The 57367-nt window shown below is 66.5% G+C and carries 53 protein-coding genes and 2 tRNA genes (1 of these 55 running past the window's edge); 49 read left to right on the plus strand and 6 right to left on the minus strand.

Features of this window, described 5'->3' with window-relative positions:
- The 3 genes from ACTQWE_RS02210 to ACTQWE_RS02220 all read right to left on the minus strand — a co-directional run.
- A protein-coding gene (locus tag ACTQWE_RS02210; protein WP_170104067.1) for a prephenate dehydrogenase crosses the window boundary here: on the minus strand, window positions 1–26 show its beginning. 838 nt of this gene lie to the left of the window's left edge; only the first 26 of its 864 coding nucleotides appear in the window; it begins with the start codon at window positions 24–26; its stop codon lies off the left edge, out of view.
- Window positions 26–1063, minus strand: a complete 1038-nt coding sequence (gene aroF / locus ACTQWE_RS02215) for a 3-deoxy-7-phosphoheptulonate synthase (protein WP_170104069.1) — start codon at window positions 1061–1063, stop codon at window positions 26–28. The genes ACTQWE_RS02210 and aroF overlap by 1 nt, the downstream gene beginning before the upstream one ends.
- A gap of 149 nt (window positions 1064–1212) precedes the next feature.
- Window positions 1213–1289: transfer RNA gene (locus tag ACTQWE_RS02220), tRNA-Arg, on the minus strand.
- A gap of 139 nt (window positions 1290–1428) precedes the next feature.
- On the opposite strand from ACTQWE_RS02220, the gene ACTQWE_RS02225 reads away from it, so the two are divergent.
- The 20 genes from ACTQWE_RS02225 to rsfS all read left to right on the plus strand — a co-directional run bounded on the left by ACTQWE_RS02225 (window position 1429) and on the right by rsfS (window position 24703).
- A complete protein-coding gene (locus tag ACTQWE_RS02225) occupies window positions 1429–3819 on the plus strand; it encodes an HAD-IC family P-type ATPase (RefSeq protein ID WP_441855421.1) in 2391 nt (796 codons plus the stop codon).
- Window positions 3806–6487 (plus strand): aconitate hydratase AcnA, encoded by a 2682-nt coding sequence (acnA, locus tag ACTQWE_RS02230; protein ID WP_441855420.1) that lies wholly within the window; start codon window positions 3806–3808, stop codon window positions 6485–6487. The genes ACTQWE_RS02225 and acnA overlap by 14 nt, the downstream gene beginning before the upstream one ends.
- Window positions 6488–6565: 78 nt before the next feature.
- Window positions 6566–7561, plus strand: a complete 996-nt coding sequence (locus tag ACTQWE_RS02235; protein WP_441921224.1) for a zinc ribbon domain-containing protein — start codon at window positions 6566–6568, stop codon at window positions 7559–7561.
- A 107-nt stretch (window positions 7562–7668) separates the two neighbouring features.
- On the plus strand, window positions 7669–8217 hold the full coding sequence (locus ACTQWE_RS02240; RefSeq protein ID WP_441855416.1) for a peptidylprolyl isomerase: 549 nt from the start codon (window positions 7669–7671) through the stop codon (window positions 8215–8217).
- A gap of 30 nt (window positions 8218–8247) precedes the next feature.
- The gene (locus ACTQWE_RS02245) at window positions 8248–9684 is read left to right on the plus strand and encodes a tetratricopeptide repeat protein (RefSeq protein ID WP_441855414.1); all 1437 of its coding nucleotides are present in this window, start codon (window positions 8248–8250) and stop codon (window positions 9682–9684) included.
- A gap of 64 nt (window positions 9685–9748) precedes the next feature.
- Window positions 9749–10792 (plus strand): rod shape-determining protein, encoded by a 1044-nt coding sequence (locus ACTQWE_RS02250; protein WP_090846537.1) that lies wholly within the window; start codon window positions 9749–9751, stop codon window positions 10790–10792.
- Window positions 10793–10804: 12 nt separating this feature from the next.
- A complete protein-coding gene (gene mreC / locus ACTQWE_RS02255; RefSeq protein ID WP_441855412.1) occupies window positions 10805–11848 on the plus strand; it encodes a rod shape-determining protein MreC in 1044 nt (347 codons plus the stop codon).
- 20 nt (window positions 11849–11868) lie between these two features.
- Window positions 11869–12441 (plus strand): rod shape-determining protein MreD, encoded by a 573-nt coding sequence (mreD, locus tag ACTQWE_RS02260; protein WP_441855410.1) that lies wholly within the window; start codon window positions 11869–11871, stop codon window positions 12439–12441.
- Between the two features lie 9 nt (window positions 12442–12450).
- Window positions 12451–14484 carry a penicillin-binding protein 2 gene (gene mrdA, locus ACTQWE_RS02265; RefSeq protein ID WP_441855408.1) on the plus strand — a complete coding sequence of 678 codons (2034 nt, stop codon included), beginning with the start codon at window positions 12451–12453 and terminating at the stop codon, window positions 14482–14484.
- Window positions 14485–14577: 93 nt separating this feature from the next.
- Window positions 14578–15738 carry an FtsW/RodA/SpoVE family cell cycle protein gene (locus ACTQWE_RS02270; protein WP_373576846.1) on the plus strand — a complete coding sequence of 387 codons (1161 nt, stop codon included), beginning with the start codon at window positions 14578–14580 and terminating at the stop codon, window positions 15736–15738.
- A gap of 36 nt (window positions 15739–15774) precedes the next feature.
- The gene (locus ACTQWE_RS02275; protein ID WP_441921226.1) at window positions 15775–16857 is read left to right on the plus strand and encodes a hypothetical protein; all 1083 of its coding nucleotides are present in this window, start codon (window positions 15775–15777) and stop codon (window positions 16855–16857) included.
- Complete coding sequence (locus ACTQWE_RS02280) at window positions 16847–18733, plus strand: TIGR03960 family B12-binding radical SAM protein (protein ID WP_441855404.1); 1887 nt, start codon at window positions 16847–16849, stop codon at window positions 18731–18733. The genes ACTQWE_RS02275 and ACTQWE_RS02280 overlap by 11 nt, the downstream gene beginning before the upstream one ends.
- On the plus strand, window positions 18720–19454 hold the full coding sequence (locus ACTQWE_RS02285; protein ID WP_441855402.1) for a TIGR03936 family radical SAM-associated protein: 735 nt from the start codon (window positions 18720–18722) through the stop codon (window positions 19452–19454). The genes ACTQWE_RS02280 and ACTQWE_RS02285 overlap by 14 nt, the downstream gene beginning before the upstream one ends.
- A gap of 121 nt (window positions 19455–19575) precedes the next feature.
- Window positions 19576–19929 (plus strand): 50S ribosomal protein L21, encoded by a 354-nt coding sequence (rplU, locus tag ACTQWE_RS02290; protein WP_170104080.1) that lies wholly within the window; start codon window positions 19576–19578, stop codon window positions 19927–19929.
- A 41-nt stretch (window positions 19930–19970) separates the two neighbouring features.
- Window positions 19971–20219, plus strand: coding sequence for a 50S ribosomal protein L27 (rpmA, locus tag ACTQWE_RS02295; RefSeq protein WP_090846519.1), 249 nt, complete (start codon window positions 19971–19973; stop codon window positions 20217–20219).
- A 135-nt stretch (window positions 20220–20354) separates the two neighbouring features.
- On the plus strand, window positions 20355–21800 hold the full coding sequence (obgE, locus tag ACTQWE_RS02300) for a GTPase ObgE (RefSeq protein WP_441855400.1): 1446 nt from the start codon (window positions 20355–20357) through the stop codon (window positions 21798–21800).
- Window positions 21801–21802: 2 nt separating this feature from the next.
- The gene (proB, locus tag ACTQWE_RS02305) at window positions 21803–22927 is read left to right on the plus strand and encodes a glutamate 5-kinase (RefSeq protein WP_441855399.1); all 1125 of its coding nucleotides are present in this window, start codon (window positions 21803–21805) and stop codon (window positions 22925–22927) included.
- Window positions 22928–22936: 9 nt separating this feature from the next.
- Window positions 22937–23671 (plus strand): nicotinate-nucleotide adenylyltransferase, encoded by a 735-nt coding sequence (gene nadD, locus ACTQWE_RS02310; RefSeq protein ID WP_170104085.1) that lies wholly within the window; start codon window positions 22937–22939, stop codon window positions 23669–23671.
- Window positions 23672–23675: 4 nt separating this feature from the next.
- Window positions 23676–24320 carry a bis(5'-nucleosyl)-tetraphosphatase (symmetrical) YqeK gene (gene yqeK / locus ACTQWE_RS02315; RefSeq protein ID WP_441921228.1) on the plus strand — a complete coding sequence of 215 codons (645 nt, stop codon included), beginning with the start codon at window positions 23676–23678 and terminating at the stop codon, window positions 24318–24320.
- Between the two features lie 5 nt (window positions 24321–24325).
- Entirely contained in the window at window positions 24326–24703 is a 378-nt protein-coding gene (gene rsfS / locus ACTQWE_RS02320) for a ribosome silencing factor (protein WP_441855397.1), read from the plus strand.
- On the opposite strand, the gene dinB is transcribed toward rsfS, so the two are convergent.
- From dinB to ACTQWE_RS02335, 3 genes are all read right to left on the minus strand, one after another.
- Window positions 24700–25977, minus strand: a complete 1278-nt coding sequence (gene dinB / locus ACTQWE_RS02325) for a DNA polymerase IV (protein ID WP_170104091.1) — start codon at window positions 25975–25977, stop codon at window positions 24700–24702. The genes rsfS and dinB overlap by 4 nt on opposite strands.
- Before the next feature lie 150 nt (window positions 25978–26127).
- On the minus strand, window positions 26128–27372 hold the full coding sequence (locus ACTQWE_RS02330) for a sensor histidine kinase (protein WP_441855394.1): 1245 nt from the start codon (window positions 27370–27372) through the stop codon (window positions 26128–26130).
- 12 nt (window positions 27373–27384) lie between these two features.
- The gene (locus tag ACTQWE_RS02335; RefSeq protein WP_170104095.1) at window positions 27385–28068 is read right to left on the minus strand and encodes a response regulator transcription factor; all 684 of its coding nucleotides are present in this window, start codon (window positions 28066–28068) and stop codon (window positions 27385–27387) included.
- Between the two features lie 235 nt (window positions 28069–28303).
- On the opposite strand from ACTQWE_RS02335, the gene rpsP reads away from it, so the two are divergent.
- The 29 genes from rpsP to ACTQWE_RS02480 all read left to right on the plus strand — a co-directional run bounded on the left by rpsP (window position 28304) and on the right by ACTQWE_RS02480 (window position 57342).
- Window positions 28304–28624, plus strand: a complete 321-nt coding sequence (gene rpsP / locus ACTQWE_RS02340) for a 30S ribosomal protein S16 (RefSeq protein ID WP_090862125.1) — start codon at window positions 28304–28306, stop codon at window positions 28622–28624.
- Window positions 28625–28629: 5 nt separating this feature from the next.
- Complete coding sequence (locus tag ACTQWE_RS02345; RefSeq protein WP_090846502.1) at window positions 28630–28938, plus strand: KH domain-containing protein; 309 nt, start codon at window positions 28630–28632, stop codon at window positions 28936–28938.
- Window positions 28939–28975: 37 nt separating this feature from the next.
- Entirely contained in the window at window positions 28976–29464 is a 489-nt protein-coding gene (locus ACTQWE_RS02350; RefSeq protein ID WP_441921230.1) for a ribosome maturation factor RimM, read from the plus strand.
- Between the two features lies 1 nt (window position 29465).
- Window positions 29466–30215, plus strand: coding sequence for a tRNA (guanosine(37)-N1)-methyltransferase TrmD (gene trmD, locus ACTQWE_RS02355; RefSeq protein ID WP_441855392.1), 750 nt, complete (start codon window positions 29466–29468; stop codon window positions 30213–30215).
- On the plus strand, window positions 30208–30780 hold the full coding sequence (lepB, locus tag ACTQWE_RS02360; protein WP_170104100.1) for a signal peptidase I: 573 nt from the start codon (window positions 30208–30210) through the stop codon (window positions 30778–30780). Before trmD ends, lepB begins: the two co-directional genes overlap by 8 nt.
- A 40-nt stretch (window positions 30781–30820) precedes the next feature.
- Entirely contained in the window at window positions 30821–31732 is a 912-nt protein-coding gene (locus tag ACTQWE_RS02365) for a glycine--tRNA ligase subunit alpha (protein ID WP_090862119.1), read from the plus strand.
- A complete protein-coding gene (gene glyS / locus ACTQWE_RS02370) occupies window positions 31733–33829 on the plus strand; it encodes a glycine--tRNA ligase subunit beta (RefSeq protein ID WP_441855389.1) in 2097 nt (698 codons plus the stop codon).
- A gap of 58 nt (window positions 33830–33887) precedes the next feature.
- Window positions 33888–34292 (plus strand): kinase/pyrophosphorylase, encoded by a 405-nt coding sequence (locus ACTQWE_RS02375; protein WP_170104104.1) that lies wholly within the window; start codon window positions 33888–33890, stop codon window positions 34290–34292.
- Window positions 34293–34525: 233 nt separating this feature from the next.
- Window positions 34526–37294 carry a pyruvate, phosphate dikinase gene (gene ppdK, locus ACTQWE_RS02380; RefSeq protein WP_170104106.1) on the plus strand — a complete coding sequence of 923 codons (2769 nt, stop codon included), beginning with the start codon at window positions 34526–34528 and terminating at the stop codon, window positions 37292–37294.
- Window positions 37295–37393: 99 nt separating this feature from the next.
- Window positions 37394–38437: a deoxyguanosinetriphosphate triphosphohydrolase gene (locus ACTQWE_RS02385; protein ID WP_170104108.1), complete on the plus strand. Its 1044-nt coding sequence runs from the start codon at window positions 37394–37396 to the stop codon at window positions 38435–38437.
- A 231-nt stretch (window positions 38438–38668) separates the two neighbouring features.
- Window positions 38669–39010: a 50S ribosomal protein L19 gene (rplS, locus tag ACTQWE_RS02390; RefSeq protein WP_090846485.1), complete on the plus strand. Its 342-nt coding sequence runs from the start codon at window positions 38669–38671 to the stop codon at window positions 39008–39010.
- Between the two features lie 65 nt (window positions 39011–39075).
- Complete coding sequence (locus ACTQWE_RS02395; protein ID WP_170104109.1) at window positions 39076–39864, plus strand: ribonuclease HII; 789 nt, start codon at window positions 39076–39078, stop codon at window positions 39862–39864.
- Window positions 39865–40031: 167 nt separating this feature from the next.
- Window positions 40032–40610, plus strand: coding sequence for a YraN family protein (locus ACTQWE_RS02400; protein ID WP_441855387.1), 579 nt, complete (start codon window positions 40032–40034; stop codon window positions 40608–40610).
- Window positions 40610–42094: a YifB family Mg chelatase-like AAA ATPase gene (locus ACTQWE_RS02405; RefSeq protein WP_170104113.1), complete on the plus strand. Its 1485-nt coding sequence runs from the start codon at window positions 40610–40612 to the stop codon at window positions 42092–42094. The genes ACTQWE_RS02400 and ACTQWE_RS02405 overlap by 1 nt, the downstream gene beginning before the upstream one ends.
- A gap of 3 nt (window positions 42095–42097) precedes the next feature.
- Window positions 42098–42991, plus strand: coding sequence for a DNA-processing protein DprA (locus tag ACTQWE_RS02410; RefSeq protein WP_441855386.1), 894 nt, complete (start codon window positions 42098–42100; stop codon window positions 42989–42991).
- A 25-nt stretch (window positions 42992–43016) separates the two neighbouring features.
- Window positions 43017–44345, plus strand: coding sequence for a methylenetetrahydrofolate--tRNA-(uracil(54)-C(5))-methyltransferase (FADH(2)-oxidizing) TrmFO (gene trmFO / locus ACTQWE_RS02415; protein WP_441855385.1), 1329 nt, complete (start codon window positions 43017–43019; stop codon window positions 44343–44345).
- Window positions 44308–45285, plus strand: a complete 978-nt coding sequence (xerA, locus tag ACTQWE_RS02420; protein ID WP_441855383.1) for a site-specific tyrosine recombinase/integron integrase — start codon at window positions 44308–44310, stop codon at window positions 45283–45285. Before trmFO ends, xerA begins: the two co-directional genes overlap by 38 nt.
- A gap of 283 nt (window positions 45286–45568) precedes the next feature.
- Window positions 45569–46324, plus strand: coding sequence for a 30S ribosomal protein S2 (gene rpsB, locus ACTQWE_RS02425; protein ID WP_170104118.1), 756 nt, complete (start codon window positions 45569–45571; stop codon window positions 46322–46324).
- 48 nt (window positions 46325–46372) lie between these two features.
- The gene (gene tsf, locus ACTQWE_RS02430; RefSeq protein ID WP_441855380.1) at window positions 46373–47242 is read left to right on the plus strand and encodes a translation elongation factor Ts; all 870 of its coding nucleotides are present in this window, start codon (window positions 46373–46375) and stop codon (window positions 47240–47242) included.
- Window positions 47243–47410: 168 nt separating this feature from the next.
- Window positions 47411–48130, plus strand: a complete 720-nt coding sequence (gene pyrH / locus ACTQWE_RS02435; RefSeq protein ID WP_441855378.1) for a UMP kinase — start codon at window positions 47411–47413, stop codon at window positions 48128–48130.
- A gap of 9 nt (window positions 48131–48139) precedes the next feature.
- Window positions 48140–48685 carry a ribosome recycling factor gene (gene frr / locus ACTQWE_RS02440; RefSeq protein WP_090846467.1) on the plus strand — a complete coding sequence of 182 codons (546 nt, stop codon included), beginning with the start codon at window positions 48140–48142 and terminating at the stop codon, window positions 48683–48685.
- A gap of 1 nt (window position 48686) precedes the next feature.
- Window positions 48687–49472 (plus strand): isoprenyl transferase, encoded by a 786-nt coding sequence (locus ACTQWE_RS02445; protein WP_441855376.1) that lies wholly within the window; start codon window positions 48687–48689, stop codon window positions 49470–49472.
- Between the two features lie 5 nt (window positions 49473–49477).
- Window positions 49478–50485, plus strand: a complete 1008-nt coding sequence (locus ACTQWE_RS02450) for a phosphatidate cytidylyltransferase (protein ID WP_235927338.1) — start codon at window positions 49478–49480, stop codon at window positions 50483–50485.
- Entirely contained in the window at window positions 50482–51681 is a 1200-nt protein-coding gene (gene dxr / locus ACTQWE_RS02455) for a 1-deoxy-D-xylulose-5-phosphate reductoisomerase (RefSeq protein WP_441921232.1), read from the plus strand. The genes ACTQWE_RS02450 and dxr overlap by 4 nt, the downstream gene beginning before the upstream one ends.
- Complete coding sequence (locus ACTQWE_RS02460; protein WP_441855372.1) at window positions 51672–53048, plus strand: site-2 protease family protein; 1377 nt, start codon at window positions 51672–51674, stop codon at window positions 53046–53048. Before dxr ends, ACTQWE_RS02460 begins: the two co-directional genes overlap by 10 nt.
- Window positions 53049–53075: 27 nt before the next feature.
- On the plus strand, window positions 53076–54194 hold the full coding sequence (gene ispG, locus ACTQWE_RS02465; RefSeq protein ID WP_441855370.1) for a flavodoxin-dependent (E)-4-hydroxy-3-methylbut-2-enyl-diphosphate synthase: 1119 nt from the start codon (window positions 53076–53078) through the stop codon (window positions 54192–54194).
- Window positions 54195–54257: 63 nt separating this feature from the next.
- Window positions 54258–55979: a proline--tRNA ligase gene (locus ACTQWE_RS02470; RefSeq protein WP_441855368.1), complete on the plus strand. Its 1722-nt coding sequence runs from the start codon at window positions 54258–54260 to the stop codon at window positions 55977–55979.
- Window positions 55980–56072: 93 nt separating this feature from the next.
- The gene (locus ACTQWE_RS02475) at window positions 56073–57095 is read left to right on the plus strand and encodes an alpha-hydroxy-acid oxidizing protein (RefSeq protein WP_441855366.1); all 1023 of its coding nucleotides are present in this window, start codon (window positions 56073–56075) and stop codon (window positions 57093–57095) included.
- Window positions 57096–57267: 172 nt separating this feature from the next.
- Window positions 57268–57342: transfer RNA gene (locus tag ACTQWE_RS02480), tRNA-Val, on the plus strand.
- Window positions 57343–57367 lie beyond the last annotated feature (25 nt).

The raw sequence follows: 57367 nt of genomic DNA on the forward strand, positions 1-57367 counted from the left end.
TCGGGAACGTAGGTCGACTGTGCCATCACGCCTCGACCCCGCTCTCGTCGAGGTCCTGGCAGATGGCCTCTCGGATGACGCGGATGCGACGCATGGCGTCGTCGAACTGCGCCGGCGTGAGCGCCTGGGCGCCGTCGGACCACGCCTGGGACGGGTTGTCGTGCACCTCGATCTCGAGGCCGTCCGCGCCGGCGGCCGTCGCGGCGTACGCGGCGGGGCGCACGTAGCGCGTGTAGCCGGTCGAGTGGCTGGGGTCGCCGATGATGGGCAGGTGCGACAGGTGGTGCACCACGGGGATCGCGTTCACGTCGAACGTGTTGCGCGTGCGGGTCTCGAACGTGCGGATGCCGCGCTCGCACAGGATGACGTTGGGGTTGCCCTCGCTCATGATGTACTCCGCGCCCATGAGGAGCTCGTCGATGGTCTCGGACATGCCGCGCTTCAGGAGCACCGGGGTGCGGGTCTTGCCGACCTCGCGCAGGAGCGGGAAGTTCTGGGCGTTGCGCGCGCCGATCTGCATGACGTCGATCCCCTTGTCCAGGAAGAGCTGGACGTCGCGGGGGTCCATGACCTCCGTGACGACGGGCATGTCGAGCTCCGCGGACGCCTCGAGCAGGATGTCGAGGCCCTTCTCGCCCATGCCCTGGTACGAGTACGGGCTGGTGCGGGGCTTGTACGCGCCGCCGCGCAACATCGTGGCGCCGGAGCGCTTCACGGCGCGGGCGATGTCGATGAGGCCCTTGCCCTCGACGGAGCACGGGCCGGCGATGACCTGGAAGTTGCCGCCGCCCAGAAGCACGCCGTGGCCGCAGTCGACGACGGTGTCCTCGGGGTGGAACTTGCGGTTCGCCTTCTTGAACGGCTCGGAGACGCGCCTGACCTGGTCGATGATGTCCATGGACTCCAGCAGGAACGGGTCGATCTGCGTGGTGTCGCCGATGATGCCGACGATGGTCTCGTTCTCGCCCTTCGAGACGTTGGTCTTGAAGCCGCGGTCCTCGATCCACTTGACGAAGTGGCTCAGCTGCTCTGGCGTGGCCGAGTCCTTAACGATTGCGATCATGTGCATACCTTTCGTGCGCCGACGCATGCGTGCGGGCGCAGTAGCTTTCCATACGTTGACGATGCTAACGCATGGTATTTGGTATGTAGCGCGTCGGTATTCAAAGCGTTACGAAAAAAGGACGCCCGAAGGCGTCCCTCGTCACGCGATGGTGACCCCAGTGGGGCTCGAACCCACGACCTTTCGCTCCGGAGGCGAACGCTCTGATCCACTGAGCTATGGGGCCAAAAAGAGATGTTACTACAAGTTCGCCGGAATGTCTTGCGGGGAGCGCGGGCGCGTTTTGAAATCGGGTAGACTGAGGCTACTGGCTTGACGGCATGCGCGGCGGAAGCCGCGGGACGAGGCTGCGGCGGAGGTGTTTCTTGGAGCGAGGCGACGGAGGCACGTGTCTGGGCGAGGGCGAGCGCGCGACGCTTGGCCTGACGGACGAGCAGGTCGCGCAGCGCGTGCGCGCCGGGCAGGTGAACGCGAACGCGGACGTGAAGACGAAGTCCGTGTGGCAGATACTTCGCGAGCACACGTTCACGCTGTTCAACGCCGTGAACGTCGCGATGGCGGCCCTGGTGGTCTCCACGGGCTCCTACAAGAACGTCGCGTTCATGGCCGTGGTCGCGAGCAACCTCGTCATTGGCGTGTTCCAGGAGATCCGCGCGAAGCGCAAGGTGGACCGGCTGTCAATCCTGACCGCGAAGGACGTGTGCGTGCTGCGCGCGGGCGAGAAGCGCCACGTGCCGGTGTCGGCGGTCGTGCGGGACGACGTGGTGATGCTTGCCCACGGCGACCAGGTGCCGGCGGACGGCGTGGTGCTGAGGGGCAGCCCGCGCATGGACGAGAGCCTGCTGACGGGCGAGAGCAACGCCATAGAGAAGTCCGTGGGCGACGAGGTACTCTCGGGATCGTTCGTGGACTCCGGGGCGTTTGCGTACCGCGTAACGCGCGTGGGACGCGACGCGTACGCGGCGAAGCTCAACGCCGAGGCGAAGTACGTGAAGCGGGTGCGCTCCGAGATACTCTCCACGCTGTCCGCGATCATACGGCTTGGCACCATCGCGCTCATACCGCTTGGCGCGGGGCTGTTTGTCCGCATCATCCTCATGGGCCGCTACGGCTACGACGACGCGGTGCTGCAGACCGTCGCGGCCGTGGTGGGCATGATCCCGCAGGGGCTGGTGCTCCTGACGTCGAGCGTGCTTGCCATCGCGACGACGAGGCTCGCGTCGAAGAGCGTGCTGGTGCAGCAGTCGTACTGCGTCGAGACGCTCGCGCGCGTGGACGTGCTGTGCCTGGACAAGACGGGCACCATCACGACGGGCGCCATGGAGGTGGCGGAGGTGCGCGGCGACGCGGCGCAGGCCGCGGTCACGATCGCGGCCGCGAACGAGGCGGACGCGAACGAGACGGCGCGCGCGATCCTGGAGTACGGCAGGGCGCGGGGCGTTGAGGCGCTCGCGGTGACGAGGGCCGTGCCCTTCTCGTCCAGGACGAAGTGCTCCGGCTGCGTCACGGCCGACGGGACGGCGCTGGTGATGGGCGCGGCGCAGTTTGTGATGGGCGCCGCGTTTGGGCAGGTGGAGGACGAGGTGCGCTCGTTTTCGGGCCTCATGCGCGTGCTGGTGGTCGCGCGCGTGGATGGCTTTTCGCGGGACGGCTCCGCGGTGGGGACCCCGCGCGTGCTGGGGTTCTTGGGCATACGCGACCAGATCCGCCCGACGGCCGCCCAGACGATGCGCTACTTTCGCGAACAGGGCGTGGACATCCGCGTCATATCCGGCGACGACCCGCGCACGGCGTCGAGCATCGCGGCGGCCGTGGGGGTGCCGGGGGCCGAGAGGTGCGTGGACGCCTCGACCCTGAAGACGGACGCGGACGTGGCGGACGCCGTGGAGAAGTGCCGCGTGTTCGGCCGCGTCACGCCCCACATGAAGCGGCGCCTGGTGCGCACGCTGCGCGAGGCGGGCCACGTGGTCGCCATGACGGGCGACGGCGTGAACGACGTGCTCGCCCTGAAGGACGCGGACTGCTCAGTCGCCATGGCGTCGGGCTCGGCCGCGGCCAGGAACGTGGCCGAGATCGTGCTTGCGGACAACGACTTCGCGCACCTGCCGGAGGTGGTGGCGGAGGGCCGGCGCTCCATCAACAACCTGCAGCGCTCAGCGTCGCTCTTCCTCATGAAGACCGTGTACTCCGCCGTGCTCGCGCTCGTGTGCATCGTGCTGCCGCCGTACCCGTTCATCCCCGTGCAGATGTCTCTGGTGTCCACGGCGATCATCGGCGCGCCGTCGTTCTTGCTGGCGCTTGAGCCCAACCACGAGCGCGTGCGGGGCAGGTTCCTCACGAACGTGCTCTCGCGCTCGCTGCCGGCGTCCGTCGCGATCATCCTCGCGATAGTCGCCTCCATCGCGGCGTCGAAGCTCATGGGCTGGTCGGACGGCGTCATGTCGACGGTCTGCATGTTCCAGATGTTCGCCGTCGGCATCGCGCTCATCTACAGGATCTCGCGGCCGCTCAACACCATGCGCGTGGGCGTCATCTGCGTGGTGGTTGCCATCGTGGTCGCGGGAACGACGGCGGGGGCCGGGTTCTTCTCGGTCGTTTCGCCTACGTTTAATTCTGCCGTCACGTCCGTCGCGATAGCGGCGGTGGCGATAGTCTTGTTCAACAGGTTGTACGACGAATCCGTTGCGGAGGCCGGCCCCAGGGGCCTCGTCGGGTTCCTCATAAGGAAGTTGGAGGCGCTTGATGACAGTGAGTAAAGAGTTCGAGGCCGCCGTCAGGGCTGCCAGGCACCCCAAGACGCTCGAGGCCGCGGGCACCGGGTATGCGGTGTACGACGTGTCCGGCGTGCCGGGCGCGGACAGGCTGCCCAGGGCGCTCGTGGTGCTGCTCGAGAACTGCGTGCGCCGAGCCGCCACGGACGAGGAGGCCGTCGAGCTCGCGAGCCGCGTGGTCGAGGCCGGCCTTGCCGGCGAGCAGGGCCGCGAGATCCAGTTCATGCCGTCGCGCGTGCTGTTCCAGGACTTCACGGGCGTGCCCGTCTTCGTGGACTTCGCGGCCATGCGCGACGCCATGGTCGAGCGCGGCGGCGACCCGTCCAAGGTGAGCCCGCGCATCCCGTGCACGCTCGTCGTGGACCACTCCGTCATCGCGGACGTGACGGGGACCGAGGACGCCGCCCTCCAGAACCAGCGCAAGGAGGCCCAGCGCAACCGCGAGCGCTTCGCGTTCCTCAAGTGGGCGGCGAACTCCTTCGACAACGTGCGCATCGTGCCGCCCGGGGAGGGCATCTGCCACCAGCTGAACATGGAGCGCTTCAGCCAGGTCGTGGGGACGGACGCGCTCGCCGCGGGCGATGAGCCCGTCGCGTGCTTCGACACGCTCGTGGGCACGGACTCCCACACGACGACGGCGAACGGCCTCGGCGTGCTCGGCTGGGGCGTCGGCGGCATCGAGGCGGAGGCCGCGGCCCTCGGGCAGCCCATCTCGATGCTCGTGCCGCCCGTCGTGTCTCTCAGGCTCACGGGAAGGCTGCGCGACGGCGCAAGCGGCATGGACCTCGCGCTCACCGTGGCGCAGCTCCTGCGCGCGGAGGGCGTCGTCGGCACGCTCGTCGAGGTCACGGGCGACGGCGTCCAGACGCTCACCGCGACGCAGCGCGCGTGCGTCGCGAACATGACGCCGGAGTACGGTGCCACGACGACGCTGTTCCCCGTGGACGAGCGCTCCGTCGAGTACCTGCGCCTCACGGGCAGGAGCGACGCCCAGGTCGAGCTCATCCGCTCCTACCTCGGCATGCAGGGCGTCTTTGGACAGACGCGCGGCCGCACGTACGCGCGCGAGGTCACGCTCGACCTCGCGACCGTCGAGCCCAGCCTCGCCGGCCCGTCGCGCCCGCACGACCGCGTGACGCCCGCCGGCCTGCCAGAGCGCTTCTCTAAGGGGCTCGCGGCGCACGGCGTGAAGGACCCGGCCGCCCGCTTCGACGTGGCGCTGGGCGAGAAGAGCGTGAGCCTGGGCCACGGCGCCATCGCGATCGCGGCCATCACCAGCTGCACCACGGCGACGGACCCCGCGATGATGGTGGGCGCGGGTATCCTGGCGAAGAAGGCCGTCGAGCGCGGCCTTGCGCCGAAGCCCTGGGTCAAGAAGGTGCTGGCGCCGGGCTCGCGCGTGACGTCGCTCATGCTCGAGCGCGCGGGGCTGACGGGCGCCCTCAGGAAGCTTGGCTTCTACACCTGCGGATTCGGCTGCATGAGCTGCATCGGAAACTCGGGCGACATACCGGAGTCGCTAAAGGAGCTCTCTTCGAGCATGGAGCTCACGAGCGTGCTTTCCGGCAACCGCAACTTCGAGGGCCGCATCTCGCCGTACGTGAGCCAGAACTACCTCATGCAGCCGGCGCTCGTCGTGGCGTACTCGCTCGTCGGCACGGTCGACGTCGACCTCGCGCACGAGGCGGTCGGCGTGGGCGCCGACGGAAGCGAGGTCATGCTGAGGGACATCATGCCCACGAACGAGGAGATCGCGGCCGTGCTGGACGAGGTCCTCACCCCGGAGCTCTTCGCGGAGGGCTCGCGCGGGCTGTTCGAGGGCTCGAGCGTGTGGCGCGACATCGACGCGGGCTCGAGCGACACGTTCGACTGGGACGAGGACTCCACCTACGTGCGGAGGGCTCCGTACTTCGACGACGCCGTGCACCGCGACGTCGTGGAGGTGCGCGGGGCGCGGGCGCTCGCCCTTCTCGGCGACTTCGTGACGACGGACCACATATCGCCCGCGGGTGCGATCGCGTCGGACTCGCCGGCTGCCCGCTACCTGCGCGAGCACGGCGTCAGTCCCGAGGACTTCAACACGTACGGCAGCCGTCGCGGCAACCACGAGGTCATGATGCGCGGCACGTTCGCGAACGTGAAGCTCTCGAACGCGCTCGCTGACGGGCGCAAGGGCGGCTGGACCCGCGACTTCGTCGACGGGAAGGTCAAGAGCATCTTCGACGCGTCCGTGGACTACGCGGAGCACAAGATCCCGCTCGTCGTGGTGGCCGGCAAGCTGTACGGCTCGGGCTCGAGCCGCGACTGGGCGGGGAAGGGCCCGGCGCTCCTGGGCGTGCGCGCCGTCATCGCGCAGAGCTTCGAGCGCATCCACCGCTCGAACCTGGTGCAGATGGGCGTGCTTCCCCTGCAGCTCAGGGAGGGCGAGAGTGCGGAGACCCTCGGGCTCGACGGGACGGAGACGTTCGACGTGTCGCCCGTGGACGTGAGCGACGGGCTGCCTGCGGATCGCACGGCGACCGTCACCGCGACGAAGGCGGACGGCACGAAGATTGTGTTCGAGTGCGTCGTGAGGGTGGACACGCCGATGGAGGGGGACTATCTTTCATCGGGCGGCATCCTGCCCTACGTGCTGGACGAGCTCGCGGAGTAGAATCGACCTCGCGGGGGTGCGGGCGTGCCCCCGCGAGGCGCTTGCGCCTTCGATCGATGCGACCTGGAGGTCGGTGTTGTGATTTGCCCTAACTGTGGATCAAACGTGCCAGACGGGCTTTCGAAGTGCCCAGCGTGCCACGCGGACATGGACCGCGTCGTCGTAGAGCGCGACGCGGACGAGACGTGGTGCAAGAGCTGCGGATCCCTCGTCCCGAGGGGGGAGCTCGTGTGCCCGTGCTGCGGCATGCCGGTGGACTCCGGGGACGACCGAGACTTCGCGGAGCAGGCCATCGAGGCCGGAGACGCGACGGGCGACCTGTCGAGCGACAGCGAGCAGACGAACGTGATGCCCAGGATCGAGAGCGCCATACCCTCCGAGGACGACGACACGAGCACGGTCGCGGAGCACGACCGTCTGCCGCGGGCGAAGGTCATGATTATCACGATGGCGACGGCCGTGGCGGCGGTGAGCGGCCTGGTGCTGCTTATCACGCATCCCTGGAACCCCGGGGCGTTCGACGACAGGGCAAAGACGGACGCGAGCACGTCCATGGCGGGCTATCCCGGCGCGATCAAGGAGCTGAAGGGCCAGGACAAGGACCCGAGCCAGAAGTCTGCAAAGAGCGGGGACGACGTCACCTACGAGGCGCTCACGAAGGCGTACAAGAAGCTCAAGACGCTCGAGAGCAAGGTCGACGAGAACGAGGACCTGTTCAACGACGTCGCGTACTCCGGCTCCCAGGAGCAGAGGAACTCCGGCAAGAGCAAGGCCGAGGCGATATCCCTCGAGATAAGCAACCTCATTGGCGACATCAAGGACGTCGACGTCACGTCCGGCACGTACGCGGAGGACGAGAAGAACCTCCTCACGCTCGGCAACTACATGCGAAACAGGATGGACGCCCTGTACGAGGCCTGGAAGCGCTCCGCGATGTCGGACAACCCGCAGACGGACAAGTCGCTCATCGAGGAGCCCCTGAAGGACGGCGGGGCATCGGTCACGGCAAGCTACAAGAAGCTGTTCGAGGACAACTACGACGACTGGAAGCCGACGAAGAAAAGCTCCGAGTGACGCATGCGTTCTGCCGAATATGTGAAACAATATCGCTGCTGCTAGAATTAACAGGATGAATAGGCTCAACACGAGCGAGAGCTCGACCGTTGTTTGAAGGGGGAGACATGGGATTCTTTTCCGAACCCGTCTACACGCCCGAGTACGAGGTGGCTGGCGACGAGGTCGCCGTGTTCGACACGAGCAAGGGAACCATCCGCGTAAGGCTCGATGGAGAGGGCGCCCCCATCCACGTCGCGAACTTCTGCGAGCTTGCGAGCGCAGGCTTCTATGATGGGCTGAAGTTCCACCGCTACGTCCCCGACTTCGTGATCCAGGGCGGCTGCCCGAACACGAGGGACATGACCCCCGAGCAGGTCGCCTCGGGCATGCCCGGGCCGGACGGCATGCCGGGCACGGGCGGTCCCGGCTATCGCATCAAGCACGAGTACGACGTCAACCCCCGCAACAGCCATGTAGACGGCGCCCTTGCGATGGCGCGCTCCCAGAACCCGGACTCCGCCGGCTCCCAGTTCTACTTCTGCCTCGGCGCGCAGCACTTCCTCGACCCGAACTACACGGTGTTCGGAAACACGATCGAGGGGATGGACGTCATCTCGAAGCTGCGTGCGGGGGACCTCATCCGGTCCATCAGGATTGAGCACGCGCAGCGATAGAAGAACAGAAACACTCGACAGAGGATCATCATGAATCAGCAAGCATACGAGGCCGGTAAGAACGCGTACAAGCAGGGCGATCTTGCCACGGCGGTGGCCCAGCTCACCGCGGCGAAGGCACCGGGCGAGGTCTCGGGCGCCATCGACCACCTGCTTGGCAACTGCCTCATGAAGCTCGGTCGCTTCTCGGAGGCGGCGAACTCCTACGCGGACGCGCTCAGGGACGTGAACTACGGACACTCCGGCGCGCTCGCCTGCAACCGCGGCCGCGCGCTCATCGCGGCCGGCAAGCCGCAGGAGGCCATCGCCTCGCTCACCCTCGCCGTGAAGGACGAGGGCTATACGACGCCGTACAAGGCGTACACCGCGCTTGGCAACGCATACATGCGCGTCGGGAACGTGCGCGACGCCGGCGTCGCGTACCGCAACGCCGCAATCGACGAGAAGAACCCCGACCCCAGCTCCGCGCTTCGCAGCCTGGGCGGCTGCTTCATGCAGATGGGGCGCGCGGTCGACGCCGTGGAGGCGTACCGCACGGCGCTGGACTTCTCGTCCCCGCAGAGCAGCCAGAACGCCATCTATGGCGACCTCGGACTCGCGTACGTCGCGGCGAACCGCATGGCCGAGGCCGTCGACGCGTTCAACCGCGCGACGGCTGACGGGTCCTACACGCTGCGACCGGAGGCGCAGGCCGCCTACGACGCCGCGAAGAAGGCCGTCTCCGCGATCACCGATGGCGGTCCGTCCGAGACCGACGCGTTTCTCGCCGCGGCGGGATACGGAACCGGAGCCGCGATCGACCCGCTCGACCCCACGGGCCAGACGGGCGAGTTCATGCCGTCTCCCGAGGACACGGGATTCTTCTCCGTCAAGGAGGAGGACCTCGTCGCGCAGGACAAGAAGGCTCGCAAGGAGCGCAAGGTCCGTCGCAAGAAGAGCCACCGCGGGCTGAAGGTGTTCCTGACCATCCTCATCATCCTGTTGATCGCGGCCGGCGCCGCGGGATTCGCGTACTACAAGGGCTACGGCTTCCCGACGCAGCAGTCTGTCGTCGAGGACCTGTTCGAGGCCGGGGCCTCCGGCAAGGACATCTCGCCCTACCTCGAGTCCGGCCTCTCCAGCGACGAGAGGGCGCAGATCAAGAGCCTGCTTCCGACCGGTTCCTCCAGCGTCTCGATCGACGGGCTGGACAAGTCGATGAGCAAGTCGACCGTCATGGCGACGGCGACGCTCTCCGCCGGCGGCGAGCAGAGCTACAAGATCTCGCTCGTGAGGGACGGCGTCACCTGGAAGGTGAAGTCCATCGCCCCGGTGTACGCATCCGGTGACGGAAAGGACGCCTCCGTCAGCGACACGAGCGCCTCTGCAGCTGGCACGACCGCTCAGAATAGTGGAACTGACGTGTCCACGAGCGATGCGAGCGCTTCCGAGGGCGCCTCTACGGGTACCATTTCCACGGGCGAATAGAGCAAGCCCCACAAAGTGAATGAGCGTCGGGCGAGACGGCCCGCATTGGATAGGATTGGGAGCAATGTCGATCATCGACTCACTCTTCGGCGAATATGACGGGGACCTGGCCATCGACCTCGGAACCGCGAACACCCTTGTCGCGGTTCGCGGCCGTGGCATCGTTCTGAACGAGCCCTCCGTCGTGGCCATCGACAAAAGCGAGGATCGAGTGCTCGCCGTCGGCGCCGACGCAAAGCGCATGATAGGCAGGACCCCTGGCTCGATCATCGCGGAGCGCCCCCTGAAGGACGGCGTCATCGCGGACTTCGACGTCACGGAGGTCATGCTCCGCTACTTCATAGAGAAGGCGCGCGGGAGCCACAGATATCCCTGGTCGCCGAGGCCGAGGGTCGTCATCTGCGTCCCCTCCGGCGTCACGTCCGTGGAGAAGCGCGCGGTCTTCGAGGCGACGATCTCCGCCGGCGCGCGGCAGGCGTACCTCATCGAGGAGCCGATGGCCGCCGCCATCGGCGCGGACCTGCCCATAGAGGACCCCACGGGCTCCATGGTCGTGGACATCGGTGGCGGCACGACCGAGGTCGCAGTCATCGCAATGGGTGGCATCGTCGTGTCGCAGTCCATCAGGATCGCAGGCGACGAGTTCGACCAGACGATCCTCGAGCACGTGCGCGACGCGTACAACCTCTCCATCGGCGAGCGTACCGCCGAGGACATCAAGATCAAGGTCGGCTCCGCGGCTCCGCTCGCGGAGGAGCTCGACGTCGAGGTGAACGGCCGCGACGTGATGAGCGGGCTCCCGAAGAGCGTCAGAATCGAGTCCGAGGAGATAAGGCGCGCCCTCGACAAGCCTCTCGACGAGGTCACGAAGGCCGTCAAGGACGCGCTCGACGTCACGCCGCCCGACCTGGCATCGGACCTCATGTACTACGGCGTTCTGCTTACCGGTGGCGGTGGCATGCTCCGTGGCCTCGACCAGCGCCTTCGCGAGGAGACGGGCGTGCCCGTGAACGTGAGCCCGACGGCGCTCGAGAACGTCGTTAACGGTTGCGCAAAGGTCCTCGAGGCAAACGCCCTCTCCGGCGGCTTCGTCCAGAGCGCCAGCTAGCGGGTGAGCCAGGTGCCGACTCTAAACGGCGGGGGCCTCTCTTCCTCGGGACTGCACAAGGACAACTCGGGAAGCGGCGGTCGTCTCGCCGTCGTGTTCGTCGTACTCTCGCTCGTGATGTTCACCATGAGCGCACGCGAGACGAACGGCGGGTTCTTCACGACGGTCAGGGCCGTGTATTCCACGGTCACGACGCCCGTGCGCTACGTGGGCGTCGTGGTGACCGCGCCGTTCCAGGGACTGGGAAACGTCTTCGCGAACCTCACCGCGAGCCAGAAGTCCCTCTCGGAGCTCAAGGAGGAGAACGAGAAGCTGAAGGCGCGCAACGCCGAGCTCGAGGAGGCGGAGAAGACCTCCGAGCGGCTCGAGGACCTGCTGAGCCTGCAGAGTACGTACAAGCTGAAGTCGAAGGCCGCGAGGATCATATCCGGGTCGACGGACTCCTGGAGCGACACCGTGACCATCGACAAGGGCTCCTCCTCGGGGCTCGCCGTCGGCATGCCGGTCACGGACTCGCGCGGCGCGATCGGGCAGATCGTGAGCTGCGGGGCGACGTCCTCGACGGTACGTCTCGTCACGGACGAGAACTCGAGCGTATCGGCGATGATCCAGTCGAGCAGGGCCCAGGGCATACTCGCCGGCAGCGCCGACGGGACGCTGCACCTGAATCTCATAAGCACCGACTCCACGGTGAAGGTGGGTGACACGGTCGTGACGAGCGGTCTTGGCGGAGTGTTCCCGAAGGGGCTGCCGCTTGGGACCGTCATGAGCGTGAACAAGTCGGCGGGCGCCCTGTACTACGAGATCGCGGTCAAGCCGTTCTCTACGACGGAGAACTTCGAGGAGGTGCTGGTCATCACGTCGCTGACGGAGGACCAGCGGGCGACGTCCGACGACATCGCCGCCGCGGACGCGCAGGAGTCGGAGGCCGTCAAGGGCGGAAGAGACTCCTCGACCTCGGACTCCTCGAGCTCCGACTCCTCGAAATCCGACTCGTCGGGCACGGACTCCTCCTCTACGAAGAGCGACTCGGGCGAGAAGAGCAGTGACGACTAGGCGGACGGGGGTGACGTTGGGTGCAGGTCAAGGACTCTAACAGGAACAAGAGGAGCATCGGCTGGCTCGCGCTTGCGTGCCTCGTGCTGCAGCTCGCCGTTGCCCCGAACTTCGGCATCGGCAACGGGCGCATCAACTTCGCCCTGATATTCAGCGCCGTCGTCGCCCTTACCATAGGTGGGCGAACGGGCGTGTTGTGCGGGTTTCTCGCCGGATTCGTGTTCGACCTCTCGACCACGGGACCCGTCGGCCTCATGGCGCTCCTGCTGACCGTCTCGTCCTTCCAGATGGGCATGGAGTGCAGGAACCGCCTCTCGGAGGACCTGGGACCGTCCGTCATCCTCTTCGCAATACACGCCCTTGTCGTGAGCCTTGTGTATCACCTGGCGATGCTCATGGTGGGGCAGGCGAGCTCCGCGTTCGACGTGATCGTGCTGAGGATGCTGCCGACGTTCTTCCTGACCGTGCTCGCGTTCGCTCCTTTTGCGTACATCTACTCGCGTGGGGGTGGAAACGGTCTCGACCTGGGTAGGAAGAGTGCGCGTGGGGGACATGCGAAGCACGGGTCAAAGTACAGCCTCGGCAAGCTATAGGGTCGCGATTTGAGTCCTATCGTCATCATAATCATCGTTCTCGCGCTGGTGCTGATAGCGCTTCTCGTCGCGTTCTTCCTGTTTGGGAGGGGCGAGACGCGCTTCAAGTTCGACATCGGCGGCGGTGCGCCCAGGGCGTCCGGCGGGTCTGACATGTCCACGGAGGGCGGCTTCAAGTCGAGGCTCTTCGGCCTTGGCGTATTCTCCGGCTCGATCATCGCGGTGCTCCTGGCGAAGCTCTGGACGATGCAGCTGGTGTCCTCGAGCGAGTACAGCGAGCAGGCGGAGTCGAACAGGTCGAGGACCATATCGACGTCCGCCGCGCGCGGCCGCATCCTGGACAGGAACGGCGTCGAGCTCGTGAACAACAGGGCGAGCCTAACCGTCGTCGCGAAGAGCGACGTGGTGGACGACCCGATAGAGATGAAGCTCGTGGGCAACCTCATCGGCATGCCCGAGATGGCCGTCAAGCGCAAGATCGAGGACGCGACGGGAGGGGCCCAGAGCCTCAGGCCGATTGCCGTGGACGTGTCGCGACGCGTCGTCGCGTTCATCGACGAGCACCAGTACGTGTTCAAGGGCATCAGCGTGGAGGAGAGGACCCAGCGCCACTACCCGCAGGGGAGCCTCGCGGCGCACGTGCTGGGCTACACGGGCACCGTGAGCTCCGAGCAGCTCAAGAAGTCCGGCACGCAGGACGACGACGCCAAGATCTCTTACGCGTCCGGCGACGTCGTGGGCCAGGCGGGCGTGGAGTACGAGTACGAGAACGTACTCCAGGGCGTGAAGGGCGAGCAGAAGGTGTACGTGGACGCCTCCGGCAACGTCCTGAGCTACTCGAGCTCCGTGCAGCCGAGGAGCGGCTCGGACATAGTGCTGACGCTCGACGCTAACATCCAGCGCGCGGCGGAGGAGTCGCTTGCGAAGCGCATCCAGAAGCTGCGCGAGATGGGCAGGACGGACTGCCACGCCGGCTGCGCCATCGCGATGGACGTGACGAACGGCGAGATCCTCGCCATGGCGTCCGCGCCCACGTACTCGCCGAACGTGTTCGTCGGCGGCATCTCGAGCGAGGACTGGAAGAGCCTCTCGTCCGACGAGAGCCACTACCCGCTCATGAACCGCGCCATCGCGGGCCAGTACCCCTCCGCGTCCACCATCAAGCCGCTCTCCGCGTTCGCGGCGCTGAACTACGGCATCGCGACGACGAGCTCGGAGTACTACTGCTCAGGCTACTGGACGGGCTTCGGAAAGGGCTTCGGGCAGTACTGCTGGAAGCACAGCGGCCACGGCACGGTGAACATCCAGAGCGGCATCACGTACTCGTGCGACGTCGTGTTCTACGAGATAGGCAAGGGGTTCTTCTACTCTAAGGAGCCCGAGGGGCTGCAGAAGACGTACAAGCGCTGGGGACTTGGCAAGAAGACGGGCATCGACCTGCCGAGCGAGTCCGCGGGCCGCGTGCCGACCCCCGAGTGGAAGTGGAAGTACTTCTCGTCCTCGTCCGAGGACGCGCGCACGTGGCAGGGCGGCGACACGACGAACCTCGTCATCGGCCAGGGCGACCTTCTGGTGACGCCGCTGCAGATGCTGTGCGCGTACGCCGGCATCGCGCTGGACGGCACGATATACCGCCCGCACGTGCTGAGGTACGTGAAGAGCCCCATCGGCGACGGGTCCGTGGTGAAGTACAAGCCCGAGGTCGAGCGCAAGGTGACCGAGAAGCAGGCGTACATGGACGACATCCACCGCGGCCTGAAGGGCGTGATCTACGAGGAGTCCGAGGCGCAGACGGAGCATTTCACGAACCTCTCCGTCACCGTCGCCGGCAAGACGGGATCTGCCCAGACCTCGAAGTCGCAGCCGACGGGCTGGTTCATAGCGTACGCGCCGTACGAGGACCCGAAGTACGTCGTGGCGTCCGTCATCGAGTACGGCGGCTACGGCTCCGAGGGCGCCATGTACGTGGTGAGGGACATACTAGGACAGATCTACAACCAGCCGGACACCGCGACGTCGGTGGACAGCTCCGGCGTGCAGTAGGGAGGGGGCGACATGGCCCAGAAGAACTCCGCCGAGGGGGCGAAGGTGAACGAGAAGGGCCTCGGCTCCTTCTCGGCGTTCTACTCTCACATCATGAACCGCCGCGGGATCGCGCCACGGCCGTCCGCCGGGCGAACCATCGCCCGCGGCTCCGTCTACGTTCCGCAGCTCATTCCCGCGATCCTTCTGGTGGTGTACGGCGCCGTCGTCATCTGGTCCGCGTCGCTCTCCATCGCGGACGCGAGGTTCTCAAGGCACCTCATGGGCATTGCGATTGGCTTGGTCATGGCGGTGCTCATCTGGCGCTACGACTACCGCGCGCTCGCGAACATGACGACGGCGATGCTCGTGACGATCGTGATCCTCATGTTCCTGCCGAAGGTGCCGGGACTCAGCTACACGGCGCTCGGCATGACGGGCTGGATCAGGATCCCGATCATCGGCATGACGTACCAGCCGTCGGAGCTCGCGAAGCTCGTGACCATCTACCTCATGGCCGCGCTGGGCGCCCAGTACAACGGCAAGGTCGACACCCTGAGGGACTACCTCAAGCTCTGCGGCATCCTGTGCGTGCCGTTCCTGCTCATCCTGACGCAGCCCGACCTGGGCACGGGCCTCATCATCCTTGTGACCGGCGCCGCCATCATCATCTGCGCCGGCGCCAAGCGGTCGTGGGTCATCGTGACCATCGCCGGCATCGTGGCGCTCGCGACCCTCGTCGTCGTGATGTCGATGACCCCCGGCGTGCCCCACCCGCTGAAGCAGTACCAGCTCAACCGACTCATCGTGTTCGCGGACCCCTCCGTGGACCCCTCGGGCAACGGCTACAACCTCCAGCAGGCGAAGATCGCAGTCGGCTCCGGCGGCATGTTCGGCAAGGGCATCGGCAAGGCGACGCAGGCCGGCGGCGGCTTCCTTCCCGAGGCGCACACGGACTTCGTCTTCGCGCTTCTCGCCGAGGAGTTTGGCTTCGTGGGCTCCGTGGTGCTGCTGATGCTGTTCGCGGCGCTCATATTCTCGACCATCCTCCTCGCGATGAGGATAGAGTCCCCGTTTGGGAAGCTCGTGCTCGTGGGGTGCGCTACGATGTGGTCGTTCCAGCTTCTGCAGAACGTGGGCATGTGCATAGGCATCATGCCCATCACCGGCATCCCGCTGCCGTTCGTGAGCTACGGCTCGTCCTCGATGTCCGTGCAGATAGCGGCGGTGGGAATGGTGCAGTCCGTCTGGCACCACAAGCCGAAGGCGGCGTAGCGCCGCGTTCGTAAACGACGCCCGCGAGGTGAGGTTATGCCCAAGAAGAGCAAGGTTTCGCTTGGCGACATCGCAGACATCCTGCGTGCCGGCCAGAGGAGCGAGAAGGACAGGTCGACGCCGCTCGGCGTCCTTGTGGTGGTGGACACGAGCGCCGCGAGGGACGTGGTGCTTGCGGTGAAGGACGCGTTCATGCCGCGGCAGGCCACGGCGACGGTGCGCGTGGAATCGCTCGCGGCGTCAGAGCCGCCGGCGCCGGGCTGGGACGCGGCCGTGGTGGTGGCGGGCGCGCACGTCGCGGCCGCGGAGCGCATGGCGGAGGGCCTCGCCCGCTGCGGCGTGCCCGTGGGCCTGGTGGTGGACTCCGTGCTGGATCTGGGCGCGAACGACCTTCCGGAGGAGGTCGCGGCCCTGGTGAGCGCCGTGCCCGCGTCGGGTGCGGACGCCGTGCGCGCCAACCTCGCCGACTGGCTGGTTGACGCCGCGGGCGAGAAGGGCATCGCCTTCGCCGCGAGCTTCCCGTTCTGCCGCGACCAGAAGGTGCGCGAGCTCGTGAGGACGAGCGCGCTTCAGAACGCGGCGGTTGGCGCCGTGCAGGTGCTGCCGAGCGCCGACCTTCCCATAATGACGGTGCGCCAGGCGAAGCTGGCGCTGGACGTGGCGGCCGCGTGCGGGCACCCCGTGTCCGTTGCGAGCTCGGCGGACGTCGCGGCCGTCATAGCGGCGGGGCTCGCGTGGCGCGAGGTGGCGCGCCGCGCGACGCAGGTTCTGCCCGTGCCGCAGTGGGCCGTAAAGGCTGCCGTGGGCTTTGCCGGAACCGTGGCGACGGGCGCGGCCGCGCGCCTGCGCAACGACCCGCCTGCGCTGCCGGACGTGGGAGACCTTGTGGCGGGATCGGCCGTGGGGCCGATCGTGGAGGCGGCGGCGCGGGTGGCGAGCCGCGCCGCGAAGGCCGTGGGCGAGCGCCCTGGCGCGGCCAGTGGGCAGCGACAGGAAGAGGCCCCCGCACGCGGGGAAGGCGCGCGCCGCACGCTGCCGGCGCCGCGCGAGGCGACGGGCCGCGAGCGCGGCCGCGACGACGGCTACGTGGTGATATCTGGGGGATGCGATGAGGCTTAGGCGAGAAGACCTGTACCCGCGGCTGGAGCCGCTGCTTGGGCAGGTGGCAAAGCCCTCCCGCTACCTCGACCACGAGTGGGGCGCCATCGAGGAGCAGGACGGCCCGTTCCACGTGGTGCTCATGTACCCGGACGTGTACGAGGTCGGCCTTCCCAACATGGGCCTCTCCATCCTGTACACGGCGATCAACCGCGTGGAGGGCATGTCGTGCGAGCGCGGATACCTGCCGTGGGTGGACATGGCCGACCTCATGCGCGCAAAGGACGTGCCGCTGCTTGCGCTGGAGAGCTCTTCTCCCATAGCGTCGTTCGACGTCGTGGGCTTCACGCTCGCGCACGAGATGGCGTGCACGAACATCGTGGAGGCGCTCGACCTCTCGCGCATCCCCATCCGCGCGGAAGAGCGCGCGCAGGACGACCCCATCGTCGTGGCGGGCGGGCCGTCCGTGTGGAACTGCGAGCCGGTCTCGCCCATGTTCGACGCGGTGCTGCTGGGCGACGGCGAGGAGGCCATGGTAGAGATCTGCTCGTGCGTGCGCGACGCGCGCGCGAGGGGCCTTTCCAGGCGCGACATCCTGCTCGCGCTCTCGCGCGTCCAGGGCGTGTACGTGCCGAGCCTGTACGACGTGGTCGTGGACGAGACGTCTACGCAGTGGGGCTACGCCGTCCCGAAGCCCAAGACGGGTGCGCCCGCGGTGGTGTACAAGCGAAGCCTGCAGGGCTTCTCGTCCACGGAGCCCGTGCCGCAGAGGATCGTGCCGTACATGGACGTGGTGCAGGACCGCCTTGCCGTCGAGGTGCTGCGCGGCTGCGCGCGCGGCTGCCGGTTCTGCCAGGCGGGCATGACGTACCGCCCGGTGCGCGAGCGCCCGGCGGAGCAGGTGGTGGCCGCGGCGCGCGAGGGCCTTGCGCTCACCGGGCACGACGAGGTGTCGCTCACGTCGCTCTCCACGACGGACCACTCGCAGTGCGCGCAGATCCTGCACGCCCTGAACGAGGACGTCCGCGGCACGGGCGTGCGCGTGTCCATCCCGTCGCAGCGCCTGGACTCGTTTGGCGTCGAGATGGCGGCGGAGGTGGGCGGCTCCAAGCGCGGCGGGCTCACGTTCGCGCCCGAGGCCGGCAGCCAGCGCCTGCGCGACGTCATCAACAAGAACGTGACCGAGAAGGACATAGACACCGCGGCCGAGAACGCGTTCCGCAACGGATGGCGCCGCATGAAGCTGTACTTCATGATGGGCCTGCCGACCGAGACGGACGACGACATCGTGGCGATCAACCAGACCGCCGACCGCGTGCTCGAGATCGGCCGCAGCGTCGTCGGCAGGGGTCCGAAGAGCGGCGTGAGCGTGTCCATCTCCGTCGCGGTGTTCGTGCCGAAGGCGTACACGCCGTTCCAGTGGTGCGGGCAACTGGACCTCGAGGAGGTGCGCCGCCGGCAGCAGCTGCTGCTGGGCACCTGCCCGGACCACGCCATCAAGATCTCGTACCACGACGCGGAGGTGTCGCTGATCGAGGCCGTGCTCTCGAAGGTGGGGCGCCGCGGCTTCGACCTCATCCTCGCGGCGTGGCGGCACGGCTGCCGCTTCGACGCGTGGACGGACCAGTTCTCGTTCGAGCGCTGGACGGACGCGGCCGCAGAGGTGGGCATGGACCTGGAGGCGATCGCCGCCGCGGACACGCCGCTCGACGCGCGCCTGCCGTGGGAGCACACGTCGCCGGCCGTGTCGCAGGGGTTCCTGAGGCGCGAGTACCGTCGGGCGGCGCAGGGCGTGACGACGCCGGACTGCACGAGGGAGAGCTGCGTGGGCTGCGGCGTGTGCCCGAAGCTCGGTGTAGAGAACGCGATCGTGGGGGACAGGCATGGCAGACACTAGCAACCAGTCGCGGCTGCGCGTGAGGTATCGCAAGGACGGGCGCCTGGCCTACCTGGGCCACCTCGAGGTGCTTGGCACCATCAACCGCTCCATCAGGCGATCCGGCGTGCCGTTTGCCGTGGGCAACGGCTTCGCGCGGCGCATCAGGCTCCAGTTCTCGCAGGCGCTGCCCGTGGGCGCGTCGTCTTTGGGGGAGTACTACGACCTCATGGTGACGGAGCGCCTCGAGCCCGCCCGCGCGCTCAGGATGCTGCGGGACGCGACGCCGCGCGGGCTCGCACCGGACGCTGCGGCGTACGTGTCGCGCCGGCTCCCCGCGCTCGAGGCGTGGGTGAACCGCGCGGACTGGGACGTGATGGTGCGCGGCCTGCGCTCGGCGGACGCGCTCGCAGCGGCGCTCGCGGACCTGAGGGAGATAGGCGAGCTCCACTACATGAGGGGCGAGAAGCCCAAGTCCATCGACCTCGGTCGCGCGCTGGTGTCGTGGGACGTGGCGCCGTGCGAGGAGGGGCTCCGCGTCCTTCTCGCTACGCGCTCCTCGAACGACGGGGCGCTGCGACCGCAGGTGCTGCTGGACGCGGCGTTCGCGACTGAGCGCCTTGCGGCGGACGTCGCGGAGGCGGGGCGCCCGACGCTTTCCGTGTGCCGCGTGGGGCAGTGGCACGAGGGCGAAGATGGCAATCTCGTGGAGCCGCTCCCAACCGACGGCGAGGGCGCCTGAACGCAGGTATTCTGTGCTAGGCGTGTTCTGCGTGTGAACGACGTTTCCCCGTTGACTCTGCAGGTCATCGCTAGTAAGATGTTCAGCTGTTGCACTAGAACCAGTAATGAAGGGTTAACACATGTACGCAATCGTTACCACTGGTGGCAAGCAGTATAAGGTTGCCAAGGGCGACATCTTCGATGTCGAGAAGCTCGACGCGCAGCCTGGCGACAAGGTCAAGCTTGACGTCCTCATGCTTAATGATGGCAAGAAGACCGTCGTTGACGCTGCCACGCTCGCAAAGAAGAAGGTCACCTGCGAGGTGCTCGACCAGTACAAGGGCGAGAAGGTCCTCGTCTTCAAGCTCAAGAAGCGCAAGCGCTATCACCGCACCAAGGGACACCGTCAGAACCTGACGAAGCTCCAGGTCACCTCCATGCCGACCACCAGGACTGCCGCAAAGTCTGCCTCTACCGAGGAAGCCGCAGAGTAGTCTTCACAGTTTCAAGTCTTACGTAGAGAGCAGGTAACAGAATGGCTCACAAGAAAGGCCAGGGTACTTCCCGTAACGGTCGCGACTCCAACGCACAGCGCCTCGGCACCAAGATCTTTGGCGGCCAGGCCGTGAAGACCGGCCAGATCATCGTTCGCCAGCGTGGCACGCACATCACCCCGGGCGACAACGTCGGCCGCGGCAAGGACGACACCCTGTTCGCCCTCGCAGACGGCACCGTCGAGTTCGTTAAGGGCAAGAAGCACTACGTGCACGTCCGCACCGCCTAGTTGCGGCACAACAATGCGAATGACACCCTGGGCCCCTGGTCCGGGGTGTTTTTCTATCTTGGCGGACATGCGCGAGACCACGTCGAATGTCGGGTCAGGATGCCTTACCATTTGACACAGCCAAGGAGGTAGACAATGCCAACCAACACATTCACCGACGTATGCCGCATCAACGTGAAGGGCGGGGACGGCGGCGCGGGATGCATGTCGTTCCGCCGCGAGGCGCACGTGCCGAAGGGCGGGCCCGACGGCGGCGACGGCGGACGCGGCGGCGACGTGGTACTCGAGACCGACCCGCAGCTCTCGTCGCTCATCGACTACCGCTTCAAGCACCACTTCCGCGCCGAGAGGGGAACCCACGGCAAGGGCGCGCGCAAGCACGGCAAGGACGGGCAGGACCTCGTCCTGAAGGTGCCGCTGGGCACCGTGGTGCACGAGCTCGACCCCCAGACCATGGAGCCGCTCTACGACATCGCGGACCTCACGAAGGTGGGGCAGAGGGTCGTGGTGGCGCCGGGCGGCGTGGGAGGCCGCGGAAACATCCACTTCGTCACTTCCGTGCGCCGCGCGCCGGCGTTCGCCGAGAAGGGCGAGCCCTCCCAGGAGCACTGGATCGAGCTCGAGATGAAGCTCATGGCGGACGCGGCGCTCGTGGGCATGCCGTCCGTTGGCAAGAGCTCCATCATCGCGCGGATATCCGCCGCGCGCCCGAAGATCGCCGACTACCCGTTCACGACCCTTGTGCCGAACCTCGGCATGGTGCGTGCGAAGGACGGCTCGTCGTTCGTCGTCGCGGACGTCCCCGGACTAATCGAGGGAGCAAGCGAGGGTAAGGGCCTTGGGCACCAGTTCCTGCGCCACATAGAGCGCACGGCGCTCATCCTGCACGTCGTGGACGTGACGGGCGGCTACGAGGGCCGCGATCCCGTCGAGGACTACCGTGCCATCAACCACGAGCTGGACGCGTACGCCGCGGAGCTCGCGGAGCGCCCGCAGATCGTGGTCGCGAACAAGTGCGACATGCCCGGCGTGGAGGACGCCGTCAGGCGCCTGCGCGAGGAGGCCGAGAGGGACGGCCGCCCGTTCTTCTCGGTGTCCGCCGTGACGGGCAAGGGCATTGACGAGCTGGTGTCCAGGACCGCCGCCGAGGTGAGGGCCCTGAGGAGCGCCGTCGAGACGGAGGAGGACGCGGAGTCCAGCGTCGCGCTGAACCAGGGCGCGGAGCTGCTGCGCCGCCGCAGGGACGCCATGGTCTCCATCAAGAGCGAGTCCGCCGGGATCTGGCGCGTTTCCGGCGGAGCCGTGGAGCGCATGGTCATCCAGACGGACTGGGACAACGACGAGGCCATCGCCTACCTGCAGCACAGGTTCGACAGGATCGGCCTGGACGACAAGCTCGCCGCGGCCGGCTGCAGAAACGGGGACGAGGTCAGGATCCTGGGCTACAGCTTCACGTACGAGGGCCCGGAGGACGAGGACGACTTCGACGAGCTGGACGACGCGGACGACTCGATGCTCGCCGGGCTCGAGGACGGGGGCGCGCCCGAGGTCGAGGTCGTGGAAGTGCAGGCGGGGGAGTAGGGATGGAGAGCATCTTCGAGGCCCCCAACGTCGTCGTCGTGAAGGTGGGCTCGTCCACGCTGGTGGACGAGCTCGGACGCCCGGACCGCACGTTCATAGGGTCGCTGTGCGACCAGGCGGCAGACCTGCAGAAGCGGGGCTACCACGTAGTGATCGTGTCCTCGGGCGCCGTCGCGGCCGGCATGGAGAGGCTGGGCCTGGACGCGCGGCCGACCGACATGCCCGGTCGCCAGGCGTGCGCCGCGGCAGGACAGGCGGCGCTCACGGAGGTGTACGCGGAGCAGCTTGCGCGGCGCGGCGTGCCGTGCGGCCAGGTGCTCCTGACCCGCAGGGACCTGACTGACCGCGAGGGCTACCTGAACGCCCGGAACACGCTTGGCAGGATGCTGGAGCTGGGGGCCGTCCCCGTGGTGAACGAGAACGACACCGTGTCGTTCACGGAGTTCAACTTCGGCGACAACGACATGCTCGGCGCCATAGTCGCGGCGATGCTGAACGCGGACCTGTACGTGATCCTCTCGGACATCGACGGGCTGTACACCGCGAACCCCGCGAAGGACCCCACGGCGCGCCTCGTGCCGCGCGTCGAGGAGGTGACGCCACAGATATCCGCGATGGCCGGCGGGGCGGGCTCCGCCGTCGGAACGGGCGGCATGGCTTCGAAGGTGCGCGCGGCGCGCGCGATGATCGCTGCCGGCGTGCCCATGGTGGTGTGCCGCGGACGCGAGCACGACTCGTTCAGGCGCGTCGTCGAGGGAGAGGGGCTTGGCACCAGGTTCGAGGCGCCGGCGGGGGTCCAGCACGAGAGCGCCCGCAAGCTCTGGATAGGCCTCGCCGAGATGCCGCGCGGGTCCGTCGTCCTGGACGCGGGAGCGAGCCGGGCGATTCTGGAGCGCGGTGCGTCCGTGCTTCCCGTGGGCGTCACGGGCGTGGCGGGGCGCTTCTCGTCCGGCGACGTCGTGAACGTGGTCTCCGCGGACGGCGCGCTCCTGGGGCGCGGCATCACGCGCTACTCGTCCGAGGACATCGGGCGCGTGCACGGGCTCCGGCTCGACGTGATCGCGCGCTTCATGCCCGAGAAGGACGGCCAGCCCGTCATACACCGCGACGAGCTCCTGGTGTTCTAGGAGGTGCCAATGGGACTGAGCATCGACGAGATAGAGCGCGTGGCGGCGGACGTCGTGAGGCGCGGCGACCTGCCCATGCTGGGGCAGGAGCCGGGTCGCACGTACCGGCTTGGCGTGATGGGCGGCACGTTCGACCCCATCCACAACGGCCACCTGGTCGCGGCCGAGCAGGCGTTCGACGACCTGAGGCTGGACACCGTCGTGTTCATGCCGGCCGGGCGCCCCGCGTTCAAGCAGGACAAGCAGGTGTCCGCGGGCGAGGACCGCTATGCGATGACGCTGCTTGCGACGGCGGACAACCCGCACTTCCTGGCGAGCCGCTTCGAGGTGGACCGCCCGGGCATCACGTACACGGCCGACACGCTGGAGCGCCTGCGCGCCATATATCCGGAGAACGTGGAGATCTACTTCATCACCGGCGCCGACGCCATCGCGGACATCGTGCGCTGGCGCGACGCGGACCGCCTGAGTCGGCTCGCGCACCTTGTGGGCGCCACGCGGCCCGGCTACGACCTCACGCATGCGCAGCGGGCGATTGAGGACTCGGACATACGCTTCGACGTGACGTACCTCGAGGTGCCGGCGCTGGCGATATCGTCCAGCTACCTGCGCGAGCGCGTGCGCAACGGCCAGAGCCTCAGGTACCTGACTCCGGACGCCGTGACGGGGTACATACACAAGCACCAGCTGTACGGCGCAAGCCAGCTTGGCTATGGCTCCAAGCCAACGGAAGGTCGTGAGTAGCCAGATGAGAAGGGCGGAATACACAAAGGGCCAGCTTGCCTTGATCGGCAGGCTCGAGTCGGACCTGACGGACCGCATGAGCGCGGTGAAGCCGCGTCGCCTTGCGCACTCGCTCTCCGTCGCACGCTGCGCGGAGTCTCTGGCGCTGCGCTACTACGTGGACCCGTTTGACGCGCGCGTCGCCGGCATCCTGCACGACTGGGACAAGGTGGTGCCGGATGACGAGCTCGTGCGGCGTGCGCGCGAGCTGGGCATCGACTTCGGGGTCGACCTTGACCTGGTGAGGCCGCTGCTCCACGGCGTCGTGGCCGCGCGCGAGCTGCCGGGGCTCTACCCGGAGCTTGCGCCGGAGGTGTTCCAGGCGATCGCGCGTCACACGACGGCCGCCGTGGACATGACGCCCCTGGACGAGGTGGTGTTCGTGGCGGACGGCATCGAGCCCCTGCGCACGGGGAGCATAGGCATCCAGCAGACGCGTGACATGGTGGGCAGGGCCTCCCTGGACGACGTGTTCTGGAACTCGTTCTGCGCAGGGATCGAGTACGTGGTGGAGACCAGGCGCTACCTGTATCCGGGTACGCTTGACATATACAACGAGCTCGCCCTCAGGAGGGCGGGGGCCGGGACGAACGCCCCGGCCGGAAGGTAGGCAACATGACGGTTACATCGCTCGAGCTTGCGAAGGCGGCCGCGACCGCCGCGGACGACAAGAAGGCCACTGACATCGTGCTTCTGGACCTGACGCACGCGACGGACGTGTGCGACTACTTCCTCATCTGCACGGTCCAGAACAACCCCCAGCTGGACGCGGTGACCGAGGAGGTCAAGAGGCGCCTGGCCGCCGAGTGCGGCGAGAAGCCCGTGTCCACGGAGGGCCGCGCCGGCTCGTCCTGGGTGCTCATGGACTACGGCGCGCTCGTGGTGCACGTGTTCAAGCCGGAGGCCCGCGACTACTACCGCCTGGAGCACCTGTGGGGCGACGCCCCGCGCGTGGAGCTGGGCCTGGAGGGAGAGGCGCCCGCGAACGCCTAGTCGTCGTCCTTGTTCATGGGGGCCGTGTCGGAGGCGGACTCCCTCAGCCTGAGCTCGGACCCAAGGCTGAGCGACCCCTTCCCAAAGCGCGAGCGCACCTCGTCCGCCGCGACGGAGAGCGCCCTGAGGTCACGGTGCCTTCCCGGTGCCGTGGCCTCGTCCTTCTCGCCCGCGTCGGGCGAGAAGAGCTCGAGCTGCCGCTGGCGGGGCGCCCCGGGGCCAAAGCCGCTCACGCCCACGCCCACCAGGCGGACGGGCGTGCCCTCGCGCCAGACGTCGTCAAGCAGGCGCAGCGCCTGCGCGCCAAAGACGTGCTCGTCGTCCGTGGGGGCATCGAGCTGGCGCTGCGCGGTGCGCGTCTTGTCGTACGAGAACTTCAGCTTCAGCGTCACCTGGTGGCCGCGCAGCCCCTTCGACCTCAGGCGCGTGCCCACCATCTGGCTCACCATGCGCACGGCGGCGGCCACGTCCTCGCGCGTCGTGAGGTCGCGCGCGAACGTGCGCTCGTTCGACACGGACTTCGCGGCCTCCGGCTTGGCGCGCTCGCGCACGCGCGACACCTCGCGTCCCGCCGCGCGCGTAACCAGGCTGGGCCCCGCGACGCCGAACGCGCGGCGCATGCGCTCCGGGTCCTGCCTCGCGAGCTGCCCCAGCGTGGCGATGCCCATCTGGCGCAGCCGCGCCTCCGTCGCCCTGCCGACGCCGCTCATGGCGGAGACGGGCAGCGGCGCCAGGAACGCACCCTCCGTCCCGGGGAGCACGACGGTCATGCCGCGCGGCTTCTGGCGCTCGGACGCGATCTTCGCGACGGTCTTGCTGGTGCCGAGGCCTATGGAGCAGGTGACGCCCAGCTCGGCTACGCGGCCCTGGACGCGCCGGCAGATGGCGATGGGGCTCTCGCGCGAGAAGCGCCCGGGCGTCACGTCGAAGAACGCCTCGTCGATCGACACCTGCTCCACGAGCGGCGTCTCGTCCAGGATCGCCTGCATCACCTGCGCGGACACCTGGCGGTAGCGGTCGTAGTGGCCCTGCGTCCAGATGGCCTCGGGACACAGCCGCCTCGCCTGGTACGAGGGCATGGCGGAGTGCACGCCAAAGCGCCTCGCCTCGTACGACGCGGTCGAGACGACGCCGCGACGCTCCGGCGAGCCCCCCACGATGAGCGGCTTGCCGCGCCACTCCGGGTGGTCGAGCTGCTCCACGGACGCGAAGAACGCGTCGAGGTCGAGCAGGCCTATGGCAGGCCCCGACCACTCTGTGATGGATGCCGCCACCGCGCCTCCCTCCCGCTGCGCCGCGTCCCCGCACGGCGATGCCCGTAGCAGAACACCTTTCCGCAGATTATAGGCCACGGCCCGGCCATCGCCTAAGAGGGGAGGTAGCCGGGCCGTGGTGCGCGCGGGCGAGAGGGACGGCGGTGCTCGCTAGAGGGTCACCGTGAACGTGGTCCCGTCCTTCTCGTCGCTCGTGCACTGGATGGAGCCGCCGTGCGCGTCGACGGTGGACTTCGCGATCGCGAGGCCCAGGCCGAAGCCGCCGGCGCCGTCGTCGCGTGTGCGTGCCTTGTCGGAGCGGTAGAACCGCTCGAACACGTGCGGCAGGTCCTCAGCGGGGATCGCGGGACCCTGGTTGTTCACCGTCAGGCGGCACCCCTTGCCCCGGCGCTCGAGCGTCACCTTGACGGTGGTGCCGACGGCGGCGTACTTCACGGCGTTGTCGATAAGGATGCGGACCATGTGGCGCAGCCAGTCCGCGTCGCCCTGCACGTGCACGTCCTCCGCGACGGAATCCTCCACGGACGTGCCGCGCTCGAAGGCGACGGCGTCGAACTCGAGGGCCGCGGAGCTCACGATGTCCGAGAGGTCGACGTCGGCGCGCTTCAGGATGCCCGCGGTGCCGGCGACGCTCTCGTCGGCGCGGGCGAGCTGCAGCAGGTCGTTCACGAGCGTCTTCATGTGGCCGGCCTCCTCGGCCGTGCTGTCCACCCAGCGCCTGCTGTCCGCGGGGAGGTCCTCGTCGCGCTGGAGGATCTGCGTGTTCGCAAGGATGACGGCAAGCGGCGTCTTCAGCTCGTGCGACGCGTCCGAAACGAAGCGACGCTGCTGGTCCCACGCGCGCCTGACGGGCCCGAGCGCCCAGTCCGCGAGCTTCCACGAGATGGCGAACAGCACGAGGATGCCCACGGCGACGATCTCGACGTTGCGCACGATGGCGTTGTGGAACGTGTCGTCCACGGCGGTCGTGTCCACGATGGCGATGCGGGTCGTGCCGGAGCTCGTGGTGGTGGACTTCCACGACACGTGGTACTCGGGGAGCCTTCCATGGTTCGCCTGCGCCTCGAGCGCCTGCTCCACCACCTTCTCGAGCACGGGGCCGTTAATGCTCACGTTGTCGTCGCTCGACTCGAGGACGACGCCGCTCTGCGATATCTCGACGGTGAGGGCGAGCATGTTGGAGTTGTGCCTAGTGCCGGGAGCGTCCTTTCGCGTGGAGCCGATGACGGGTACGGCCTCGGTTGATCCCTCGAGGTTACGATTGAGGGCGCCCGCGATGAGGTCCTGCTGGTTGACGTAGGTGGAGTAGAGCGACATCCCAAGGACGCTCGCGAGGACGAGCCCCGCGAGCGTCGTGACGATGGCGACGAACTTCCTCTTGAGCTTCTTGAGCATGGCGCACCGACGCTACTCTTGGACGTCGAACGCCTCGAGGCGGTAGCCGAGCATGCGCAGCGTCGTGATCTGCACCTTGGAGCGCACGTGCGTGATCTTCTTCCGCAGGAACGATATGTACGCCTCCACGGAGTTCTCGGACGCGTCGGCGTCGGCGCCCCACACGCGGGTGAGGAGGTCCTGCTTCGACACGACGCGCGCGTTCGAGCTCATGAGCATCTTCAGGACCTCGAACTCCTTGCCCGAGAGATGCACTTCTCGCCCGTCGCACGAGAGGTCGTGCGTCTCGAGGTCGAGCGTGAGGTCCGCGAAGGTCACGGTGTCGATCACGACGTCGCCCTGCCTGCGCGTGAGGGCGCGGAGGCGTGCGAGGAGCTCGGGCGCCTCGAACGGCTTCGTCATGTAGTCGTCCGCGCCGGCGTCGAGGCCCTCGACCTTGTCAGAAGTGGACGTGCGGGCCGTGAGCATGAGCACGGGGATGGAGTTGCCCTGGTGGCGAAGCTCGCGCACGATCTGGATGCCGTCTGTGCCGGGAAGCATGACGTCCATGATGACGGCATCGTACAGGCCGCTCTCCGCGGAGTTGAGGCCGGCGTTCCCGTCGTACACGGCCTCGCAGTTGAATCCGGCATCGGACACGATGCGAACGATGGCATCGGCAAGGTTCCTCTCGTCCTCCACGACAAGTATGTTCATGGGGCCTCCTTGGGTTTCTGAAATCGTGTTTATTGGTGCAATATAGCGAGCGATACTTAAGGCCGCCTTAAATAGCGTTCCCCGTCAAAAGCACTGCACATTTGCCGTGCAAGGTTCACAAAAACGACACCTTGATACACGTGGGCGGTGTCGTAGAATATAAAGTCGCTAATTGCGGCTATGCGGCGCACAAACTCATCTGACCCCGGCGCCGCGAATGTAAAGGAGTTTAGTTTTGGCAGTTAAGATTCGTCTCGCCCGTCACGGTGCAAAGAAGCGTCCGTACTACCGCGTCGTCGTCGCCGACGGCCGCATGCCCCGCGATGGTCGTTACATCGAGCTCGTTGGTCGCTACAACCCGCTGACCACCCCGAAGACCATCGACCTCGACCTCGAGAAGATCGACGAGTGGGTCGCCAAGGGCGCCCAGCCCAGCAACGCCGTCGCTCACCTGATTGACATCGCCCGCAGCGACGCTCCCGCTCCCGAGAAGAAGCAGAAGCTCTCCAAGAAGGCTGCCGCCAAGGCCGCTGCTGCCGCCGAGGACGCGGAGTAGCCATCGTGTCCGAGGAAATCGCGGACGTCGTGGATTCCCTGGACCAGCTCTCTGACGACTCTGAGGAACTTGCCTCCGACAAGGTGGCAGACCTGGTTGAGTACATCGTCTGCGGACTCGTGACCAACGAGGACGCCGTCTCGCTGGACGTTACGGACAGCGAGGGAGCAGCGCTCATCGAGGTCTCCTGTGCCGAGGAGGATGCCGGAAGGATTATCGGCAGGAGGGGCCGCACCATCAAGGCCATCCGCACGCTCGCGCGTGCGCTCGGCTCCAGGGTGGGCACCTCCGTAGAGGTTGAGGTTCTAGGCTAGACGTCTCGTGCGTAACGAATACAGAGCCATAGCCCGTGTGGTAAAGACCCACGGGAGGAAAGGGGAGGTCGTGACGGTTCCCGTCCACGGCCTTCCCTCGCTTATGCGCAAGGGCCTTGAGGTCGCGGTCGTGCCGCCGCCGCTGAAGGGCCCCCGCGTGCGCATCGTCGCGTCCGCCGACGACGGGGACAGGGGCCAGCTGGTCCGCCTCGCCGGCGTCGGCGACTTGGACGCCGCGTCGTCGCTCGTGGGCAAGGCGTTGCTGGCCCGTGTGGACGACCTGCCCGAGGGGTTCGAGTACCACGATGCCGACTGGCTCGTGGGAAGGGCCGTCGTGGACGAGAAGATCGGCCCCCTGGGCAGGATAGAGGAGGTCATGGTGGGCCCGGCGAACGACGTCTGGTCGATCATGGGCCCCTTCGGGGAGGTCATGCTCCCCGTGGTGGACGAGTTCGTCCTCGGGACGGACGACGACGGCGCCATCCACGTGAGCGCGCCGGACGGACTGGTCGATGCGGAGGGATAGGATGAGGTTCGAGACGCTCTCGGTGTTCCCGCAGGTCTTCGCACCCTACCTGAACGAGTCGATCATGGGTCGCGCGCAGCGCAAGGGGATACTCGACTTCGCGGCGTACGACCTCAGGCACTGGACCCATGACCGCCACAACACCGTGGACGACGCGCCGTTCGGCGGCGGGCAGGGCATGCTCATGAAGCCGGCCCCGATCTTCGAGGCGGTGCGCGACATCGCCTCGAGGGGGGGCGCCAGGCCGCACGTCGTGTTCTTCTCGCCCTGCGGAAGGCGCTACGACGAGGCGTGCGCACGACGCCTTTCCACGCTCGACCGCGTGCTTCTGGTGTGCGGCCGCTACGAGGGCATGGACGAGCGCGCCTACGAGCTCGCGGACGAGGTGTTCTCGCTCGGCGACTACGTGCTCACCGGCGGGGAGCTCGCGGCGCTCGTGGTGATCGACTCCGTCGTGAGGCTGCTTCCGGGCGCCCTGGGGGACGAGAAGAGCGCGGAGGACGAGTCGTTCAGCGACGGCCTGCTGGAGTACGCGCAATACACGCGCCCGGCGGACTTCGAGGGAAGGCGCGTCCCGGACGTGCTGCTCTCAGGCGACCACGGCGCCGTGGACGCGTGGCGCAGGCGCAGCTCGATTGAGCGCACGGCCCGCTGGAGGCCGGACCTGCTGGACGGAGCGACCCTGACCGAAGAGGAGCGCGCGTTCGCCCGCGAGGCGGCGCGGCGCGAGGAGGGTGAGTGCGATGCCTGAGGAAGAGGAAGCCCAAAAGGGCAGGCGCCTTCCCGCCTGGCTCGACTGGGTCATCACGATCGCCGTTGGCGTGACGCTCGCGCTTCTGGTGCGCACGTTCGTGGCCGAGGTGTACATCGTGCCGTCCGGCTCGATGCTCGAGACCATCCAGGAGGGGGACCGCCTGGTGGGCGAGAAGGTCAGCTACCGCGGCTCGACGCCCAAGCGAGGGGACGTGGTGACGTTCGACGACCCGGAGAAGCCGGGGACGACGCTCATCAAGCGGGTCATCGCGACGGGCGGCCAGACCGTGGACCTGAGGGACGGCCACGTGTACGTGGACGGGAGGAAGCTGGACGAGCCGTACGTGCTTGACAAGCCCACCTACCCGCTCGAACAGCAATCTAGCATCCTGAGCGAGGCGATAGCCTACCCGTACAAGGTGCCGGACGGCTGCATCTGGGTCATGGGCGACAACCGGACGAACTCGCTCGACTCAAGGTACTTTGGGCCCGTGAGCACAAGTAAGGTATCCTCGAGGGCGCTGTTCATTTTCTGGCCGATAGGTGACGCGCGCGGGCTGTAGCCGCCGCGCCGGAAGACATACGATGGGAGCTTATAGGGACATGAGCGACAAGCCGCTTACGTTTCAGGAGATCATCCTGACGCTTGATAAGTACTGGGCGGAGCAGGGCTGCACCGTCATGCAGCCGTACGACAGCGAGGTCGGTGCGGGCACGTTCCACACGGCAACGCTGCTGCGCTCCCTGGGACCCGCCGCCTGGCGCACCTGCTACCCGCAGCCGTGCCGCCGCCCGGCGGACGGCCGCTACGGCGACAACCCCAACCGCCTGCAGCACTACTACCAGTTCCAGGTGCTGCTGAAGCCGTCCCCCGTGGACTCCCAGGACCTGTACCTGGGCTCGCTCGCGGCCATCGGCCTCGACCCCAACGACCACGACGTGCGCTTCGTCGAGGACGACTGGGAGTCGCCCACGCTCGGTGCGTGGGGCCTTGGCTGGGAGGTGTGGCTCAACGGCATGGAGGTTACGCAGTTCACGTACTTCCAGCAGGTGGGCGGCCTGGAGGTCGATCCCGTTCCCGTCGAGATCACCTACGGCCTCGAGCGCATCGCCATGTACGCCCAGGGCGTGAACTCCGTGTACGACCTCGTGTGGAGCTACCTGCCCGACGGCACGCCCATGACGTACGGCGACGTGTTCCACGAGAACGAGTTCGAGTTCTCCACGTATAACTTCGAGGTCGCGAACGTCGACATGATGCGCCAGAAGTTCGACGACTACGAGAGGGAGTGCCATGCCTGCCTGGACCGCAAGCTGCCGCTTCCCGCGTACGACTGCGTCATGAAGTGCTCGCACGCGTTCAATCTGCTCGACTCCCGCGGCGCGATCTCCGCGACGGAGAGGGCCAACTACATCCTCCGCGTCCGCACCATCGCCAAGGCCTGCTGCGAGGCCTACCTCGAGCTGGTGGCGTCCAAGACCGACGCGGACAACAAGAAGGGGGAGGTGGCCTAAATGGCAGACACCTTGGATTTCCTGCTTGAGGTCGGCACGGAGGAGATGCCGTCCGCCCCGCTCATCCACGCCATCAAGCAGTTCGGCGAGCTCGTCCGCGCAGGCCTTGACGAGGCCGGGCTCGAGCACGGCGAGGTCACTCCCATGAGTACCCCGCGCCGCCTGACCGTCCTGGTGAAAGACGTCGCAACCTCCACGAAGGAGGTCCACGAGGTCAAGCGCGGCCCCGCGGCAAGCATCGCGTTCGACGCGGACGGCAACCCCACGAAGGCGGCCGCCGGCTTCGCGCGCAAGTTCGGGCTCGACGCCACGGAGCTCGTGCGCAAGCAGGACGCCGACGGCAGGGAGTACGTCTTCGCCGAGAAGAACGTGCCCTCCAGGCCGGCGGTCCCCATCCTGACCGAGCTCTCCCAGAACTCCATCGCATCCCTCGAGTGGCCGAACTACCGCAGCCAGCGCTGGGGGTCCGAGCACGCGACGTTCGTGCGCCCCATCCGCTGGATCTGCGCGCTTCTGGGCGAGGAGGTCGTGCCCGTGACGTACGCGGACGTCACGTCCTCCAACGTCACGCGGGGGCATCGCGTGCTTGGTCCCGGCGAGCACGTGGTGAAGGACCCGGCGAGCTACGTCGACGTGTGCCGCGAGGCGGGCGTGCTCTTCGAGGACGAGCGCCGCAAGGTCATCCGCGACGGCATCGCCCAGGTCGAGGCGGAGCGCGGCGGCGCGCACGTGGACACGCCGAAGCGCATCTTCGACGAGGTGGTGAACCTCACGGAGTACCCGACGGTCCTCGTGGGCAAGTTCGACGAGGAGTTCCTTGACGTCCCGAACGAGATCATCTGCGACTCGATGCTCTCGAACCAGCGCTACTTCCCGGTGTACGACGCGACGGGTGCCCTCACGCGCGAGTTCGTCGTCGTTTCCAACAGCGCGCGTCGCAACAACGAGCGCGTCATCGACGGCAACGAGCGCGTCGTGCGCGCCCGCCTGGACGATGCGAAGTTCTTCTACGAGGAGGACCTGAAGAGGCCGCTCGAGGACTACGTCCAGAAGCTCAAGGACGTCGTGTTCCAGGAGAAGCTCGGCACCGTGTACCAGAAGGCGCTGCGCATGCAGGAGGTCGCCCCCGAGGTCGCGACCCAGGCCGGCTGCGACGCCGCGACGGTGTCCAACGCCGCCCGCGCGGCACTTCTCGCCAAGGCGGACCTCGTGACGCAGGCCGTCGTGGAGTTCACGAGCCAGCAGGGCGTCATGGGCGGCTACTACGCGAAGGCGTCCGGCGAGCCCGACGAGGTCGCGGAGGCCATCCGCGACCACTACCGCCCGCGCTTCGCGGGTGACGAGCTGCCGTCCGGCGTCGTCGGCAAGTGCGTCGCGATCGCGGACAAGCTCGACACCGTCTGCGGCATCTTCGCGATCGACGAGCCGCCCACCGGCTCATCCGACCCGTTCGCCGTGCGCCGCTCCGCCATCGGCATCATCTCGATGCTGCGCACGCTGCCGTCCGTCTCGCTGAAGTCGATCATCGCAAAGTCGCTGGACGCGTATGCAAGCCAGGGCCTCGAGTTCGACCGCGACAAGGTTCAGGCGCAGGTCGAGAAGTTCTTCGCCGGCCGCCTGAGCACGATCGCGAAGGACGAGAAGATCTCGCCCGACACGATTGAGGCGGTCTCGAGCGTGGGCGTCATCGACCCCGAGGAGTTCCTGGAGCGCGCGCATGCGCTCGAGGACGCCAGGCGCGACCAGCCGGAGCTCTTCGACGACCTCGCGACCGCCTACGCCCGCGCCGCGCACCTCGGCGACGCGAAGCTCGGCGTCGAGGTGGACGAGTCCGTCATGGGTGACGCCGAGAAGGCCCTTCTGGACGCGTGCCAGAAAGGTAGCGAAAACGTGGAGAAGGCGCTTGGCGAGGCGGACTACAGGGGCGCCTGCAAGGCTCTCGCCGAACTAAGGGAGCCAATCGACCGTTTCTTTGATGACGTGCTCGTCATGGACGAGGACACTGTAGTAAGGGAGAACCGACTTAGGTTGCTGAATCGTTTCGCATCGGTGTTCAGCGGCGTCGCGAACATTGGCGTCCTCTCGAAGAAGAAGTAGGATTGGCCGTGAGTTAGGTCGTAACGCAGGGGCCGTGCCCCTTGGCTTGGAGGTTGATATGGCAGACGAAGCGATTCTTGAGGACGACATCTTTGACGTGCCTACTCCCGTCGTGATCGTCATCTCGGACGCGCGCGGCAAGACGGCTACGAGCGTCGTCGAGGCTGCTGCCGACCAGTTTGGCGAGGACAGCGTGATCATCAAGAGCGTCGGCAACGTCAGGGACCTGGCGACCGTCAAGAAGTACCTCGACGAGAACATCGAGGAGGGCGTGCCGACCGCCGTGTTCCACACCATCGTCGACAGGAACCTTCGCAGGGACATCCGCCGCGAGCTCGACGGTCGCGGCATCCCGTCGATCGACCTGCTGGGCCCCGCGATCACGGTCCTCATGTCGCTCACTGGCGAGGAGCCGAAGCTCGAGGCCGGCCGTCGCGTCGACAGCAAGGTGGAAGAGCTCTAGCTCTTACTCCATAACTTCCACAAAGTAAAGAACTATTCCACGCATGGCAGTCGCTGGCATCTGAATGGATGCCAGCGACCTTTTTTACCCGTTAACGTTTATTTATGGGCAAACAACCAATATGTGTGGATACAATAGGTTTCGTTAGGGACGCCACCACAGGGGTTTGCAGAGTGGCGCCGCAAGTGTTGGGGTGCGACTTCGCACCATGGAAAAACGATCAGGGGTGTCAAATGGCTGAAAAGCACGTGTACAAATTCGGCGTTGACGAAAACGGTAACAACGTTACCGAGGTCGCCGGCAAGACCGTAGACGAGGCCAAGTGGATCACGGGCGGCAAGGGCGCGAACCTTGCCGAGATGGCGAACATCGGCCTCCCCGTTCCTCCGGGATTCTCCATCACCTGCCAGACCTGCGTTGCCTACTCCAGCGCTGGCAACGTCTGGCCTGACGGCGTCCTCGACGAGATCGACGAGTACCGCAAGGACCTCGAGAAGCGCATGGGCAAGAAGATCGGCGACCCCGACGACCCCCTGCTGGTCTCGGTCCGTTCCGGCGCACCGTTCTCCATGCCCGGCATGATGGACACCGTCCTGAACCTCGGCCTGAACGACGAGTCCGTCAACGGCCTCATCAAGCAGACGAACAACGAGCGCTTCGCATGGGACTCCTACCGCCGCTTCGTCCAGATGTTCTCCGACGTCGTCATGGGCGTCGACGGCCAGCTGTTCGAGGACGCGATCAACGAGAAGAAGGCCGAGAAGGGCGTCAAGCTCGACACCGAGCTCAACGCTGACGACCTCAAGGACCTGACCGAGACCTTCAAGGGCATCTTCGCCAAGAACGTCGACTCCCAGGCCCACCCCGAGGTCGCGCCGAACGGCGTCGCGGAGTTCCCGCAGGACCCCTACCTGCAGCTGCGTCTTGCCGAGCAGGCCGTCTTCGGCTCTTGGAACACCGAGCGCGCCGTGCTGTACCGCAAGCAGAACAAGATTCCCGATGACCTTGGTACCGCCGTCAACGTGCAGGTCATGGTCTTCGGCAACAAGGGCAACACCTCCGCGACCGGCGTCGCCTTCACGCGCAACCCCGCCGATGGCACGAACGAGCGCTACGGCGACTTCCTGGTGAACGCGCAGGGCGAGGACGTCGTCGCCGGCATCCGTAACACGGAGCCCATCGCCGACCTCCCGAAGACCCCGGGCCTCGAGGAGGCGGGAAAGGAGCTCTATCACGTCTTCGAGATCCTCGAGGATCACTACGCGGACATGATGGACCTCGAGTTCACCATCGAGCAGGGCAAGCTCTGGATGCTCCAGACCCGCGTCGGCAAGCGTACCGCGCTCTCCGCGCTGAAGGTCGCCATGCAGATGGTCGACGAGGGCCGCATCACCCGCGAGCAGGCAATCATGCGCGTCGCCCCGGAGCAGCTCGACCAGCTCCTGCACCCGCAGTTCGACCCGAAGGCCAAGTTCGACGTCGTCGCGAAGGGCATGAACGCTTCCCCCGGCGCTGCCGTCGGTGCCGTCGTGTTCTCCTCCGATGCCGCCGTTCACTACCACAACATCGAGAAGCCGTGCATCCTCGTCCGTTGGGAGACCACTCCTGACGACCTGAAGGGCATGGTCGCGGCCGAGGGCATCCTCACCTCTCACGGCGGCAAGACGTCCCACGCGGCCGTCATCGCCCGTGGCATGGGCGCGCCTTGTGTCTGCGGCGCCGAGGCGCTGAAGATCGACGCGAAGGCAAAGGAGTGCAAGATCTCCGGCACCGACGTCGTCCTGCACGAGGGTGACATCATCTCCATCAACGGCACCACGGGCGACATCATCGTCGGCGCAGTGCCCCTGACCCGCCCGGAGCTCACCGGCGACCTCGAGACCATCCTCGAGTGGGCCGACGACGTCCGTCACGACGCTTCTCGCGGCCGTCTGTTCGGCGTGCGCACCAATGCGGACAACCCCGCGGACGCGCAGCTCTCCGTCGACTTCGGCGCCGAGGGCATCGGCCTCGACCGTACCGAGCACATGTTCCTGGGCGACCGCAAGCAGATCATCCAGTCGTTCATCCTCGCCGACAACGACGGCCAGAAGCAGCAGGCGCTCGGCCAGCTCCTCCAGGCCCAGACCGGCGACTTCGAGGGCATGTTCAAGGCCATGGACGGCAAGACCGTCATCGTGCGTCTGCTTGACCCGCCCCTGCACGAGTTCCTCGACGACCCGCGCGATCTTGCTGTCGAGATTGCACGCGCCGAGGGCCGTGGCGAGACCGAGGTCCAGCTCAAGGCCATGCGCGATCGTCTTGCGCGCCTCGACTCCTTCCAGGAGGCCAACCCCATGCTCGGCCTGCGCGGCTGCCGTCTGGGCATCGTGTATCCCGAGCTCAACGAAATGCAGGTCCGCGCCATCGCTGGTGCCGCCGCGGCGCTGAAGAAGCAGGGCTTTGATCCCAAGCCCGAGATCATGGTCCCGCTCATCTCCACGGTCGAGGAGCTCAAGCTCGTCCGCGAGCAGATCGAGGCCGGCGTGCAGGCCGTCGCCGAGGCCGAGGGTGTCGAGCTCAACATCCCCGTCGGCTGCATGATCGAGCTGCCGCGCGCCGCCGTCACCGCCGACGAGATCGGCGAGTACGCCGACTTCTTCTCCTTCGGCACGAACGACCTAACGCAGACCACCTTCGGATTCTCGCGCGACGACGTCGAGTCCGCGTTCATTCCGCAGTACCTCGCGAAGAAGATCCTCAAGACGAACCCGTTCGAGACGCTGGACAAGGGTGTCGCTAAGCTCGTGAAGATGGGCGTCGAGGGCGGCCACAAGGCCAACCCGACCATCGTCTGCGGCGTCTGCGGCGAGACCGGCGGTGATCCGGACTCCATCCAGATGTACTACGACCTCGGCCTTGACTACGTGTCTTGCTCGCCGTACCGCGTGCCCATCGCACGCCTCGCGGCTGCCCAGGCCAAGATCAACTCCAACGGCGGTCCCGAGAAGATCTCCAAGTAGTGTCGACCACGTTGGACGCTAGGTCATAGTTTTATGTGGGGGAGAAGGACGCGCGTCCTTCTCCCCTTGCCCATATCTGGGCGAAGGGAGGCATGCGGCATGGGGCTTTTGGGAAGGGAAGCGCAAGAGAGAAGGGAGCACGAGCTCCTGTCCCGCCATGCGGCGTTTTCCGACGAGTCCGCGGGAAGGCTCGTGCCCGAGGAGCCGGACGAGCTGAGGACGTGCTACCAGCGCGACCGAGACCGCATACTCCACAGCAAGAGCTTCAGGCGTCTCGCTAACAAGACGCAGGTGTTCCTGGCGCCGGAGGGCGACCACTACCGGACGAGGCTCACACACACGCTCGAGGTGGCTCAGATCGCGCGCGACATCGCAAGGCCGCTTGGACTGAACGAGGACCTGACCGAGGCAATCGCGCTTGGGCACGACCTGGGCCACACGCCGTTCGGACACGCCGGCGAGCGTGCCCTTCGGGCGGCGATGGCCCGGAACCTTGGCATCGACCCGCGATCGAGCGCCGCGGAAGGGCTGTTCAGGCACAACGAGCAGAGCGTGCGCGTGGTCAGCCACTTCGAGAGGGACGGCAGGGGGCTCAACCTCTCGCGCGAGGTGCTCGATGGAATACGTTGCCATGCGGGAAGCCTGCGCGCGGAGACGCTCGAGGGGAGGGTCGTCGCGAAGGCGGACCGCATAGCGTACGTGACCCACGACATAGACGACGCGGAGCGGGCGGGCCTCCTTACGGAGGAGGTGCTTCCCGAGAAGTGCCGGGACGTGCTCGGGCACACGTCCTCGGAGCGCATCAAGACCATGGTGGAGGATGCCGTGACGTGCAGCGCAGGCACCGGCGACGTCGTCATGTCACCGGAGGTGTGGGGCGCCCTGATGGGCATGAGGGCGTTCTTGTTCTCGAACCTCTACAAGCGGGGAGACGCAAAGTCTGAGGAGCCGAAGGCGGAACACGTGGTCGCGGCGCTGTTTGACCACTTCGTGGCGCATGTGGACGAGATACCCGAGGAGTACCACCTGGCAGAGGGGCAGCAGGAGGTCATGGTTGCCGACTACATCAGCTCGATGACAGACCGCTATGCCATCAGGCTCTACAGGGACATTTTCGTGCCAAGGGCCTGGGGCATGCGATAAGTTGGCAATACATATGCATTGGTTCTTGCGGCGGGCCCTCGGTCGGCACGTCCATAGTGGTCCCTCCTGCACTAACCAATGGCAATCAAGGCCCGTGTGTCCTTGTGTATGGATATGTTTTGACGGGTGCTTTCTGCTTGTGCGGATCCCTGTCGTGGAATATACTTCTCGGTTGTGTGTAAACCTATGTGCCGCGCACACCGCGACGGCACCTCTAGAAGTGAGGAAACTATGGACTACATTCGCGCAATCGAGCGCCAGCAGATCCGCGAGGACATCCCCGAGGTCCGCGTTGGCGACAACGTCAAGGTGCACTATCGCATCAAGGAGGGTGACCGCGAGCGCATCCAGGTCTTCCAGGGCGACGTCATCCGCATGAGCGGTGCCGGCTCTCGCGAGACCTTCACCGTCCGCAAGATCTCCTTCGGCGTCGGCGTCGAGCGCACCTTCCCCCTGCACTCGCCCAAGATCGGCAAGCTCGAGGTTGTGCGTCACGGCGACATCCGTCGCGCAAAGCTCTACTACCTGCGCGATCGCGTCGGCAAGGCCGCCCGCATCCGCGAGAAGCGCTAAGGGTTTCTCAGTCGCACGCATTGAGCGGCACCCCGAGGGGTGTCGCTCTTTTTTTAGGAGCTGCCATGAGCGAAAGAGTTCATCCCGCCAGTGCGCGCGAGGTTGCCGCACGGCTTTCCGATGCCGGGCTCGACGAGATAGACGGCCTGTTGGAACGCTATGGCGACGACCCGCGAAAGCAGGTGCAGCATGCCGTGGCCGTGGCAAGGAGGCGCCGTGACCGAGAGGCGGCCGAGCGAGACCGCGTGAGTGCCATGTACGACCTCCAGCACGAGCTTGGGGGAGATGGCGTCGTCCTGGGCGTAGACGAGGTGGGAAGGGGAGCCATCGCTGGGCCCCTCACGGTGTGTGCGGTCGCGCTGCCAGCGAACCCCAGAATATGGGGCCTGAACGACTCGAAGCAGCTCACCCCTGCCCGGAGGGAGGCGCTTGCGGCTCAGATCGCCGAGGTCGCGACGGCAATTGGCATCGCGCACATAGAGCCTGCGTCCATAGACGCGGTGGGCATGTCATCCGCGCTCAGGATGGCCATGGCAAACGCGATCGAGGACACGGGCGTCGACCCAGACTGCGTGCTCATAGACGGAAACCCCGTGCACGTTCACCCAAGGGAGAAGACCCTGGTCAAGGGCGACGCGCGCGTCGCATGCATCGCGGCTGCCTCCATCGTCGCGAAGGTCACGAGAGACGCCATCATGGTGGCATACGACGCGGAGTATCCAGAGTACCACCTTGCGGAGTGCAAGGGATACGGGTCGGCGGCGCACATCGAGGCTATCAGGCAAATCGGCCTGAGTCCCATCCATAGGGTGTCGTTCTGTGGAAACTTCTTGGAGACCCCCTCTCTCTTCTAATCAAAAGTAGAATCGCCTGAATCGACGTTCCGTTCGCGTGCCTGCGATGAACGGGCTTTCGGGACGAGACGGCGGCGTTAGCAAAGTCTTCCGAAAGACGTGCGGCAGCTAGCTGCGAGCCGCGCATGAGAACCTCTTGGTCCCATTTGGCGAGGACGGGAGGATGCATGTGCGACAACGAGTTCTATCAGGATGGCGAAGACGTCTACGGGAAGGGGCAGCCTGCGTCGGTTCCAGAAGAGTCTTGCGCAGCGGCTGACGGGGGCTATGCGCCCGAAGGCCTAGAGGAGCAGGCTCGGTGTGCGGGCACGGGCGGGTACCAGGGAGGGGAGAGCCCGGCCCGCAAACCACTCATGGAGATGAGCGCCCGTGAGATCGGCGACATGGGCGAGCACATAGCGTGCTGCTACCTCCAGAATCACGGATACAGGATCATCTCCCGAAACTGGATGTGCAAGATGGGCGAGGCCGACATAGTCGCCACCCAGCAAGACGAAGACGGCAATGACGTGTGCGTGCTCGTCGAGGTCAAGACGCGACTTTCGCTCGGCAAGGAAGACGACGGCATGCCAGAGCTTGCCGTGAAAGGCGAGAAGCAGAAAAGGTATCGCGGCATTGCGGAAACGTTCCTCAGCGTCTCCACACAGTTTCACCAAGTAAGGTTCGACGTGATCGCAATCAAGATAGTCGCGGAGCACTCTGCGAAGCTCAGGCATCTCATCGGCGCCTATGAGGCTGACGACTGATGGGCGCCGGCGGATCCCTGAGCGTCGCGTCGGCGACTCTCAGGGGCATCGAGGCACTGCCGGTGGACGTGGAGATCGCCACGTCGGCGGGGATTCCGGGCATGTCTATCGTCGGGATGCCGGACGGAAGCGTCCTGGAGGCGCGTGCCAGGGTGAGGTGCGCCATAAAGGCCTCCGGATTCACCGTGTCTAGGCTGAGGTTCACGGTGAACCTGTCGCCAGGGGAGCTCAAGAAGTCGGGGACGGGCTTCGACCTGCCGCTCGCAGTTGCCATGCTCGCGGTGACGGGGCAGATTCCGACGAGGGGACTCGAGGATTGCATGTTCGTGGGGGAGCTTGCGCTTGACGGCTCGGTAAGTGCCGTAAGAGGGCTCGTGGCCTATCGGAGGCTCGCCGAGAGAACGGGAAAGACCCTCGTCTGCCCTGCGTCATCCTACGATGGCCTTGGCGAGGGGGTCCTCAACATCGAACGGCTCGAGGACCTGCGCCGAGGGGTAGGAAGCCTCGAGGCGGGCGGACGGGGAGAGAGGCGCGAAGCCCAGGCGGGGTGTCCGGATCTCGACTATGAGGACGTGCTCGACCAGGAGGCGGCGAAGCGCGCGCTCGTGATATCCGCTGCGGGAGGGCACGGTCTGCTCATGGTCGGACCTCCCGGCGCGGGAAAATCCATGCTCGCGCGTCGGCTTCCGACCATTCTTCCCCCGTTGACGCCTGAGGAGGCCGAGGAGGTGGCCTTGATAGGGTCTGTTGCTGGACGTGCGGGCGGATGCCAGGACAACGGCGCAAGGCCATTCAGGGCTCCCCATCACTCGATATCGCAGGCGGGAATGATCGGGGGCGGCAGCCCCGTGCGTCCCGGGGAGGTCACCCTTGCGCACCATGGCGTGCTGTTCCTCGACGAACTGCCGGAGTTCTCAACCAACGTGCTGCAGTCGCTGAGGCAGCCATTCGAGGAACACGTGGTGAGGCTGGTGCGTGCGGACGGACTGTACAGGTTTCCCTGCGACTTCACGTTTCTCGCGGCAGCCAACCCCTGTCCCTGCGGATACCTCGGAGACCCGGCGCACGCATGCACGTGCGCCCCGGCAAAGGTTGAGCAGTACCAGGCGAGGGTGGGAGGTCCCCTGAAGGACCGCATAGACGTACACATCTTCGTTGCGCGTCCCGATTCCAGAAAGGTCGTGGAGGGTGAGCGCGGCATGAGCTCGGCGCAGATGCGCGAACTCGTGCTTGGGGCGCGGGAGTTCAGATCCTGGAGGGAGTCCAGGCTTGGCCCTGAGGACGAGGAGGGGCTCGATGGCCTGGCATTGGGGGAGGAGGCGGCCTCGGTGCTGGAGTCGATGGCCAGAAGCCTTGGGTTCGGCGGCAGGTCGATCGTGCGCGTCGCTAGGGTGGCGAGAACGATAGCGGACGTTCGGCAGGGAGACACGGTGTCAAGGGAGGACGTGCTGGAGGCGTGTGCGTACAGGGATAGGAGGGGATGAGGAATGAGGGGGAAGTCCTTCGAGCTGAGACGGGGTGAAGAGGAGTATCCGAGGCGACTAGAGGACCTCTCCGACCCTCCCGAGCGCCTCTACGGCATCGGTGCCGCAGAGGTTCTGATGGACGCGGGCATCGCAATCGTCGGATCGAGGCGCGCCTCCCCCTACGGGGTCGCCACGGCCGAGATGGCCGGGAGAATCGCGGCGGAGAGCGGGCTCGTAGTCGTCTCGGGGGGAGCCCTCGGCTGCGATGCGGCGGCGCTGAGGGCGGCGCAGGCGTCGGGGGGCACGACTGTGGTCGTATGCGGATGCGGCGCCGACGTCGTCTATCCGCAATCGTCTCGGGACGTGTTCGAGGGCGCTATATCGAGGGGCGCGGTGATATCCCTCGAGAGGTGGGGCGCGCCTCCTCGGAGATACGCGTTCCCGAAGAGAAACAGGATCATCGCCGCAATCTCCGATTCCACGCTCGTCGTGGAGGCCGGCGTGAGGTCTGGGACCATGAGCACGGCGGAAGCAGCATCAGCCATGGGGAGGAGGCTGTATGCGATACCTGGGTCGATCTACTCGCCCCAGTCCGTTGGGACGAACGAGCTCATCTCGGACGGTGCGAGCATCGTGTGCTCTGAGCGAGACCTAGAGATGTGCATCGCGCTGGATTACGACAAGCTGAGGCTTTGCGCGGACGGCTCGCATTCTGAGCGAGGCCGCGTCCTCTCCGCCCTCGTGGCATCCCCGACGAGGGCGGACGAGCTGGCGAACAGGCTGGGCGAGAGCGTCATCACGATTCTGGGCACGCTGAGTGACTACGAGGCGCGGGGGATGATCGTCCGGCTCCCGGACGGAAGATACTCGCCCACGGCCGAGCTCCTCCGCGCTTCGGATAGAATGGGTCCCTGAGAATGGCTGTCGAGAGGAGTGCACGTTGTCGAAGAGTGTTGTCGTGGTCGGTGGGGGACTAGCCGGCAGTGAGTGCGCGCTGCAGCTTGCGGATCGGGGGGTTTCCGTGACACTCGTCGAGCAGCGTCCCGTGGCAAGCACGGCCGCTCACCACACCGACGGCTTCGCCGAACTCGTCTGCTCGAACTCCCTCAAGTCAATGAGGCACGAGAGTGCGGCGGGGCTCCTGAAGGAGGAGCTCGAGAAGATGGGGTCTAGGCTCATCCGCCTTGCGAAGGAATCCGCCGTGCCGGCCGGAGGGGCCCTCGCCGTAGACCGCGGGCGGTTCTCCGCGCTCGTGGGTCACGCGATCGACGAGAGCCCGAACATCACCGTGGAGCGTCGCGTCGTCGAGGAGATTCCGGAAGGACCGTGCGTCATAGCCGCGGGCCCGCTCTGCGGAGACGCACTCTTCGCATCGATCGCCGCAAAGGTCGGCGGAGAGTCCCTCTCGTTCTATGATGCCGCGGCGCCGATCGTCGACGCGGAGTCGCTGGACAGGGGAGTCGTGTTCTCGCAGTCGCGCTACGACGAACAGGGTAGGGGCGACTACCTTAACTGCCCGATGACCCGCGAGGAGTATGAGAGCTTCTACGAAGAGCTCGTTTCCGCGAAGCGCGTCGTCTCCAAGGAGTTCGAGCAGAGCGACCTCTTCAGTGCGTGCCAACCCGTCGAAGAGGTCGCCAGGACGGGCAGGGACTCGCTCAGGTTCGGCGCCCTGAAGCCAGTGGGACTGACCGACCCCCGCTCCGGCAGGCGACCGTGGGCGGCGGTGCAGCTCAGGGCGGAGAACGCCGACCTGACCGCATACAACCTCGTTGGATTCCAGACGAATCTGACGTGGGGAGAGCAGAAGCGCGTGTTCCGCATGATTCCGGGCCTCGAGAACGCCGAGTTCTTCAGGTATGGGGTCATGCACAGGAACTCGTTCGTCGACGCCCCGAGGGTGCTCGACCATACGTTCAGGATCCCCGGAACGCAGACAAGGCTTGCGGGGCAGATTACCGGTACAGAGGGGTACACCGAGGCAATCGCATCGGGGCTGCTCGCCGCCCTCAACACATATGCGGACATCACCGGCATCGAGGAGGTCGATCTTCCGAGGACGGGTGCGCTCGGATCGCTCGTCGCGTACGCCACGAACCCCGATACCAGGCCGTACCAGCCGATGCACGTGAACTTCGGACTCGTTCCGCCGCTTGAGGGCGGGCGACGCAAGAAGAGGGAGCGGTATCAGGCATACGCAGACCGGGCGACCGTCGACCTGGAAGGGTACCTTGAGTCGCGTCGCGACCTCTTCGAAGCCTTCCGATAGCGGAACGCGCGTCACCATGGCGACCGCAGGAGGGGAGCTCGAGAGGTTCCGTTCGTGCGTCGGGCGGTTCCTCAGGCACATAGGGGGAGTCGAGAGGCTTTCGGACAACACGGTAAGGGCCTATTCGGGAGACCTTCGGGCATATCTCGACTGGGCGGAAAGGCGTCACGTCGACCCGTTCCACGTTACGCACTCCGAGCTGAGGGGCTACCTTGCCGAGATGAGCCGCGCGAGGTACTCGACGGCGACCATGAACAGGAGGCTCTCCTCGGTACGGGACCTCTACAGGTGGCTTGTGGAGGAGGGCGTGACGACGGAGGACGCTGCGGCGGCGATCGTGAGCCCGAAGAGGGCCAAGACGCTCCCTAGGACGCTTACCGAGGAGGAGGCCGAGAGGCTTCTGGGGGCTTGTGACGGACGGGATGCGAAGGACGTGAGGGACAGGGCATTCCTGGAGCTCCTGTACGCGACCGGGGCGAGGATTTCCGAGGTGTCGAAGCTCGACCTCGGGGACGTTGACCTCGACCAGAGGCAGGTGAGGCTCGAGGGAAAGGGGTCCAAGACCCGCATCGTCCCGATATACGACCTCGCGGCGGAAAGGGTCGGGTCCTACGTGTCTGAGGCGAGGCCCGCGCTTGCCGCGAAAAGCCTCACGCGTGAAGAGGCCCTCTTTCTTTCCACCCGTGGCAATAGGATGTCCGCGGACGCGCTTAGGACCGTGTTCGAGAGAAGGGCGACGGCGGCGGGCATCGACAGGAGGGTCACGCCGCATGCGATGAGGCACACGTATGCCACGGAGCTCCTCTCTGGCGGTGCCGACCTGAGAAGCGTCCAGACGCTTCTTGGGCATGCCGACCTCTCGACGACGCAGATCTACACCCACCTCACGATCGATAGGATGAAGGCGGCGGCTCGGCAGGCCCACCCGCGGGGAGAGTGAAGGTGACGGATGTCACGGAAAACGGGCGTGGGGCGTTCGAGAAAAGCGGTGCCGCCGCCCATGCCGAGGGTTGCGGCGCGACTTGTGGAGCTGATACGATTTTTTCACGTCGTGGAAAATCGGCTCTCCCGCTGTTATAATTTTTTCTCGCTGTGCGATCGCACGGCATAAATTCACACGTGTGACGACTCGTCGACCACGGTGCCTAAGGCGACAGCCGCGCCTTAGGTGGTTAGCACGGGGTTGATATCACACGGAGGACCAACCAATGGAGGTTTTCAGAATGGCTGTTAAGATCAACATCCGCACCCTGCTCGAGGCTGGCTGCCACTATGGCCACCAGACGCGTCGCTGGAACCCGAAGATGAAGCCCTACATCTTCGGCGAGCGCAACGGCATCTACATCCTCGACCTCAAGCAGACCGTGCTCGACGCGGACAAGGCATACACCTTCCTGAAGGACACCGCTGCCAAGGGTGGCCGCGTCCTGTTCGTCGGCACCAAGAAGCAGGCCCAGGAGCCCATCGCGACCCAGGCCGAGCGCTGCGGCATGCCCTACATCAACCAGCGTTGGCTCGGCGGCATGCTGACCAACTTCGTGACCATGCGCTCCCGCATCGATCGCCTGGAGGAGCTCGAGGCCATGGTCGAGGACGGCCGCATGGCTCTTCTCCCCAAGAAGGAGCAGGCTGTCCTGAGCAAGGAGCTCGAGAAGCTCCAGCGCAACCTCGGTGGCGCCCGTGACCTGCACGCCCTGCCGCAGGCCCTGTTCGTCGTGGACAGCAAGCGCGAGGAGATCGCCATCCGCGAGGCAAACCGCCTGCACATCCCGGTCGTCGCCCTTCTCGACACCAACTCCGACCCCGACGTCGTCGACTACGGCATCCCCGCGAACGACGACGCGATTCGCTCCGTCAACCTCATGTGCGAGCTCGTTGCCGACGCCGTTCTGGCTGGTTCCGGCAAGGAGCAGATCACCGAGCAGGAGATGGCTGCCGGCGAGACGACCCCTGCGGTAGAGACCCCCGCTGCCGAGTAGCCCAAGGTCACAAGCTCTATAGGATTTCAACCCCAAAGGAGGGGCAACATGGCAAAGATTACCGCCGCCCTCGTCAAGCAGCTGCGCGAGATGACCGACTCCCCCATGATGGAGTGCAAGAAGGCCCTCGTCGAGGCTGATGGCGACATCGACAAGGCCGTCGACGTTCTCCGCAAGATGGGCGTTGCCAAGGCCGTCAAGCGCGCTGGCCGCGAGACGAACGAGGGCACCGTCGCCGCCTACATCTCCGAGGACGGAAAGACGGGCGCTCTTCTCGAGCTCACCTGCGAGACCGACTTCGTCGGCACCAACCCCAAGTTCACCGGCTTCGCCAACGAGCTTGCCAAGGTCGTCGTCGAGAACGACCCCGCTGACGACGAGGCGCTCAAGGCATGCAAGATGGGCGAGAGCACCGTCGCCGACGAGCTCACCGAGATGATTCACGTCATCGGCGAGAACATGAAGGTCGCCCGCTTCAAGCGCGTCTCCGTCGAGAACGGCGCCCTTGCGAAGTACGTGCACCACAACGGCAAGCTGGCCGACATCGTCACCTTCGAGTTCGCGAAGCCCGAGACCGCCGCTGCCGACGAATTCAAGAACTTTGCCCACGACGTTGCGATGCAGGTCGCTGCATCTAACCCCGTCTCCGCGCGCCGCGAGGACGTCTCCGCAGACGTTCTTGAGCACGAGAAGAGCATCTACATGGCTCAGGCCGCCGAGTCCGGCAAGCCGGAGTTCATCCAGGAGAAGATCGCCCTCGGCAAGCTCGAGAAGTTCTACAAGGAGAACTGCCTGACCGAGCAGGAGTCCATCAAGGAGTCCGGCGTCACGATCAACGAGCTCGCCGCGAAGGTCTCCAAGAGCCTCGGCGACGACGTCAAGGTCGTCAGCTTCGTGCGCTTCTCCTTCGGCGAGTAGCCACGTACAGAGTGTTTTCTGTGGAGCCGGTGCCAAGCACCGGCTCCTTTTATATGGCGCCAGGGACTGCTTGCCTATTGGTTGGGTGGTTCTTCTCGCGCTTTGCTAGAATCTTATGAGCGTGAACGAACAGCTTTTTAGTCTTCCCCAAGTGACTGGAGGCCTGGATTGTCCGACTACAAGTTCAAGCGCGTGCTTCTGAAGCTCTCTGGCGAGGCCCTCATGGGGTCGAAGGAGTTTGGAATCGACCCCGACGTTCCGCAGAAGATCGCGGAGGAGCTCAAGCCCGCATACGTCGCGGGAATGCAGATCGCGGTCGTCGTGGGCGGCGGCAACATATTCAGGGGGCTTTCCGGCGCGGCCGCAGGCATGGACAGGGCCCAGGGCGACAACATGGGCATGCTCGCGACCGTGATCAACTCGCTTGCGCTGCAGGATACCTTCGAGCGTAACGGGATGGTATGCAGGGTCATGAGCGCGATCGAGATGCACCAGGTCTCCGAGACCTACATCAGGCGCCGCGCCATCAGGCACCTGGAGAAGGGTCGCATCACGATCTTTGCCGCGGGCACCGGCAACCCGTACTTCACGACGGACACCGCCGCGGCGCTGCGCGCGTGCGAGATCGGTGCGGAGATCCTGATGAAGGCGACGAAGGTCGACGGCATCTACGACTCCGACCCCATGAAGAACCCGGATGCGAAGAAGTTCGACACCATCACGTACATGGACGTCCTCAACAGGGACCTCCACGTTATGGACGCGACCGCGACGGCACTCTGCCATGACAACCACATGCCCATCATGGTGTTCAACCTCGATGAGGACGGAGTATTTGACAGGGCGCTTCGCGGCGAGCACGTTGGAACGACCGTCGTAGACGAATAGGAGAGCGAAATGAGCACCTTTACCGATTCCGCGAAGAAGAGCATGGACAAGGCGATCGACGCGTTGAAGTTCAACTTCAGCAAGGTCCGCACGGGGCGCGCGAACGCGCACGTACTCGACGGCATCAGCGTCGAGTACTACGGGCAGCCCACGCCCATCACGCAGCTTGCGGGCGTGAAGGTCCCCGAGGCCTCAATGCTCGTGATCGAGCCGTGGGACAAGACGGCGCTCAAGGCGATCGAGAAGGCCATCGAGGCCTCCGACCTGGGCATCACCCCCGGCAACGACGGCGTCTCCATCCGCCTGCCGTTCCCGAAGCCGACGGAGGAGCGCCGCAAGGAGCTCGTGAAGGACTGCAACAAGTACGCGGAGGAGGCGCGCGTCGCCATCAGGAACGCCCGCCGCGACGCGATACACGCCGCCGAGAAGGACGAGGAGCTCTCCGAGGACGACGTGAACCGCGAGAAGAAGCAGATCCAGAAGGTCACGGACGAGTTCGTCGCGAAGGTCGACTCCATGCTGAAGGAGAAGACCTCCGAGGTTATGGAGATCTAGCTTGACACGAGACTTGGACAAGCTCGCCGCGTACTACGCGGACGCACCCGAGGACATATCGCTCGCGGACGTCGACCTCGAGCGCGTGCCCAGGCACGTCTCCATCATCATGGACGGCAACGGCCGCTGGGCACAGGCGCGCGGGCTCGACCGCTCGCAGGGACATGTCGCGGGCGTCGACTCGCTGCGCGAGACCGTCACGACAAGCGTGCGGCTCGGCGTGGACGCGCTTTCCGTGTACGCGTTCTCGACCGAGAACTGGAAGCGCCCGCAGAAGGAGGTCAACCTCCTGATGCACCTGTTCGCGACGACCCTCCTGAAGGAGCTGCCGCTCTTCCACCAGGAGAACGTGCGCCTGCGCTTCCTGGGCGACCTGACGCGTCTTCCGGACGAGACGCGCGCCGTGTTCCAGGAGGGCCTCGACGAGACGTCTGACCACGACGGCATGACGTTCGCGCTCGCGGTGAACTACGGGTCCCGCGCGGAGATCGTGCGCGCGTGCAGGGGCATCGCGCGGGACGTTGCCGAAGGCAGGATGTCTGCCGACGACGTGGACGAGGAGCTCTTCTCGTCCAGGCTCTACACGGCGGGCATGCCTGACCCCGACCTGCTCATCAGGACCTCGGGCGAGCTCAGGCTCTCCAACTACCTGCTGTGGCAGCTGGCATACACGGAGTTCTATGTGACCGACACCCTGTGGCCGGACTTCGACCGCTGGGAGTACTTGAGGGCCGTTCGTTCCTTCCAGGGCAGGAACCGGCGCTTTGGAGGTGTTACGGGCAAGTGAGCGACATGGGTGACAACAAGGGCGAGAAGAACGTGGAGACCCAGACGGGCGACGCCCCGCTGACGGAGGGCACGACGTCGCGGCGAGCTGATGAGCAGGAGGGCTCGGCGGCGCCGGAGAAGGAGCAGGAGGCCGCGTCTGGCGCGAAGCCTGCGGCCGCGGCGGAGAAGGCCGAGGATGCCGGCCGGAAGGACGGCGGAAAGCACCCGTCCACCATGACCATGCGCATCGTCTCCGGCGCGATCTACGCGATCGGAACGGTCGCGTGCCTGTTTCTGGGCACGTGGCCCACGGCGATCCTCATCGCGGTGATGGCGTTCTTGTGCTGCTCGGAGTTCCTGAAGATGTCCCGCCGCAGCGGCAGGATGCCAAACGACGTCATAGCGCTCGCGTTCGCAGTCATCTTCCCGTTCGCGCCGCTCTCGAACATATCGGACTCGGAGTTCTTCGTCATCTTCGCGCTGCTCGTGGTGTGCGCGCTGTGGTATGTCTCGACGCCGCGTGCGAACATGGGCGACGTGGCGCTCACGGTGTTCGGGCCCATCTACACGTCGCTCGCGTTCTCGAGCATCGTGATCATCCGCGACGCCTTCCCGGGCTGGAGGGGCGCCCTTCTCACCTTTGCGGTCATGGGCTCCATCTGGCTCAGCGACTCGTGCGCGTACTTCGTGGGGTCGAAGTTCGGCAAGCACAAGCTAGCGCCCAGGATCTCTCCCAACAAGAGCGTCGAGGGCTTCTGGGGCGGCATGGTCGGCAGCGTCGCCGTGTGGGTCGTGGTGTTCGCGCTCGGCATCTACAACATCAACCTGCCGTACGCCATCGTGTGCGGCGTGCTGGTCGACGCGGCCGCCGTTGCGGGCGACCTGTTCGAGTCGCGCATCAAGCGCGGCGTCGGCGTGAAGGACTCCGGCAACCTCATGCCGGGCCACGGCGGCATGCTCGACAGGTCGGACTCGCTCCTCTTTGGCGGCATGACTGCGTTCCTGCTGCTCAGGCTGGGAGGAATCCTGTGAGCATATTCGAGGACTTCAAGTCCGGCGTCACGCGGCGCGAGCCGCAGCGCGTCGCGGTCCTGGGCGCCTCGGGGTCGATCGGCACGCAGACGCTCGACGTCTGCCGCAAGCACGCCGACCGCCTGCGCGTCGTCGCCGTGGCAGTGAACGACTCCGTGGCGTTCGCCGTGAGGGCGGCGCGGGAGTTTGGCTGCGCGCACGTCGTGATCGCGAACGAGGCGCACCGGGACGACCCGGCCCTTGCCGAGCTCCCGGCGTCCTGTGAGGTGAGCTTCGGCCAGGAGGGCCTCATGCGCGTCGCGTCGGCCGAGGACGTAGACAGCGTCGTGGACGCGGTCGTGGGCTTTGCGGGCATATACGCTGGCTACGCCGCGCTCAGGGCCGGCAAGGCCCTCATGTACGCGAACAAGGAGTCGCTCGTCGTCGGCGGCGACCTCCTCATGCCGCTCGTGCGCCCCGGCCGCCTCATCCCGGTCGACTCGGAGCACAGCGCCATCTACCAGTGCCTGGTGGGGGAGCACCGCTCCGACGTCCACCGTATCTGGCTCACGTGCTCCGGCGGCCCGTTCTACGGCATGGGCCGAGAGGAGCTTTCCCACGTGAGCGCTACCATGGCCCTCAAGCACCCAACGTGGGCCATGGGCGCCAAGATCACGATCGACTCCGCGACGCTCATGAACAAGGGGCTCGAGGTGCTCGAGGCGCACCACCTGTTCGACGTCCCCGTCGACATGGTCAACGTGCTCGTGCACCCGCAGAGCATGGTGCATTCCATGGTCGAGTTCGAGGACGGCGTCGTGAAGGCCCAGCTCGGCCCCTCCGACATGCGCATACCCATCCAATACGCGCTCAGCTACCCAGAGCGCTGGGAGACTCCCGCGCCCCGCGTGGACTACTGCGCGGCGCCGGACTTCACGTTCGGCCGCGCGGACGAGGACGCGTTCGGCTGCCTCAGGCTCGCGAAGGAGGCGGGCCGTGCGGGCGGCACCATGCCGTGCGCCATGAACGCGGCGAACGAGGTGGCGAACCTCGCGTTCAGGCAGGGCCGCTGCGGCTTCCTGGACGTTGAGGCGACGGTCGCCCACGTGATGGGCAAGACCGAGGTCGCCCCCGTGGAGTCCCTGCCGCAGCTCGAGGAGGTCGACGCGCGCTCCCGCGAGCTCGCCGCGTCCTACCTGGACGGGGCATGCCGTTGATGGGCGTCGTGTCCGCCGTGTTCTGGGGCGTGGTCGTGCTGTCGCTCCTCGTGTTTCTGCACGAGGGCGGCCACTTCCTCGCGGCCCGCGCCTGCGGCATGCGAGTGACGGAGTTCTACCTGGGAATGCCGTGCCGCCACCACCTGGCGTGCAAGTCCCGCACGTACGGCACGGAGTTCGGCGTAACGCCCATCCTGCTTGGCGGCTACACGCGCATCTGCGGCATGGAGGGCACGCACGACGAGCTGCTGCCCGCCTGCTTCGGCATGGTGCAACGCGAGGGCCGCGTGCTCGCCACGGACGTCGCAGCGGAGCTCGGGGTGGACGCCGACCGCGCATACGACATGCTCGCGACGCTTGCGGACTGGGCCGCCATCCGCCCGTACTACGATGCCGAGAAGGGCGAGGCGCCGTCGCAGGCAACCCTGCCCGAGGCCTTCGAGACCCTCCGCCGCGACGCCAACATGCTGACGGAGTACGATCGGGGCCACGACTTCTCGCTTCCGGGCACGACCGAGGCGGGCGCCCCGCGACCGCTCGAAGACCCGGCCAAGGCGCTTGAGGGCGAGAAGAGCCGCACCTACCTGGGGAAGGGCTTCCTCAAACGGGTCTTCACGCTGCTCGCGGGCCCGCTCGTGAACGTCGTGCTCGCGTTTCTCGTCGTGACAGCGAGCCTCTCACTCGTCGGCGTCGAAGTCGCGGTCAACTCAAACCGGCTCGGTGCCGTCACGAGGGGCTCGGCCGCCCAGGCGGCGGGCCTCAGGGCGGGGGACGTTGTAACGAGCGTCGGCGAAAGGTCGTGCAGCGACTGGAACACCCTCGCCTCCGCCATAGACGCGGCGCTCAAGACCGGCGAGGACTTCAAGGTTACCTACGAGCGCGGCGGCTCCTCGCACGAGGCCGTCGTGAGGACGGGCGGCAAGCGCCTGGGCGCGCTCGGCGTCGGGGCGCTCACGCGTCGCGTGCACCTGAGCCTCGCGGACGCGGCATACTCCGCCGTGCGCTACGGGCAGGAGGTCGCCGGCTTTGCGGTGAGGCTCATCATGCCGCAGCACACCATGGAGACGCTCGGCTCGGCCTCGTCCGTGGTCGGCATCTCCGCCGCGGCCAGCCAGGCGGCGTCGAGCGGCGTGAACGACCTTCTCCTCTTCATCGCGATGGTGTCGATGTCGCTTGGCTTCATGAACCTGCTTCCCATCCCGCCGCTCGACGGCGGCAAGATCCTGATAGAGATCGTGCAGCTTGTGATCCGCAGGCAGCTCTCCGTCAGGGTTCAGGCGTACATCAGCTACGTCGGCCTTGCGTTCTTCCTGTTCATCTTCGTGTTCGCCCTCAAGAACGACGTCGTCCGCCTTGTCCTGGGCTGACGTCGCAGGGGCCGATAGGGGGTTTGTATGAGTGACGAGAACGACGCGCGTCCGGCGCGCGAGCTCACGCACCAGGTCCACGTGGGAAACGTCGCCGTCGGCGGCGGGGCGCCCGTGTCGGTGCAGTCCATGTGCACCACGAAGACGGACGACCCCGCGTCCACGCTCGCGCAGATCGAGGGCCTCGCGAAGGCGGGGTGCGAGATCATCCGCGTCGCCGTCCCAAACGCGGCGGCGCTCGACGGCTTTGGCGAGATCTGCGCCCAGAGCCCGCTTCCCGTGGTAGCGGACATCCACTTCGACCATCGGCTCGCCATAGGGGCGGCGCGCCGCGGCGCTTCGGCGCTTCGCATCAACCCCGGCAACATCGGTTCGTTCGACCGCGTGGATGCCGTGATCGACGAGGCGGGAAGCCAGGGCATTCCCATCCGCATCGGCGTGAACGCAGGCTCGCTCGACCCGAAGGTCGACGCGCGCCAGGACCTCACGCTGCCGCAGAAGCTCGTCGCGTCCGCCTCTTCCTACGTCGAGCACTTCCGCGAGCGCGGCTTCGACGACATCGTGCTCTCCGCGAAGGCGCACTCCGTCCCCATCACGCTCCAGACGTACCGCATGCTCTCACGCGAGCTGCCCACGGTGCCGCTGCACGTGGGCGTAACTGAGGCCGGCACGCTGCGCCAAGGCACGGTCAAGAACTGCGTGGGCGTCGGCATCTTGCTGGAGCAGGGCATAGGCGACACCATGCGCCTCTCGCTCACGGCCGACCCCGTGGAGGAGGTCAACGTCGCCTGGGACCTGCTGTCCTCGCTCGGCATGCGGCGCCTGCACCCCGAGCTGGTGAGCTGTCCCACGTGCGGGCGCTGCCAGGTGAACCTCATCGGCATGGCGGACGAGGTCTCAAGGCGCCTTGCGCAGGTAAAGGCCCCCATCTCCGTCGCGGTCATGGGATGCGTCGTCAACGGGCCCGGCGAGTCGCGCGACGCGGACCTCGGCATTGCGTGCGGCCGCGGCCAGGGCGTGCTGTTCCGCAACGGCGAGAAGATCCGCAACGTCCCCGAGGACCAGATCGTGGACGAGCTCTTCCGCGAGATAGAGGCCCGCTACGGGGACGCGATCGAGAGCGACGCGGGCGAGAAGGACGCGTAGAATATACCGCTAGTGTTCTTGCCGACTCAGGCGTCGGCTGGCAGTGACTTGGAAGGAAGCACGTTGAGAAAGTACATGCAGATGTCGAAGCTCTACGCTCCGACCCTCAAGGAGGACCCCAGGGAGGCGGAGCTCGCAAGCCACAGGCTGCTGCTTCGCGCGGGCATGATCCGCCGCGGCGCGGTGGGCCTGTACAGCTACCTGCCGCTCGCGTGGCGCTCCATCAACAAGATCGAGGACATCATCCGCGACGAGATGGAGGCCATCGACGCGCAGGAGATGCAGGTGCCCATCCTGACGGACGGCGAGCTGTGGCACCAGAGCGGCCGTTGGAACGACTACGGACCCGAGCTCATGCGCCTGAGCGACCGCTACGAGCACGAGTACGCGCTCGGCCCCACGCACGAGGAGACGTTTACGGACCTGGTGCGCAACGAGCTCCGCAGCTACAAGCAGCTGCCCGTCACGCTCTACCAGATGCAGGACAAGTTCCGCGACGAGCGCAGGCCCCGCTTCGGCCTCATGCGCGGACGCGAGTTCATCATGAAGGACGCATACTCGTTCAGCGCGACGCAGGAGTCCCTGCAGGAGTGCTACGACCAGGAGAAGGCCGCGTACGCCAGGATCTGCGAGCGCGTGGGCCTGAGGGCGCTCCCCGTGGTCGCAGACTCCGGCCAGATCGGCGGCGACACGTCCGTCGAGTTCATGGCGCTCGCCGACGCCGGCGAGGCGGCCCTCGTGTACTGCGACGACTGCGGGTTCGCGGCGGACACCGAGGCCGCGACCGCCGGCGTGACCGTGGTCGACGGCGAGCCGGGCGACATGGAGAAGGTCTCGACCCCGGGGATCGGCACCATCGACGACGTCTCGGCTTATCTCCACATCCCCGCGGCGGCGACCCGCAAGGCGCTCGCGCTCGTGGACGGAGATGGCAGGCCCGTCGTCTGCTTCGTCCCCGGCGACCACGAGCTGAACGACGTGAAGGCGGAGCACGCGTTTGGCGCGTACCACCTGATGAGCGACGAAGAGCTGAAGGAGTACGGCCTCGTTAAGGGCTTCATCGGCCCGGTTGGCCTGCCCGAGGGCGTGCGCGTGTTCTTCGACGAGTCGCTGCGCCCGTCCGAGTGGTGGACCATCGGCGCGAACGAGGCGGACTTCCACTTCGTGCACGCACACCCCGGCCGCGACTTCAAGATCGCGGACGACGCGTGGGTAGACGTCGTCACGGCGAAGGCGGGCGACCGCTGCCCCAAGTGCGGCGCCCCCCTGAAGGAGGCCCGCGGCATCGAGGTCTCGCAGGTGTTCCAGCTCGGCACGAAGTACTCCAAGGCCATGGGCGCCACGTTCATGGACGAGGACGGCGTGGAGAAGCCCCTCATCATGGGCTGTTACGGCATCGGCATCAGCCGCACGCTGCAGGCGATCGTGGAGCAGCACCACGACGAGCACGGCATCATCTGGCCGGTGAGCGTCGCTCCGTACGAGGTCGAGGTCATCCCGCTGGACGTGCACGACGAGCTCGTGTGGCCCGTGGCGGACAAGGTCGCGCGCGAGCTTCTGGAGCTTGGCGTCGACGTGATGGTGGACGACCGCAAGGAGCGCCCGGGCGTCAAGTTCAACGACGCCGACCTCATGGGCATGCCGTTCCAGGTGGTCTGCGGCAAGAAGGCCGTAAAGAACGGCAACGTCGAGCTCAAGGTCCGTGCGACGGGCGAGCGCACGGAGGTCGCGATTGAGGACGTGGCGCGGCTCCTGGCCCAGAGGGTCAAGGCGGAGCGCGCGTAGGCGCATCGCACCAAGGAAGTGCCCAGGCGGCCCGACCCAGAGGGGGAGGGCCGCCTCGCGTATGACAACAGGCAGAGGCAGGGGGAGAAGAGCATGGAATACAAGGAGCTGGCCGCTGCGGCACGCGGGAGCATGGGCCAGTGGTGCAAGGCGTGTCCCGTCTGCGACGGCCGGGCGTGCGGGTCTCACATGCCGGGCCCCGGCTCGAAGGGCACCGGGACGGTCGCCGCCCGAAACTACGCGGCGTGGCAGGACGTGCGGGTGCGCATGGACACGATACACGAGGCGTACGACGCCGACACGTCCGTGGAGCTCTTCGGCAGGAGGCTCTCCGTTCCCGTCATGGTCGGCCCCCTGGGCGACGTGAAGCTCCACTACGGGGACAAGTGGGAGATGGAGGACTACAACTCCTGCATACTGCACGCGGCGGCGAAGGCCGGCTCGCTCGCGTGGACGGGCGACGGGATGGTCGCCGCGATCCACGAGTCCGCGGTGCACGACATCGGCGAGCTCGGCGGGTGCGGCATTCCCACCATCAAGCCGTGGAACCTCGAGACCGTGATGCGGAAGCTCGAGCTCGCGTTCGCGGCGCGCCCCGTGGCCGTGGCGATGGACATCGACGCGGCGGGGCTCCCGTTCCTGAAGGGCTTCCAGCCGCCCGCGGGGCCGAAGTCCGTGACGGAGCTGCGACGGGTGGCGGACGCCTGCCACGCGCACGGGACGCCGTTCGTGCTGAAGGGCATCATGGGCGTGCGCGCCGCACGCAAGGCGGCGGAGGCGGGCGCGGACGCCATAGTGGTGAGCAACCACGGCGGCCGCGTGCAGGACGGCGTCCCCGCGACGGCCGAGGTCCTGCCCTCGATAGCCCGGGAGGTCGGCGACGACCTCAAGATCCTCGTGGACGGGGGCATACGATCCGGCCTCGACGTGTTCCGCGCGCTGGCGCTTGGCGCAAACGCATGCCTCGTGTGCAGGCCGTTTGCCGTCGTGACGTACGGAGCTGGGGCGGAGGGCGTGTCCGACTACTTCGCGCAGCTCGCGCGCGAACTCAGGGACACGATGGAGATGTGCGGCGCGCGCACGGTGGAGGACATCGACGCCGACGTGCTCGCGTGACTTGGCCTTCGGGAAGCGACTTCCCCTCGGGCAGAAGATTTTTTGAGGCACGCCTTCTGGATTGCCGCAGGTAAACGCACGTGAGCCTAAAACTCCGCAAACAATTTTGTGATTGATTGCACTTCTCGGCTTTACAAGCCGCCGTCTTCTGATACTATAGCTACCGCACTGAGGGCGATTAGCTCAGGGGTAGAGCACTTCCTTCACACGGAAGGGGTCGCTGGTTCAAATCCAGCATCGCCCACCATTGGATACGAGGGCCGGACGGGTTG

The sequence above is a fragment of the Parafannyhessea sp. LCP19S3_B1 genome (assembly GCF_052121955.1).
Lineage (GTDB): Bacteria > Actinomycetota > Coriobacteriia > Coriobacteriales > Atopobiaceae > Parafannyhessea.

Excerpts from the sequence above, each read along its gene's own strand:
- ACTQWE_RS02475 (WP_441855366.1), top strand. The coding sequence starts at position 56,073 with ATGGAATACAAGGAGCTGGCCGCTGCGGCACGCGGGAGCATGGGCCAG.
- frr (WP_090846467.1), top strand. The coding sequence starts at position 48,140 with ATGAGCACCTTTACCGATTCCGCGAAGAAGAGCATGGACAAGGCGATC.
- ACTQWE_RS02245 (WP_441855414.1), top strand. The coding sequence starts at position 8,248 with ATGAATCAGCAAGCATACGAGGCCGGTAAGAACGCGTACAAGCAGGGC.
- ACTQWE_RS02385 (WP_170104108.1), top strand. The coding sequence starts at position 37,394 with ATGGGGCTTTTGGGAAGGGAAGCGCAAGAGAGAAGGGAGCACGAGCTC.
- yqeK (WP_441921228.1), top strand. The coding sequence starts at position 23,676 with ATGAGAAGGGCGGAATACACAAAGGGCCAGCTTGCCTTGATCGGCAGG.
- ACTQWE_RS02280 (WP_441855404.1), top strand. The coding sequence starts at position 16,847 with ATGAGGCTTAGGCGAGAAGACCTGTACCCGCGGCTGGAGCCGCTGCTT.
- rplS (WP_090846485.1), top strand. The coding sequence starts at position 38,669 with ATGGACTACATTCGCGCAATCGAGCGCCAGCAGATCCGCGAGGACATC.
- ACTQWE_RS02240 (WP_441855416.1), top strand. The coding sequence starts at position 7,669 with ATGGGATTCTTTTCCGAACCCGTCTACACGCCCGAGTACGAGGTGGCT.
- rsfS (WP_441855397.1), top strand. The coding sequence starts at position 24,326 with ATGACGGTTACATCGCTCGAGCTTGCGAAGGCGGCCGCGACCGCCGCG.
- ACTQWE_RS02275 (WP_441921226.1), top strand. The coding sequence starts at position 15,775 with ATGCCCAAGAAGAGCAAGGTTTCGCTTGGCGACATCGCAGACATCCTG.
- ACTQWE_RS02270 (WP_373576846.1), top strand. The coding sequence starts at position 14,578 with ATGAACCGCCGCGGGATCGCGCCACGGCCGTCCGCCGGGCGAACCATC.
- obgE (WP_441855400.1), top strand. The coding sequence starts at position 20,355 with ATGCCAACCAACACATTCACCGACGTATGCCGCATCAACGTGAAGGGC.
- proB (WP_441855399.1), top strand. The coding sequence starts at position 21,803 with ATGGAGAGCATCTTCGAGGCCCCCAACGTCGTCGTCGTGAAGGTGGGC.
- nadD (WP_170104085.1), top strand. The coding sequence starts at position 22,937 with ATGGGACTGAGCATCGACGAGATAGAGCGCGTGGCGGCGGACGTCGTG.
- ACTQWE_RS02450 (WP_235927338.1), top strand. The coding sequence starts at position 49,478 with ATGGGTGACAACAAGGGCGAGAAGAACGTGGAGACCCAGACGGGCGAC.
- ACTQWE_RS02375 (WP_170104104.1), top strand. The coding sequence starts at position 33,888 with ATGGCAGACGAAGCGATTCTTGAGGACGACATCTTTGACGTGCCTACT.
- ppdK (WP_170104106.1), top strand. The coding sequence starts at position 34,526 with ATGGCTGAAAAGCACGTGTACAAATTCGGCGTTGACGAAAACGGTAAC.
- lepB (WP_170104100.1), top strand. The coding sequence starts at position 30,208 with ATGCCTGAGGAAGAGGAAGCCCAAAAGGGCAGGCGCCTTCCCGCCTGG.
- acnA (WP_441855420.1), top strand. The coding sequence starts at position 3,806 with ATGACAGTGAGTAAAGAGTTCGAGGCCGCCGTCAGGGCTGCCAGGCAC.
- ACTQWE_RS02460 (WP_441855372.1), top strand. The coding sequence starts at position 51,672 with ATGCCGTTGATGGGCGTCGTGTCCGCCGTGTTCTGGGGCGTGGTCGTG.
- ispG (WP_441855370.1), top strand. The coding sequence starts at position 53,076 with ATGAGTGACGAGAACGACGCGCGTCCGGCGCGCGAGCTCACGCACCAG.
- trmD (WP_441855392.1), top strand. The coding sequence starts at position 29,466 with ATGAGGTTCGAGACGCTCTCGGTGTTCCCGCAGGTCTTCGCACCCTAC.
- glyS (WP_441855389.1), top strand. The coding sequence starts at position 31,733 with ATGGCAGACACCTTGGATTTCCTGCTTGAGGTCGGCACGGAGGAGATG.
- ACTQWE_RS02400 (WP_441855387.1), top strand. The coding sequence starts at position 40,032 with ATGTGCGACAACGAGTTCTATCAGGATGGCGAAGACGTCTACGGGAAG.
- rpmA (WP_090846519.1), top strand. The coding sequence starts at position 19,971 with ATGGCTCACAAGAAAGGCCAGGGTACTTCCCGTAACGGTCGCGACTCC.
- ACTQWE_RS02365 (WP_090862119.1), top strand. The coding sequence starts at position 30,821 with ATGAGCGACAAGCCGCTTACGTTTCAGGAGATCATCCTGACGCTTGAT.
- ACTQWE_RS02330 (WP_441855394.1), bottom strand. The coding sequence starts at position 27,372 with ATGCTCAAGAAGCTCAAGAGGAAGTTCGTCGCCATCGTCACGACGCTC.
- rpsB (WP_170104118.1), top strand. The coding sequence starts at position 45,569 with ATGGCTGTTAAGATCAACATCCGCACCCTGCTCGAGGCTGGCTGCCAC.
- ACTQWE_RS02335 (WP_170104095.1), bottom strand. The coding sequence starts at position 28,068 with ATGAACATACTTGTCGTGGAGGACGAGAGGAACCTTGCCGATGCCATC.
- ACTQWE_RS02250 (WP_090846537.1), top strand. The coding sequence starts at position 9,749 with ATGTCGATCATCGACTCACTCTTCGGCGAATATGACGGGGACCTGGCC.
- aroF (WP_170104069.1), bottom strand. The coding sequence starts at position 1,063 with ATGATCGCAATCGTTAAGGACTCGGCCACGCCAGAGCAGCTGAGCCAC.
- tsf (WP_441855380.1), top strand. The coding sequence starts at position 46,373 with ATGGCAAAGATTACCGCCGCCCTCGTCAAGCAGCTGCGCGAGATGACC.
- rplU (WP_170104080.1), top strand. The coding sequence starts at position 19,576 with ATGTACGCAATCGTTACCACTGGTGGCAAGCAGTATAAGGTTGCCAAG.
- ACTQWE_RS02285 (WP_441855402.1), top strand. The coding sequence starts at position 18,720 with ATGGCAGACACTAGCAACCAGTCGCGGCTGCGCGTGAGGTATCGCAAG.
- ACTQWE_RS02410 (WP_441855386.1), top strand. The coding sequence starts at position 42,098 with ATGAGGGGGAAGTCCTTCGAGCTGAGACGGGGTGAAGAGGAGTATCCG.
- ACTQWE_RS02395 (WP_170104109.1), top strand. The coding sequence starts at position 39,076 with ATGAGCGAAAGAGTTCATCCCGCCAGTGCGCGCGAGGTTGCCGCACGG.
- ACTQWE_RS02405 (WP_170104113.1), top strand. The coding sequence starts at position 40,610 with ATGGGCGCCGGCGGATCCCTGAGCGTCGCGTCGGCGACTCTCAGGGGC.